Source organism: Spongiactinospora sp. 9N601 (genome assembly GCF_044326295.1).
GTDB classification, from domain to species: Bacteria; Actinomycetota; Actinomycetes; order Streptosporangiales; family Streptosporangiaceae; genus Spongiactinospora; species Spongiactinospora gelatinilytica.
In genome coordinates, this window is record NZ_JBIRBB010000010.1 from 226,645 (window position 1) to 281,510 (window position 54,866).

A 54,866-nucleotide genomic window follows, 5' to 3' on the forward strand; every position below is an offset into this window, starting at 1 on the left:
CAGCTCGGTCACCTGGGTGGACTGGGCGCTCGACGGCAGGTAGTCCACGACGCTGTCGCTCTTGACCCCGTCGAGCTGGGCCGCCAGCGGCAGGGCTCCAGCGATCAGGCCCACCCAGATGGCGATCACCACCCACGGTAACGCCTTGCTCATGCGGCTCATCAGGGTTCCGGCGCCGAGCCCCCGCCCCCAGGACGGGGACACCCCGCGCCACCCTCCCTTCCGTTGGTCGGTTCTCGATCGGTCGAAGACCGGGTGCTCACCCGGACTTGGTGCGGAAGCGCCGGATGGACAGCGGCGCGAAGACGAGGGTCAGACCGGCGATCCAGACGACCGACCACAGCAGCGGCCGGGCCACCTCGCCGCCGAGCAGCAGCCCGCGCAGCGTGTCGGCGATCGACGTCACCGGGTTGATGTTCACCCAGACCTGGAGCCAGTCCGGCATGGTGTCGGTCGGCACGAACAGGTTGCCGGTGAAGGCCAGCGGCAGAATGATCAGGAACGCGAACTCCGACGCGCTCTCCGCGGCGCGCATGGTCAGGCCGAGCAGCGCCGACCCCCACGACATGGCGAAGCCGAAGCCCAGCAGCAGCAGGACGGCGGCCAGGGTCGCGACGATGCCGGTCTGGATGCGGAAGCCGAGCAGCGCGCCGACGATCAGCAGTACCACGATGGACAGCAGGTAACGGACCATCTCGCCGAGGATGGCCCCGGTCAACGGGGCGAACCGGGCGATCGGCAGGCTGCGGAAGCGGTCGTAGACGCCCTTCTTGAAGTCGGTGCCGAGCGCGGTGCCAAGGCGCATGGTGGCGAACAGCGTGGCCTGCACGAGCATGCCCGGCAGGGCGAACTGGAGGTAGTCGCGCCAGTCACCCTTGATCGCGCCGCCGAACACGAACGTGAACATCAACACGATCACGATCGGCTGGACGACGAGTTCGATGATCTCTTCGGGATTGGTCTTCAGGTGCAGCAGGCTGCGCCTCGTCAGCGCCAGCGTCTCCCGGGTGCCGGCGAAGGGCCCGGTGACGGGCCCGGCGGCGGGCATGGTGGTCATGAACTCTCCTTCATCGGTTCGCGGGGGCGCTCACGCGCTCCTGCCGCCCACGGCCTCGCGGTGCCCGGTCAGGGTCAGGAACACCTCGTCCAGGCTGGGACTGCGCAGCGCCAGTTCGGCGACCGCGATGTCGGCGAGGTCCAGCCGCAGCACCGCGGCGCGCAGCCCGTCCCGGTCGGCCATCGGCACGGTCACCCGCCGGTCCTCGACCGTGGCCGGGGTCCGCGCGATCTCGCCGAGGATCGCGGAGACCTCCTCGCGGTCGCCCGGGTCCACCGGCCACACCTCCAGCACCTGGCCGCCCAGCTTGCTCTTCAGCTCGTGCGGGGAGCCCTCGGCGATGACGTGCCCGTGGTCGAAGACGACGATGTGGTCCGCGAGCTGGTCGGCCTCCTCCAGGTACTGGGTGGTCAGCAGCACGGTGGTGCCGTCGGCCACCAGGTCTCGGATGACGTCCCAGAGGTCGTCGCGGGCGGCCGGGTCCAGGCCCGTGGTCGGCTCGTCCAGGAACAGCACCCGGGGCCGGCCGAGCAGGCTGGCGGCCAGGTCGAGCCGCCGCCGCATGCCGCCGGAGTAGGTGCCCGCGGAGCGCTTGGCCGCGTCGGTCAGCCCGAACTGCTCCAGCAGCCGGGCCGCCCGGCTACGGGACTCCTCCCGGGACATGCCGAGCAGCCGGCCGATGAGGAACAGATTGTCGAAGCCGCTGATGATCTCGTCCACGGCCGCGTACTGGCCGGTCAGGCCGATGACCTTGCGCACCTCTTTGGCCTGCCGTACGACGTCGTGGCCGCCCACTTCGGCGACACCGCCGTCGGGCTGCGCCAGGGTGGCCAGGATGCGGACCGCCGTGGTCTTTCCGGCGCCGTTCGGCCCGAGCACGCCGAGGACCTGCCCTGATCGTGCGGCGAAGCTGACCCCGTCGAGCGCGCGCGTGGAACCGTAGGTCTTGCTGAGGTTCTCAGCTCTGATGGCGTAGGACATGGCCACCTCCCTCTCTTCGTGTGTCGATGGTGTTCCACGGCCCTGTTCCGGGCCGCACCACGCGCTGACGCGCCCCTGTCACGATCTGACGGAGCCGAGCCGGTGGAATGCGCGGTTGAAGTAGATGAGCGGGTCGCCGCTGTGGAAGTGCACCCAGTCGACCCGGCCGAGCAGCAGCATGTGATCACCGGCGTCGTAGCGGTCCTGGATCGAGCACTCGATCCCGCACAGCGCCGAGTCGACGACCGGCAGGCCGGCCGGGGTCTGCGTCGCGACGCCCGCGCCGAACTTGTCCGCCCGGGTGTCGGCGAAGCGCAGCGCGACCTCGTCCTGCCCGTCGCGGAGCATGCTGACCGCGAAACGGCCGCAGGAGGCGAAGACCGGGTAGCACTTGGCCGACTGGGCCAGGCAGACCAGCAGCAGCGGCGGGCTCAGCGAGACCGAGCAGAAGGACGTCGCGGTGAAGCCGTACGGCTTGCCGCCCTCGTCCATGGTGGTGACCACGGTGACGCCGCTGGCGAAGGCGGACATGGCGGTACGGAACGCGTCCGGCGAGGTCATGGCAGGAGCACGACCTGACCGGCGTAGTTGAGGCCCGCGCCGAAGCCCAGCAGCAGGGCCGCCCCGCCGGGCGGCGCGAGGCCGTCGCGGAGCAGCGCGTCCATGGCGAGCGGGATGGACGCGGCCGAGGTGTTGCCGCTGACCGCGACGTCACCGGCGACCGCGACGTGATCGGGCAGCTCCAGCTTGGCGGCCAGGATCTCGATCATGCGGATGTTGGCCTGGTGCGGGATGAACGCCGCCAGGTCGTGCCGGTCGATCCCGGCGCCGGCCAGCGCCCGCAGCCCGGCGGGCACCATGTGCTCCACGGCCCAGCGGAAGACCCTGCGGCCGTCCATCTTCATCATCGGCGGCGGAAGCGTCGGATCGGCGCGGAAGGCGTCCCATGTGGTGTTCATCCGCAGCGCCTCCCGGGAGGCGCCGTCGGCCCCGCGGACCGCGGGGCCGATGCCCGGCCGGTCGGACGGGCCCACCAGGACGGCGCCCGCGCCGTCGGCGAACAGGAAGGAGATCGTCCGGTCGTTGGGATCGACGATGTCGGTCATCCGCTCGGTACCGATGACCAGCACGTATGTGGACTGTCCCGTGGAGACCATGTCGGCGGCGACGGCCAGGGCGTGACAGAAGCCCGCGCAGGCCCCCGACACATCGAAGCCGCCTGCGTCGAGCGCCCCCAGGTCGTGCGCGACCCTGACGGCCAGCGGCGGTGTCTGCACCAGGTTGGACATGCTGGCCACCACGACGCAGCCGACCCGGTCGGCGGTGACGCCCGCGTGCCGGAGCGCCGCGCGGCCGGCGGACACGGCCATCGCCTCCAGGGTCTCGTCCTTGCCGGCGAACCGGCGCGAGCGGATTCCGGATCGGCTGACGATCCATTCCTCCGACGATTCGATCCACTCGCATATCTCGCTGTTGGCGACCGCGCGCGGCGGCCGGTGCACGCCCAATCCGAGAATGCGGCAGTGTGTTCGCGGGGCCGCCAGAAGCTGGCTGGTCATGGCAGTCTCGGACCTCCTTGCGTCGGCATTCGGGCCATGGTCGCGAGGCGCGTTTGAAGGCGCTTCAAAGACGGCTTGAGAACGCGGCCGTCTTGAGTCCTTCTCAAGGGTTCTTCCAATGCCGCGGGCGATCGTGGCGGACATGCAGAAGTTCACGCTCGATGACCTGAAGCGCGTTGTCGGTAAGTGCCTGGGCGCCTCGGAGGCGGCCGAGCTCACCGAGGAGTCCGCGGACACCCCCTTCGAGAAACTGGGCCTGGATTCACTGGCCAGATATGAGGTCGTCACGGTTATTCAGGAGGAACTACGGCTGCCGATCCCCGATGACGACGTGGACCAGATGGCCACGGCACGGATGGTGCTGGATTATGTGAACGGAAGGCTGGCCGGCGTAGCGCCGTGACCACCCCGGAAGTGCTTTAAAGTCGCCCTGTGGAGTTTCGGATCCTCGGTCCCCTCGACGTGTGGCGCGACGGCCGGTCGATCGAGGTCAGAGGCGCCCGGCTCCGGGCGCTACTGATCATCCTCGGCCTGAACACGGGCCAGGTCGTGCCGGCCGACCGGCTGATCGGTGACGTGTGGCCCGACGGCGCTCCGGCCGACGCCGTCAACGCGTTGCACTCTCTGGTGTCGCGGCTGCGGGCGGTGATCGGCCGGGACGTGATCGATTCCCGGCTCGGCGGCTATCTGCTGGCGGCCGAGCCGGACGACCTCGACGCCAACCGGTTCGAGCGGCTGGCCGCCGCGGGCCAGGCCGCCCTCGCCGCGCGCGACCACGCCCGCGCGGCCGAACTCCTCGGCGCGGCGCTGGAACTGTGGCGCGGCCCCGCGCTGCTCGACGTGGCCGAAGCCCTTTTCGCCCAAGGCCCCATCGCCCGGCTGGAAGAACTTCGGCTGTCGGCGACCAAGGACCGCATCGAGGCCGACCTCGCCCTCGGCAGGCACGCGGCGCTGCTGCCCGAACTGGAGACCCTGCTCGCCGCGCGCCCGCTGGACGAACGGCTGCGCGCCTTCCAGATGCGCGTGCTGTACGCGTCGGACCGGCAGGCGGCGGCCTTGGAGGTCTACCGGCAGACCAAGCAGGCCCTGGCCGACGAGCTGGGCGTGGACCCCTCGGCCGAGCTGGAGACGACCTACCTGGCCGTGCTGCGCCGCGATCCGCTGGTCCGCGACGGCGGGCACGGGGGCCGGCGTACCAACCTGCGGGCGTCGCTGACGTCGTTCGTGGGCCGCGACGCCGAGATGGAGATGGTCGAACGCCACCTGGCCGAACACCGCCTGGTCACCCTGGTGGGCCCCGGCGGGGCGGGCAAGACCCGGCTGGCCAGGGAGGTCGGCGCGCGGGCCATCGAGCACACGCGCGATGAGGTCTGGCTGGTGGAGCTGGCCGCGGTCACCGAACCGGCCGACGTGCTGGGGGCCATGGCCGCGGTACTGCACCCGCCGGAGGGCATCCTGCTGACCGGCGCGCGGGACGGCGCGCCGCCCGCCTTCGACCTGGACCGCCTGGTGACCATGCTGGCCACCCGCCGCTCACTGCTCATCCTCGACAACTGCGAGCACCTGATCGAGGAGGTCGCCCGGCTGGCCGAGGTGCTGCTCGGTTCGTGCGCGGGCCTGCGGGTGCTGGCCACCAGCAGGGAGTCACTGAACATCGCCGGGGAACGGCTCGCCTGGGTGCCGCCGCTCACGGTGCCCGCGGACGCGACCCGGCCCGCCGAGGCGCTGGAGGCCCCCGCCGTGCGGCTGTTCGCCGACCGGGCCGCGGCGATCGTTCCGGGTTTCACCGTCTCCGAACGCAACGTCGCGGGCGTGGCCCGGATCTGCCGCAGGCTGGACGGGATGCCGCTGGCCATCGAGCTGGCCGCGGCCCAGCTTCGGGTGTTGTCGGTCGAACAGCTCGCCGAACGGCTCGACGACAGGTTCCGGCTGCTGGTCGGCGGCAGCCGTACGGCCTTCGCCCGCCACCAGACGCTGCGCGCGGTCGTGGACTGGAGCTGGGAGCTGCTGGAGCCGGCCGAACAGGTGCTGCTGCGGCGTCTTTCGGTGTTCGCGGGCGGGGCCACGCTGGAGTCGGCCGAACAGGTGGCGGGCGCCGACGTGCTGCCGCTGCTCGGCGCGCTGGCCGACAAGTCGCTGTTACAGGTGTCCCGCGAGCCCGCCGGCATCCGCTACCGCATGCTGGAGACCGTGCGCCTGTACGCCCTGGAACGGCTCGCCGAGTCGGGGGAGCGGGAACGGCTGCGACGGGCGCACGCCGCCACGTTCCTGGCGCTGGCCGAGCGCGCCGAACCCTGCCTGCGCGGCCCGGACCAGGTCACCTGGCTGGACCGGCTCACCGCCGAACACGACAACCTGCGCGCCGCGCTGCGCCAGGCGATCGACGACCACGACGCCGGGAGCGCCGTCCGGCTGGTGGCCGCGCTCGGCTGGTACTGGCGGCTGACCGGGGCGCGCGGCGAGGGCGCGGAGTGGGCCAGGCAGGCGCTGGCCGTGGCGGACGGCGCGCCCCCGGACGCCACCGTGCTGGCCCTGCTGCTCGGCGGGCTCGACCTCGGCCGGGAACCGGCCGGCCGGGCGCGGGCGGCGGTGGCGGCGTGGCGGGCCGCCGGCGAGCCGGGCCGCCACCCCTACCTCACCCTGGCCGGCCCCGCGCTGGCCATCGCGCTCAAGGAGCCGCCCGGGCACATCGCCGAGCTGGCCTCCCGGCACGTCGCCGACCCCGACCCGTGGACCAGGGCGACCGCGCTGCTGTGGCGGGGCATGCGCCGACTGGACGACGCCGACCGGCAGGCCGCCGCCGACTTCGACGCCGCCCTCGCGGCGTTCCGCTCGGCGGGCGACCGGTGGGGCATGGCCTCGGCGCTGCGGGCGTCGGCCGAGATCGCCTTCGTCCGGCGCGAGTACGACCGCGCCCGCACCGCGTACGCCGAGGCGCTGCGGCTGTCCGACGAGCTGGGCGCCCGCCACGAGCGTCCCGGCCTGCTGTTCTACCTGGCCACGATCCAGATCGAGCACGGCGAGCGGGAGGCCGGGCTGGCCAACCTGCACGAGGCCAGGGCGCTCGCCGAGGACATGGGCCAGGCGTCCACGGTCGCCGGTGTGCACCTGCTGCTGGGCAACCTGGCCCGGCGCGAGGGCGACGCCGACCGGGCGCACGAGCACCTGACGGCCGCCGCCGCCATCGTCGAGGACGCCGACGCGGACCTCATGGAACTGCGTTCGATGGTGCTGACCTCGCTGGGCCTGCTGCACGCCGGGCAGGGCCGGCTGGAGCAGGCGGAGGAGTCGCACGGCCGTGCGCTCGGCGCGGCCGTGCGCAGCGCCGACGTGCCGGTGATCGGGGCCGTCCTGATCGGCCTCGCCGACCTCGCGGCCCGGCGCGGGGCCCACGAGCGCGCCGCGGTGCTGCTCGGCGGGGCGGCGGCCATGGCGCCGGGGCCGGGGCTGTCGCCGGAAGACCTGTCCGCCATCACGCGTGCCGCGGTCGACGGGCTGGGGCGGGCCGCCTTCGACCGGCTGTCCGCCCGCGGGCGCACCATGGGCCGCCAGGAGCTGATCGCGTACGGCGGGGCGGCGTCCTGACCTCAGGCGGCCACGATCTCGCACAGCACCGCGCCCCCCGCGACCGTCTGCCCCACCTCGGCCGCCAGCCCCCTGACCACGCCGGCCTTGTGCGCGGCGAGCGGTTGTTCCATCTTCATGGCCTCCAGGATCAGCAGGCTGTCCCCTTCCTGGACGGCGTCCCCGTCGGCGACGAACACCCGCACGATCGTGCCCTGCATGGGGCTCACCAGCGTGTCGCCCCCGGCCACCGGCTTGCGTCCGGCCTTGCGCCGCCGGGCCTCGGCCGGGCGGGCGGCGGTGGCGGCCGGCGCCGCGAATCCGGCGGGCAGTGAGACGGCGACCCGCCGCCCGCCCACCTCGACGGTGAGCAGTTCGCGCCCGGCCGGGGCCTCCTGCTCGGGCTCGGCGTCGTACGGGGGGATCAGGCCGGCGAATTCGGTCTCGATCCACCGGGTGTGGACGGTGAACGGCTCGGCCGGGCCGGCGGGCGCGAACGCCGGGTCGTTCACGACGGCCTGGTGGAAGGGCAGCACGGTGGGCATCCCGGCGAATTCGCAGTGGCCGAGCGCCCGCCGGGCGCGGGCCAGGGCCTCGGCCCGGTCCCGGCCGGTGACGATCACCTTGGCGATCAGCGAGTCGAACGTCTGGGGGACGGTCATCCCCTCGGCGTAGCCGAGATCGACGCGTACGCCGGGCCCGGTGGGCAGCCGCAGCCGGGTGAGGGTGCCCGGCGCGGGCAGGAAGCCGCGCCCCGGGTCCTCGGCGTTGATCCGGAACTCGATGGAGTGCCCGCGCACGGGCGGGTCGCCCTGGTCGAGCCGGTCGCCCGCGGCGATCCTGAGCTGTTCGCGCACCAGGTCGATGCCGGAGACCTCCTCGCTCACCGGGTGCTCGACCTGGAGGCGGGTGTTCACCTCCAGGAAGGTGATCGTCCCGTCGGCCCCCATCAGGAACTCGCAGGTGCCCGCGCCGACGTAGCCGCCCGCCCGCAGGATCGCCTTGGAGGCGTCGATGAGCCGCCGGGTCTCCCCGTCCGGCAGGAACGGCGCGGGGGCCTCCTCGACCAGCTTCTGGTGCCGCCGTTGCAGGGTGCAGTCGCGGGTGGAGACCACCACGACGTTGCCGTGCGCGTCGGCCAGGCACTGGGTCTCCAGGTGGCGGGGGCGGTCCAGGTACCGCTCGGCGAAGCACACGCCGGATCCGAAGGCCGCCTCGGCCTCGCGCACCGCGGACTCGTGCAACTTGGGGATCTCCTCGATGGTCCTGGCCACCTTCATGCCGCGACCGCCGCCGCCGTGCGCCGCCTTGATCGCCACCGGCAGGCCGTGCTCGCGGGCGAAGGCCACGACCTCCTCCGCGCCGGACACCGGGCCGGGCGTGCCGGGCGCGAGCGGCGCGCCGACGGACCGCGCGATCTCCCTGGCGCGCACCTTGTCGCCGAGCAGCCGGATGGCCCGCGGGGGCGGGCCGATCCAGGTCAGTCCGGCGTCGATGACGGCCTGCGCGAAGTCGGCGTTCTCGGCCAGGAAGCCGTAGCCGGGATGCACCGCGTCGGCCCCCGCGCGCAGGGCCACGTCGATCAGCCGCTCAACGTTGAGGTACGTCTCCGCCGCCGAACGCCCGCCCAGCGCGTACGCCTCGTCGGCCACCCGGACGTGCAGGGCGTCCAGATCCTGTTCCGCGTAGACGGCGACGCCGGCGATCCCGGCGTCGCGGCAGGCGTGAGCGACGCGTACGGCGATCTCACCACGATTGGCGATAAGCACCTTATGCACGTGTTCTCCATGATCGGGGGGAGTGGTAGCCCGGTACGGGGAGGCGTGGGGGCCGCCGGCGCAGCGGGACCCGGTGGGCCGCGGGCCGCGCCCGCGACCCCGCGAGCAGCGCGATGACCACGGCGGCGAGCTCTTCTTCGGTCAACTCGGCGCCGGAGAGGCGGATGTCCATCAGAACGGCGGGTTGCCGTGCTTGCGGGAGGGCAGCGGCTGGTGCTTGGCGGCCAGCATCTCCAGCGCGCGGATGAGCGTGCGCCGGGTGTCGGCCGGGTCCACCACGTCGTCCACGAGACCGCGTTCGGCGGCGTGGTACGGGTGCATCAGCTCCCTGCGGTACTCGGCGATCCGCTCGGCCCGTACCGCCTCCGGGTCGGCCGCCGCGGCGATCTCCCTGCGGAAGATCACGTTGGCCGCGCCCTCCGCGCCCATCACCGCGATCTCGTTGGTCGGCCAGGCGTACGACAGATCCGCGCCGATCGAGCGGGAGTCCATCACGATGTACGCCCCGCCGTACGCCTTGCGCAGGATCATCTGGATCCGCGGCACCGTGGCGTTGCAGTAGGCGTACAGCAGCTTGGCCCCGTGCCGGATGATCCCGCCGTGCTCCTGCTCGACCCCCGGCAGGAAGCCCGGCACATCGACCAGCGTGAGCAGCGGGATGTTGAAGGCGTCACAGGTCTGCACGAAGCGGGCCGCCTTGGTGGAGGCGTCGATGTCCAGCACGCCCGCGAGCGAGGCCGGCTGGCTGGCCACGATGCCCGCGACCCGCCCGCCGAGCCGGGCGAACGCGCAGATGACGTTCGTGGCCCAGGCGGCGTGGACCTCCATGAAGTCGCCGTGATCGACGATCTCCTCGATCACCTCGCGCATGTCGTAGGCCCGGCTCGGGTCGGCGGGCACCAGGTCCAGCAGCCTGTCGTTGCGCCGGCCGGCCGGGTCGCTCAGGAAGTCAGCGGGGGACTCGTCCGGCGGTAGTTCGCGGTTGTTGGCGGGCAGGTAGCCCAGCAGGTCGCGTACCGCGGCCAGGCACTCCTCCTCGTCGTCGTAGGCGAAGGCCGCCACCCCCGACACGCTCGCGTGGACGTCGGCCCCGCCCAGTTCGGCGTGCGTCACCTGGGCCCCGGTCACGGCCTGCACCACGTCGGGACCGGTGATGAACATCTGGGCCGTGCCGCGCACCATGAACACGAAGTCGGTCAGGGCGGGAGAGTAGGCCGCGCCGCCCGCGCACGGCCCCATGATCACATTGATCTGCGGGACCACGCCGGACATCCGGGCGTTGCGCTGGAAGATCCCGCCGTACCCGGCGAGGGCGGTGACGCCCTCCTGGATCCGCGCCCCGGCGCCGTCGCACAGGCCGACCACCGGCGCCCCGGTCGCCTCGGCCAGGTCCAGCAGCTTGTGGATCTTCTCGGCGTGCGCCTCGCCGAGCGCCCCGCCGAACATCCGGAAGTCGTGGGCGTAGACGAAGACCTTGCGCCGGTTCACCTCGCCCCAGCCGGTCACCACCCCGTCGGAGTAGGGCCGCTTGTCCTCCAGGCCGAAGCCGCGGGCCCGGTGCCGCCGGAACGGCTCGATCTCGGTGAAGGAGTCCTTGTCGAAGAGCAGATCGATGCGCTCGCGCGCGGTGAGCTTGCCCTTGGCGTGCTGCGCGGCCGTGCTCTTCGCGCCGGGGCCTTCCGCGACCCGCTCCTTGAGCCCGGCCAGCTCCTCCACCCGCCCGCGCATGTCGGGCTCGCCGAGCCGGGCGGGGGCGCGTTCGTCGAGTGCGGTCATCCCGTCCTTCCTTCCCCGAACCAGGCCGCCAGGGCACTGGTCAGCTCCTTCTCGCCGAACACGGCTCCCGCGGGCAGCACCCACGCCACACAGCCGTCGGGCCTGAGCAGAAGCGCGTCGACGCCGTCGATCCCGGCCTTCGCCGAGACGGTCCCGACCCGGGCCGACCAGCCCGCCGCCGCGGCATGGACCTCGGCCCGGCCGGCCAGGTCCAGCAGCAGCCCCCGGCCGCCCAGCCGTTCGCGGAGCCGGCCACCGGCGCCGCCCAGCGGCAGGTCCGGGCAGAGCGTGCCGACCAGCGGATGGGTCTCGCCCAGGTCGTACCGGACCGACTGGCCGGTCTTCATGTCCACGATGAGCCGGGTGACCGGCTCCAGGCCGACCAGCCCGGCGAACAACGCGCGCAGCGCCCGGCTCTGCGGGTCGGGCCGCATCAGCGCCGCCTGCGCGCGCGTGTTGTGCAACAGCACCGCGCCCACCGGGTGGCGCTCGGCGGTGTAGGTGTCCAGCAGACCCTCCGGAGCCCAGCCCTGGACCTGCGCGGCCAGCTTCCAGCCCAGGTTCGCCGCGTCCACCAGGCCGACGTTGAGGCCCTGGCCGCCGAAGGGGGCGTAGATGTGCGCCGCGTCCCCGGCGAGCAGCACCCGCCCGGCGCGGTACGACGTCACCTGCCGGGCCTCGTCGGTGTAGACGAAGCCGGAGACGAGTTCGTCGATGACCACGTCGGTGCCGCTGACCCGGCGGACGGCGGCCTGGAGATCCGGCAGGGTGAGCGGCGCGTACGGGTCGTCCGGCGGGCTGTCGAACTCCACGGCGGCCACCCGCTGCGCGCCGAACCCGGCGAACACGAAGACGCCGCGCTCGGTGTGGTGGAACCCGGGGGTCAGCTTGGCCCGCTCGGACTCGGCCAGCCGTACCACGCCGTCCCGGCCGGTGAGACCGGCCGGAGAGCCGACGAAGTCGAAACCGGCCAGCTCCCGCACGGTGCTGCGGTGGCCGTCGCAGCCGGCCAGGTAGGCGCAGCGGACTTCGAGCGGGCCGCCGGGCGTGGCGACCCGCACGCTCACCCCCTGCTCGTCCTGGCTCAGGCCGACCACCTCGTGCTCGCGCCGCACCTCCACGCCCAGCCGGTCGGCGTGCCTGGCCAGCAGTGCCTCCAGCTCCGGCTGGTCGATGCGGACGCGGCGGCGGTCCGGATCGGAGGCCAGCGACGGGTCCAGGAAGATCCCGCCGAAGTGCTCGCGCGGGCCGCCGGCCTTGCCGGTGAGGGCCAGGTCGCGGGCCGTCGCGGCCTCCTCGGCCGCGCCCAGCTCGGCGGCCAGGCCCAGGCCGTACACGGCCTCGGCGGCCAGCGGGCCCATCGAGCCCGCCTTGATCGCCTGGTCCGGCCGGGCCCGCCGTTCCAGGACCAGTACCGACACCCCGGCCGAACGCAGCTCGCAGGCGAGCATCAGCCCGACGGGCCCGCCGCCCGCCACGACGACCTCGAAGTAGTTGGTCACGGGGACACACTCCTTACAGCTCGGTGACGACGTCGCCGTAGGCCAGCCGCGGAAGCCGCGGCGGCACGGCGGTCGCGGCGGGCCTGCCGATGTTGAGCACGGTCAGCACGGTGTGCCCGCCGTCGCCGAAGAACTCCTTGTCGATGCCCTCCGCGTCGAAGCCGAGGGTGGGGGCGGCGGCCAGGCCGGCCGCGCGGATGCCGAGGATGAGGTACGCGATCTGGAGGGCCGCGTTGAACCGGGCGGACTCCTTGCGCACGAACGGGTCCTCGAACAGCCGCGCCGCGTCCGGCTTCGCCGGGAACAGCTCCGGCAGCCGCTCGTGGAAGTGCAGGTCGGCGGCGAGCAGCACGGTCAGCGGGGCCGCCGCGGTACGGGCCTTGTTGATGCCGAGCATCCACCGGACCACCGCGGCCCTGGCCTGCGCCGAACGCAGCACCACCATCCGCAGCGGCTGCTGGTTCATCGACGTGGGGCCGTACTTGACCAGGTCGTAGACGGCCTGCAGGTGCTCCTCGGTCACCGGCTCGCCGGTGAACGCCTCCACCGTGCGGGCCTCGCGGAACAGCAGGTCCTGCGCCGCGGCGTCGAGGAGCAGCCCATGGGCGCCCTCAGCCATCGCGCCCCGGCCCGAACCACCTGGACAGGGCCGCCGCCAGCGCCTGGTCACGGTGCTTCGCGCCCGCGGGCAGCGCCCACGCGACGCAGCCGTCCGGCCTGATCAGCAGCGCGTCCAGATCGTCCATGGCATCGGCCTTGACCTGGGCGGTGACGACCGTGACGCGCCCGGGCCAGCCCGCGGCGGCGGCCCGGACCTCCGCCCGGTCGGCCAGGTCGAGCAGGACTCCGCGGCCCCCGCCGAAGTGCTCGGCGAGATGCCCGCCGGTGGACAGCTCCGGATCGGCCGGCAGCGACCCGGCGGGCTCGGCCTCCTCGCCCACGTCATAGCGGGTGGACAGGCCCGTCACCATGTCGTACAGATGCCGGTTGACCGCGTCGAGGCCGAGCGTGCCGGCGAACAGGTCGCGCAGCGCGCGGCTTTGCGGGTCGGGCCGCATCAGCGCGGTCTGGGCGCGTGTGTTGTCCAGCAGCCGGGCCGCCTCGGGGTGGCGCTCGGCGGTGTAGGTGTCCAGCAGGCCCTCGGGGGCCCAGCCCTGGACCTGCGCGGCCAGCTTCCAGCCGAGGTTCGCGGCGTCCACCAGGCCGACGTTGAGGCCCTGGCCGCCGAACGGCGGGTGTACGTGGGCCGAGTCGCCGGCCAGCAGCACCCGGCCCAGCCGGTAGGTGGTGGCCTGGCGGGTGTGGTCGGTGAAGCGCACCCCGGACAGCAGCTCGTTGATGGTCGCCTCGGTACCGCTCACCCGGCGGACGCTCTCCTGCAGCTCCCCGGCCGTCAGCGGCACGTCCCGGTTCTCCGGCGGGCCCTCGAACTCGATGGTCGCCACCCGGTTCGCGCCGAACACGGCGAACAGGTAACCGCCGTTCGGCGTCAGGTTGAAGCCGGGCCGCAGGCCGTCCGGGTCGCCCATGCGCACCAGGCCCTGGCGGCCGGTGAGCGTCGGGCCGGTGCCCGTGAAGTCGAAGCCGGCCAGCTTGCGCACGGTACTCCGGCCGCCGTCGCAGCCGGCCAGGTAGGCGCAGCGGACCTCGATCGGCCCGTCGGCGGTGGAGACGTGGACGGTCACGCTGTCCTCGTCCTGGCTGAGGCCGACGACCTCGTGCCGATGGCGGACGTCCACGCCGAGGCGTTCGGCATGGCGGGCCAGGATGCCGTGCAGGGTGAGCTGGTCCACCCGGACCCGGCGGCGCGCGGGATCGGCGGACCGCGCCGCGTCCAGCGGCAACCCGGCGAAATGCTCCGGCGGCGTCATCCCACCCGGCCGCCCACCGGGCCCACCCGGCCCGCCGGGGCGACCGGATGCTCCGGGCCCACCGGGCCCACCGGGCCCACCAGGGCCTCCAGGGCCGCCCGGTCCATCCGGGCCTCCGGGGCGGCCGGATGCGCCAGGGCCGCCTCCGGGTCCTGGGGCCCCAGGACCGCCGGGGCCGCCCTTGGACATGAGTTCGGCGATGATCTCCTCGTCGCGGCGGGTGGCCGCAGCCTCGGCGGCCAGCAGTTCGTCGCGCAGGCCGAGCCTGGCGATCGCCTCGGCCGCCAGCGGGCCGATGATGCCCGCCTTGGGCATCGGGTCCGGGGCCGGCTGCCGTTCGAGGACCAGTACCGACACCCCCGCCGAGCGAAGCTCGCAGGCGAGCATCATCCCGACGGGGCCGCCGCCGGCCACCACGACGTCATGGCGGTCGTTCGTCATGGTCATCCCCTAACCGTCCGCGTCCGTGCGGGCGAGCGAGACGATGATCAGGTCCCGCTGGGCCCGGCCGCCCGCCTTGGGGGTGAACGGCGTGCAGTGGTGGGTGAGGGTCCGGTCGTCGAGCAGCAGCGTCTCGCCGACGCCGAGCCGGCGCTCGAACACCAGCGCCGACTCGTCCTCGGCCAGGGCCAGCATGTGCACGGCCCCGTTGACGTCCTCCTCCGCCACGACGGTGACCAGCACATGGTCGCCGCCGCCCTGGTGGAAGCCCTGCGACGGGCGGGCGATCTGCTTGTCGTCGGCGTAGTTGCGGACCTGGAACACCGTCAGGCGGAACTCCTCGCCCGGCACCTTCGCGCGTACCGTGTCGTCGGCGAGCTGCTCGGCCACGAAGTCGCGGACCGCGGGCCCGAGCCGGTCATAGGGCGAGTCGCCCTCGTCGTTCCAGGTGAGCGCGGTGCCCTTGGCGTGCCCGGTGCCCAGCCCGACGTACCGGACGATGTCGTCGTCCTTGAACCCGGTGTTCGGGGTCAGCTCGTCGAAGCTGCGCAGCAGGCCCTTGCCGATCTTGTCAACACTGCTGAACGTGTGGTGGTACATCAACGCTCCTCCACGGTGGCGACCACGCGGGTCCAGCCGGCCCCGGCGCCCGCGATGGACACCGGAAAGCACGACACCTCGAATCCGGTGGCCGCGGGCAGCGCCCCCAGATTCGCGAGCTTCTCCAACTGCAGGTACTCCTTGCGCCGCCCGTAGACGTGCGCGGGCCACAGGCAGGCCGGATCGCCCGTCCGCTTGTAGTCCTCGATCATCGAGCGCATCGGCTTGTCCAGGCCCCAGGCGTCGATGCCGATGACCCGCACACCGCTCTCCACCAGGAACTCGGTGCCCTCACCGGACAGCCCGGCGTAGTCCGTCAGGTACTCGGCGCCGCCCCACAGGGCGTCCGCGCCCGTCCACAGCAGCACGATGTCGCCGGGGACCAGTGCGTGCCCGGCCTCGGTGAGCGCCGCGCGGAGCTGGTCCACGGTGATGGCGGTGCCGGCCGCGACGTGCCGCAGGTCCAGCCGGACCCCCGGGCCGTGGCACCAGTCCAGCGGTACCTGGTCGATGCTCTTGGCCGGACGGCCGGCGGTCAGCGGGCCGTAGTGCAGCGGCGCGTCCATGTGCGTGCCGGTGTGCGTGGTCAGCGTGACGGTCTCGTTGGAGATCGCCATGCCGTCCGGGAAGTCGTCGGGGTTCAGCCCGAGGACGATCGCGCCGGTGCGGTGGTCGAGGAGTTCGACGGTCACCGGCGTAGCCTCACTCGGCGTGCTCTGCGTGGCCACGCTGAGGTCGTAGAACCTCTTCATGCGGGTTCCGCGACCAGTCGTTCCGCCTCGGACTTCACCGCGTTGAGGTCGGCCACGCTGTTGCGCTCGACGGCCGCGTGCAGCATCGCGTCGGCCTCCTCGGGGGAGAACCGGCCGGCGACCTTGCCGTCCACGGCCTCGCGGGTCTCGAAGTCGTGGGTCAGCACGAGCTGGGTGCGGTCCGTCCCGAACGGGAACGCCCGCCACTCGCCGCCCATCCGGCCCACGATCGGCGCGGTCTCAAGCTGGCGGTAGGCGATGACGTGCCGCCCGGCGTCGATGTCCCGCCTGGAGACCCAGGTGGCGGTCTCGCCGTTGACGTCCACCACGAACCGGGCGATCTGGTACGTCGAGTCGCCTTCGATGATCTTCACGTCCTGGGTGGGCGGGAAGATCCGTGCGTATCCCTCCACGTCCACCAGCAGGTCCCAGACCACACTGATCGACGCGTCCACGGTGACGGTGTGCTCCGCGTACGGCATGGCGCTTCTCCTTGGTCAGTCGGGGTCGGTCGGCCGGGGGTGTCAGACCGACATCTGCTCGTGGTTGGCGTACGCGGCCTCGAACCGCAGCTTGCCCTTCCACTGGGTGGTGAAGTCGTAGACCTCGGGCGTCTCGGAGAACCTCTTGAGGTCGTCCAGGGACTCCGTGCTGAACTGGGCGATGGCCGAGGCGGTGATGCCGCGGGAGCCCTTGTCGGCCGGCAGCCACAGGTGCGGCCGGTGGTCGAAGCCCTTGATGGTGTCGTGCCGGTCCAGCAGTTCCTTCATGGCGGCGAAGAACTCCTGCTGGTCCTGCTCGGTCACCGTGGCCGGGAAACGGTAGATCAGGGTGTGGACGATCATGGTCTGTTCCTTTCGGTGGTCAGAGGTCGTCAGGAGACGGTCGCGCGGGAAACGCAGTCCAGCAGCGCACGGGGGGTGGCCAGCTCGGGGACCTGCTCGTCGGGGATCTTCACCCCGAACTCGCCCTCGATCCTCGCCGCCGTCTCCATCACGGCCAGCGAGTCGTATCCCAGCTCGGCGAAGGTCCGGTCGATGATGTCCCCGGCGAGGTCGACGTGCTCGTCCTCGCCCGCGCAGGCCACCATGATTCTGCGGAGGTCGTCCAGGGTCATTGCGCTTCCTTCCGAAGTACGACGGCGGCGTTGAACCCGCCTTTCCCTCGTGCCAGCACCAGGGCGTTCCGGACCTTCGCGGGCCTCGGCGCGTCGCCTCGCACGAGGTCGATCCGGTAGTCGGCGGGCAGGTCGCCGATGTTGGGGACGGCCGGGATCAGGCCGTCCCTGATGCACAGCAGCGCGCAGGCCACGTCCAGCGGGCCACTGCCGGCGTAGAGCCGGCCGGTCAGCGCCTTGGGCGCGCTCACCGGCACGCCGCCGGGGCCGAAGACGGCGGTGATCGCCGCCGCCTCCTCCCGGTCCAGCCGCGGGACGCCGGCGGCGTCGGCGAAGACGACGTCGATCGTCTCCGGCCGCGCCCCCGCGTCGTCGAGGGCCTTGCGGATGGCGTACTCCAGGCCGGGCGGGCGGCCCGAGCCCGGCCGGGGGTCGAAGGTGGCGGCGTAGCCGGCGACCTCGCCGTAGACCTTGGCCGCGCCGCGCCGGGCGGCGGCCCCGGCGTCCTCCAGGATGAGGATGGCGCCGCCCTCGCCGGGGACGTATCCGTCGGCGGCCCCGTCGAAGGGCAGGTAGGCGCGCGCCGGATCGGTCCGGCCGCTGAGCCTGCCGCTGGCGATGTGGCTGACCCAGCCCCACGGGTCGAAGGAGGACTCGACGCCGCCGGTGACGATGTGCGGGGTGCCGCGTCGTACGGCCCGGCGGGCGTGGCCCACCGCGTCGAGGCCGCCCGCCTGCTCGGCGACCAGCACGCCGCTCGGGCCGCGCATGCCGTGGCGGATGGAGATCTGCCCGGTGTTGACCGCGTAGAACCAGGCGAAGGACTCGTACACGCTGACCGTCTGCGGTCCCTGCGTCCAGAGCTTCTGGATCTCCCGGTGCGTGAACTCGAAACCGCCCGAGGCGTTGGAGGTGACCACGCCCATGCTGTACTCGGGGAGTTCGGCGGGGCGCAGCCCGGCGTCGGCCAGGGCCCATTCGGCGGCGGCCAGCGCCAGCCTGGTCACCCGGTCGGTCTGTGGCATCAGCTTGGAGGGGATGTGCTCCTCGGCGACGAAGGAGGCGACCTGCCCGGCGAGCCGGGCCGGATACTTCGCCATCCGGTCGCCCAGCGGGGCGATGCCGCTCTCCCCGCGCAGGGTCGCCGCCCAGTACTCCTCAGCGCCCATCCCGTTGGGGGCCACCACACCGAGGCCGGTGATGACGGCGGTGGCGGGCCGCGTACGTGCCGCCCCGCCGGCGATCGTGGTCTGTGTCATGTCAGCCCCCGTTCCCGAGCCGGCTGAGCAGCATGGCGCTCTGGAAGCCGCCGAACCCGCTGCCCACCGAGAGGACCGTGTCCACCCGCTGGTCCCGCGCGTGGATCGGGACGTAGTCCAGATCGCACTCGGGGTCGCGTTCGCGCAGGTTGGCGGTGGGCGGGACGAGGCCGTTCTCGATGGCCAGGGCGCAGGCGACGATCTCGATCGAGCCGATCGCGCCGAGCGAGTGCCCGATCATCGACTTGATCGAGCTGACCGGGGTCTGGTAGGCGTGGTCGCCGAGCGCCCGCTTGAAGGCCGCCGTCTCGTGCCGGTCGTTCTGCTTGGTCCCCGAGCCGTGCGCGTTGACGTAGTCCACGGCGTCGCCGTCCATGCCCGCCTCGGCGAGCGCGGCCGTGATGGCCTCGGCCATCTCCCGGCCGTCGGGCTTGAGCCCGGTCATGTGGTAGGCGTTGCAGCGGGTGGCGTAGCCGTTGATCTCGGCGATGATGTGCGCGCCCCGGCGGCGGGCGTGCTCGTACTCCTCCAGCACCAGCATCGCCGCGCCCTCGCCCAGCACGAAGCCGTTCCTGGTCAGGTCGAAGGGGCGGGAGGCGTGCTCGGCGTCGTCGTTGCGCGGGGTGGTCGCCTTGATCGCGTCGAAGCAGGCGACGGCGATGGGCGAGATGGGCGCGTCGGTGGCGCCGGTCAGCACGACGTCGGCGGTGCCCTCCTTGATCAACTGGTGGGCGTACCCCACGGAGTCGAGGCCGGAGGTGCAGCCGGAGGAGACGATCGCCGCCGGCCCTTCGGCGTCGATGACCCAGGCGACCTCGGAGGCGATGGCACTCGGCACGAAGTAGTCGAACAGGTGCGGCGAGGCGTAGCCGGGATCGACCAGCCAGTCCCGGCCGGAGTCGGAAAGGACCAGGTACTCCCGCTCCAGGCTGGTCGTCGCGCCGACGGCGGTGCCGACGCTGACGGCGACCCGGTGCGGGTCCAGCTCATCCGGCTCGATGCCGGCCTCGGCGACCGCCTGGCGTGCCGCGACCACCGCGAGCTGGGTGGCACGGTCCATCCGGCGGGCCTCGCGGTGGGTCAGCCCGGCGATGGCCGGGTCGAAGTCGCACTCGGCGGCCACCTGGGACCGGAAGGGCGAAGGGTCGAAAAACGAGATCCTGCGGGTGGCCGTCCGCCCGGAGGCCAGCAGTTCCAGGAAATCCTTCGTCCCCGTTCCACCGGGCGCGAGCACCCCCATCCCGGTGATCACGGTTCGTCGATCCATGAGGCGCACACTCTCCCTCTGCGGCATCGGCTGTCACCAGGGAGAGTGTGCGACGACCCTCAAGATTCACTTGAGGACCGTTTGAGATGGGTCAGGCGTCCCGCCGCTTCAGCACGAAGGCGGCGGCGCCCAGCAGGACCACCAGATACCCGCAGAACACCAGGAAACCGGGCAGCGGCGCGAGCGTGCCGGCGGCCTGAGTCTCGCTCATGAACGCCTTGCCCGCGGTCGCCGGGAGGTAGGGGGTGATCACGTCGGCGATGGAGGCGGGCAGCAGCATCCCGGCCAGCGAGTCGAGCAGGAAGACGGTGAACGAGACGATCGAGACCGCCAGGGCGGTGCTGCGCAGCAGCGTGGCCACCGCGATCGCGCTCAGGCCGACGCCGGTCAGGTACGCCGGCGCGGCCAGTACGGCACGCAGCACGGAGGGATCGGCCAGGGACGGGGCGACGCCGTACGCGGCCAGGAACGGCGACCCGGCGAAGAACGCGATCAGGCTCGACGCCAGCATCAGTGTGAAGACGACACCGGCGAAGACCAGGCACTTGGCCCACAGCACCGGCAGCCGCCGCGGCACCGCGGAGAACGTCGCGCGGATCATCCCGGTGGAGTACTCCACCGAGACGTACAGCACGCCCAGCGCGGCGATGAGCAACTGAGCGAACGCGACGCCGCCCAGGATCGCGCCGACCGCCGTACTCGGCTGGAAGGGCGGTCCGTCGGTCTCCAGCTCGCCCGTCGCGAGCGGCTGCGCCATCGCGCTCGCCGCGATCAGGCCGATGCCCACGAGCACGGCGACCGACAGCAGCAGGGCGAGGGTGGTCGAGCGCACCGACCGCAGCTTGATCCACTCGCTGTTGATCACGCGGGACAGGCTGACGCCCGGCACCGAGACGGCCGGGGCGGTCATGAGGCCCGCTCCGTGGCGAGCGGCGTGCGGTACTCCACCGCGTTGCCGGTGAGCCGCATGAACGCCTCTTCCAGCGATGCCTCCACGGTGCGCAGTTCGTGCAGCGGGATCGCGGCGAGCGCGGCCTCGTCGCCGATCCGCCGGGCCGCCATGCCCTCGATCTCCAGCAGGTCGCCCTCGTGCCGCCGGGTGATCGTCACGCCCGCGCGCTGCACCAGGTTGCACAGCCGTACCGGGTCGGGGGTGCGCACCAGTACCCGCAGCCGGGTGTCGGACACCGACCTGAGGAGCCCGTCCACCGGCTCGTCGGCGATCAGCCGGCCCTTGCCGATCACGATGACGTGCTCGGCGGTCTCGGCCAGCTCGCTCATCAGGTGCGAGGACAGGAAGACGGTGCGGCCCTCGGCCGCCAGGCCCTTCAGCAGCTCGCGGATCCAGACGATGCCCTCGGGGTCCAGGCCGTTGACCGGCTCGTCGAGCACCACGGTGTCCGGGTCGCCGAGCAGCGCGGCGGCGATGCCCAGCCGCTGCGCCATGCCCAGCGAGAAGGCGCCCGCCCGGCGGTGCGCGACGTCCCGCAGGCCGACCAGCTCCAGGAGGTGGTGGACGCGGCGGCGGGGGATGCCGTTGGTGGCGGCCAGCGCGAGCAGGTGGTCGCGGGCGGACCTGCCCGGGTGGGCGGCCTTGGCCTCCAGCAGCGCGCCGATCTCGCGCAGCGGCGCGGGATGTTCGCGGACGCGGCGTCCGTTGACCAGGGCGACGCCCTCGGTGGGCTCGTCCAGGCCGAGGATGAGCCGCATGGTGGTGGATTTGCCCGAGCCGTTCGGGCCCAGGAACCCGGTGACCACTCCCGGCCTGACGGTGAACGTCAGGGAATCGACGGCCAGTGTGTCGCCGTACCGCTTCTTGAGGTTCGTGACTTCGATCACGGATTCACGATGCGGCAGCGGCGGCCTCATCCGCGTCGTCCGAGCGCAGTATCCGTGACGGCCTGCCGTCGCAGGAGACGGGGCCCCGGCGTGGTCCGCTCGCATGAGCCGTGGCCCGCGGCCCTACGCGCCGGGCAGCCGTACCAGCCCCGTCCGGTAGGCGGTGATCACGAGCTGCGCCCGGTCTCTCGCGCCCAGCTTGGTCATGGCCCGGTTGACGTGCGTCTTCACCGTGTACGGCGACACGCACAGCTCCTCGGCGATCTCCTCGTTGGACAGCCCGGTCGCCACGTGCGCGACCATCTCGCGCTCCCGGACGGTGAGCACTTCGAGCAGTTCCGACGGCGCGGTGTCGGCCTTGACCGGCCGGCTGAGGAAGCGCGTGATCAGCCCCTTGGTCGCCTTGGGCGAGAGCAGGGCCTCACCCGCGTGGACGACGCGGATCGCCTCCAGCAGGTCGCGCGGCTCCACGCCCTTGCCGAGGAACCCGCTGGCCCCCGCCCGCAGCGCCCGGAACACGTACTCGTCGATCTCGAACGTGGTCAGCACCAGGACGCGCGCCCCGGCGAGGGCGTCATCGGCGGTGATCTCCTGGGTCGCCGCCAAGCCGTCCATCTCCGGCATCCGGATGTCCATCAAGATGACATCGGCCCCGGTCTCGCGGGCCAGCTTCACGGCCTGCGCGCCGGTCTCGGCCTCGCCGACCACGCGCAGGTCGGGCGCCGACTCGATGAGCGAGCGGAAGCCCTTGCGGATCAGCGTCTGGTCGTCAGCGAGCAACACTCGGATCATCGCGGTTCCCGTCTGTCAGGTGGCTTCCGTCGAGCGGCAGGCGGGCCAGCACGGCGAACTCCCCGGCGGACGCCGGCCCGGCGACGAGCGTGCCGCCCACCGAGGCGATCCGCTCGCGCATGCCGACGAGCCCGTGTCCGGTGCCGGGGACGTCGCGCTCGCGGGCGTCGGCGCACTCGTTGCGGACGTTTATCGTGAGTTCTTGATCGGTGTAGGACATCGTCACCTTGGCCCGCCCTCGTCCATATTTACGGGCGTTGGTGAGCGACTCCTGGAGTATTCGGTAGGCGCAGAGGTCGACGGCGGGCGGGCACGACCGGGGCGCGCCGGACACCGTTCTGTCCACCCGCAGCCCGGCTCCGCCGAAGGAGTCGATGAGCCGGTCGAGGTCCGCCAGCCCGGGCAGCGGCTCCAGCGGGGCCCGCGGGTCGCCGGACCCGCGTAGTACGTCGAGGACCGCGCCGAGTTCGTCCAGCACGGTGCGGGCGGCGGTGCGGACGTGCCCCAGTGCCTCCCCGGCCGCCTCCGGTCGTTCGCGGAGCAGGTGGGCGGCGACCCCCGCCTGCACGTTGACCACGGAGATGTGGTGGGCGACCAGGTCGTGGACCTCCCGCGCGATGTGCATGCGCTCCTCGGCCACCCGCCGCCTGGCCTCCTCCTCCAGCGCCAGCTCGGCGCGCAGGGCCCGTTCCTTGAGCGCCACGAGCAACAGCCGCCGGGTCGTGGTCGCCTGGCCGACCGCGATGCCCGCGAGCACGCCGATGACGGACGGCACGGGCCCGCCCTGCGAATCCAGGGCCAAAAGCCGCTCGGCGACGGCGAATCCGGCGCAGAGCAGGACCGCGCAGCCGATCGCCACGGCGGCGGCGGTCGCCCGCTCCGACACCGTGCCGACGGTGTAGGCGGTGAGCAGGATCGCGGCCAGCGCCGGCTCCATGACGCCGAGCGGGTCGGCGCCCGCGGTGGCCAGGACGGCGAGGAGCAGGGCGGGGATCGGCGCGGGGCGGCGTACCGCGACGGCGAGGCCGAGCAGCGCGGCCAGGACGGGGAGCCAGGGGGTGTCGGGCCTGGAGGTCGCCAGGTGGGGCTGGAAGAGGGCCGTGCCGGTGAGGAGGGCCGCTGCGGCGATATCGATGGAGATCGGAGGCAAGCGAACGATATGTCGCCATAAGCCCGGCGGTCGCACGTCACCACACTAACCGCGGACCGGCAGGCCGGCCTACCGGATGTTTTCGGCCCGCCACCGGGAAGGCGGCGGGAGAGCAGATCCCGCGATGGGAGGCAACCTGCGGATACGCGGTCTTTACCCTTGTCAGGGATGCCGGACTGTCACGTATCGGACGCGGTGTGGCATGAGCGTGAAGGCCGCGGCGCGGATGTCGTGGATTTCTTCGCCGATTTCCAAGGGGTCCTTGCGGGGCGCCGGAGTTGGCTCTTCCCTGCGCCCCTTCGATCGCCGACGCGACGCCATTCATATGGAAGCGCGTTATGGTTTCGGACGCCCGCATCCCACGGGAGCCTCGGTGGTGTGCCCGCCTTGGGGCCGGATGCCGGCGCAGGCTCCACACCCTCCGGCGCTGCCCGCCTGCGATCCGTTCGCGGTCGCCGGACGGGGCCCCGTGCCATCGGCCGTCCCGGCGCCGGTCCGGCCGGCTCATGGCCGCCATGGCGGCGACCTGTGATGTGACAGAGGACACACCGGTTGCGCGCGGCACGGCTCCGGGGTGCGACGGCGTCGCCGGTGAGGCGGTGGAGGCGGGCCGTACGCGGGCCGCACCGCTGGTGCGGAGGGCCGGACATCCCGGCGCGCCCGGTCGTCCAGGGTCGTTGGTGGCCGCTTCCAACGGGTCGCCACGCCGATTTTCGGTCGGGCCGATATGCCGTCTGGCCGACACTGTGGTGGCGTGGACGGCCGTGGCATCGCCCGTCGTTTCCGCTGAGAGCGCCTCTCTTTCGCCTTTTTTCACGCTTGTTCGTCCTTTGTCAGGATCGGTGTGCGGGATTGATCACCACGTGGTTGGATCTTAAACTATTTACCTGCGTGTAATCCCGGGCCGCGGTGCCGGCATTCAGATTTCACCTGGGCCCACTCGTGATCTTGCCCGGGGGTGAACGCCTTTCTCGGCCACTACCTCTTTAGTGGCATCGCATTTCGGGCGGCTTATGTATAGCTATATTCTGCTGAGGAATTTCAGTACCCAGGCCGGTGGATGCAAGATTTCCGCCACTCACGGGAGGCACCATGGGGACGTCAAGATTCACTGTGCTCGGGCCGATGGAGGTGATGCACGATGGCAGAGCCTGTACACCAAGCGCGCCGAAGGTGCGTCAGGTCCTCGCCCTGCTGCTGGTTTCCGCCAATCGGCTGGTGCTCGTCGATTCCATCATCCAGGAGCTGTGGGGGAACAACCCGCCGAAAAGCGCGCTGACCACTACCCAGACCTACATCTACCACTTACGCAGCCTGATCGAACGGGAACGGCTCAGCGGGACGGGGCGCGAGCTGCTGGTGACCAAGCCCTTCGGCTACACCCTCCTCCTCGATCAGGACCAACTCGACCAGGGCCGGTTCGACCGCCTGGTGACGCAGGCCGCCGGCCTGCTGCGCCAGGGCCGGTACGAGGCCGCCTCGGCCGACCTGCGGGAGGCGCTGGCCCTTTGGCAGGGCCCGCCGCTCGCCAATGTCACACAAGGACCGCTCCTTCGCTCGCACGTCGTCCATCTGGCGGACCGCCGCACGCACGCCATGGAACTGCGTATCGAGGCCGACCTGCACCTGGGCCGGCATCGCGACCTGATCGGCGAACTGAGGAGCCTGATCGCGGAAAATCCGCTGCACGAGTGGCTGCACGCCCAGCTCGTCAACGTGCTGAGCCAGGCGGGTCGCCGCGCGGAGGCGCTTGCAGCGTTCCAAAACCTGCGCGAGATTCTGGCGCGCGAACTCGGGCTGGACCCCTCACCGGCGGTCCAGCGCCTGCACCGTGAGGTGCTGCTGGGGGATCGGACGCTGGCCATCTCGGCCTGATCCGGGGGCCGGCGCGTGCTGGGTGCCGGCGGCGTCGTGGGGGGAATTCCACGTCGGTGAGGCGTACGCCGCCTTGTTGATCGCGTCGATGCGCGACACGGCGCCGAGTTTGGCGTAGATGTTGCGCAGATGTCGTTTCACCGTTCCTTCCGTGATGGACAGCCGCGCGCCGATCTGCGCGTTGCTCAGGGCCTGTGAGACCAGATCGAGCACTTCCTGCTCGCGTGTGGACAGACAGGCCCGCCACCGTGGCCCGTCGCCGCCATCCGCCTGCCGCAAGGGGGGGAGATGCGAAGGTGACGGGCCTTCAGTATGCGCGGCGACGTCGCGCGCGGCGACGTTGCGCAGGGCGAGCACGAGATCGGCCCGCGTGCTCGTGCTCCGCAGGCACCAGTGCGTGCCCTGCTCCAGAGCCTCCTCCACGGGGGAGGCGTTCCGCAGTGACAGTACAACGATCTTGGTGCGCGGCAGCCGCCGCCGTACCTCCCGCAGCACCCGCAACTCCGCCGCCGGCCGGTCGCCGCCCGTGCTCAGCAGCACCACGTCCGGGCGCAGCCGGGCCGCCACGTGCGGCACCTCGGCGGACGAGCGGGCCTCGCCCACCACGGCGATGCCGTGCGCCCCGCCGATCCAGTCCCTGAGACATTCCCTGAAGATCACATGATCCACGCCGAGCAGGACTCCTATGCCCCCTGACGAGTCCGTGGCATCCATCCGATGGAGCTCCCTCCCTCGACCGCCTTCCTGTCCCACTCTGCCCGGTGGTTCTGTCATGGGTCGCATACGACTCTGGTACGGCCTGCGTGTCGAGGACTTCTCAAGTCTTGCTTGAGGACCGCCGCCCACGCTGGGCCCATGCGAGACATCAGGCAGCCGGTGGCGCTGCTCCTGCCCGGACAGGGCGCGCAGTTCCCGCGCATGGCCGCCGAACTGTACGGCGGGCAGCCGGCCTTCACCGCGGCGATGGACGAGTTCTTCGACGCATGCGGCGCGCAGGGCGCGAAGCTGCGGGAGGAGTGGCTGTCCGGCGACCCGGAGGTCCCGATCGACGATGTCACCCGCGCGCAGCCCCTGCTGTTCGCGGTCGATCACGCGATCGGCCGGGCGCTGATCGACGGTGGGACGCCGCCGCGCGCGCTGCTCGGGCACAGCGTGGGCGAACTGGCCGCGGCGGCGCTCGCGGGCGTGTTCAGCCTGGCCGAAGGCGCCGAACTGATGTGCCGGCGGGCGGAGGCGGCCCGGCTGATGCCGCCCGGCGGCATGCTCGCGGTCGCCGCCGCCCCCGATGACCTGACCCCCTACCTCGGCGGGGACGTCGTGATCGGCGCGTGGAACGCGCCACGGCAGTGCATCGTGTCCGGCCCGGAGCCGGGGCTGACCGCCGCCGAGCGGGCGATTCGCGACGGCGGCCTCATGTGCCGCCGGGTGCGGGCGCTCCAGCCGTTCCACAGCCCGGTACTTCGGCCCGCCGCCGAGGAGTTGCGGCGCTGCCTCGCCGGGATGACCCTGCGGCCCCCGGCCATCCCGGTCCGCTCGTGCCGGACCGGGCGGTGGGTCACCGCGGAAGAGGCCGTCACGCCCGAGTTCTGGGCGATGCAACTGGCCGATCCGGTGCTGTTCTGGCCCGCGCTCGACGGCCTGCTCGGCGACGGGCAGGGTTACACGCTCGTCGAAGCCTGCCTCAGCCAGCTCGCCCCGCTGGCCAGACGCCACCGCGCGGTACGCCCGGGCGGCAGCGCGGTCGTGACGCTCGGCCCCGACGCCTTCGCCGTGAAGGCCCCGATGTGAAGGAGACCACCATGACACTCAGCGAGACCGGGCTCATCGAGGCGGCCGATGCCGCCGCCAAACTGGCCGGCGAGCGGGCCGCCGAGGCGGAGGAGGAGCGGCGCCTGCCGGAGGACGTCATCGCCGCCCTCATCGACGCCGGCTTCGCCCGCCACTTCGTGCCCGCCGGGCACGGCGGGTACGAGGCGACGTTCACCGAACTTCGCCAGGCGCTGCTCAACCTGGGCGAGTCGTGCGCGTCGGCGTCCTGGTGCGCGCTGATCCTGGCGACCTCCGGCCGCATGGCGGCCTACCTCCCGCCCGAGGGGCAGGCGGAGGTGTGGCGGCGCGGGCCCGACGCGGCCATCGCAGCCGCCCTCGTGCCGTCCGGCACGGCGGAGGCGGCCCCCGGCGGGTGGCGTCTGTCGGGGGAGTGGAACTTCCTGAGCGCGGTGGACTTCTCCGACTGGGCCCTGCTCTGCGTCGGTGTACCGGGCGGGCCGAGCTTCTTCGCGGTGCCCCGCGACGCCTTCCGGGTCAAGAAGACGTGGTTCAACCTGGGCATGCGCGGTACGGGCAGCAACAGCGTGGTGGCCCAGGACGTCTTCGTGCCGCACCACCGGTCGGTGCCGTGGAGCACCCTTCTCCAGGGCGGCAGCGAGCACTCGGACGCGATCTGCCACCAGACACCGCTGGCCGCGGTGGCCGGGCCGCTGTTCGCCACCCCGGCGCTCGGCTCGGCCCGGGCGATGTTACGGGCCTGGACCGGCACGATGCTCGCCAAGGCCGAGGGCAGCCTGCCGCCGCCCGCCCAGCAGGCCCTGGCACGCGCGGGCGCGGAGCTGGACGCCGCCGACCTGGTCACCGAACGCGCCCTCGACCTGGCCGACCTGGGCGGCTGCACGCCGGAGACGGCCGCGCGCAACGCCCGTGACGCCTCCCTGGCGGCCGAACTGACCCGCGCCACGGCCAACCGGCTGTTCGAGTCGGGCGGCAGCCAGGCCCAGCGGGACACCAGCGTGTTGCAGCGCCAGTGGCGGGACATCCTGACCGCGACCTCCCACGCGGCCCTCCGCTTCGACCTGACCAGCGGCATGTACGCCAAGACCGTCGAGGCCGCCCCGCCGCCCGCCGGGTGACGACGCAGGCCAGGGGACGAGTTACTACATCCGTTGCGACTTACTACAGATGTAGCGGAGAGCTGCTAAAACTGGACGTATGACACAGGCCACCATCCGGCCCGGGTCGTGCACCTTATGCGAGGCGATGTGCGGTCTTCGCATCACCGTCTCCGGCGACCGGGTCATCGACATCCGGGGCGATGAGGACGACCGCCTGTCGGCGGGGCACATCTGCCCCAGGGCGCTCGCCCTCGCCGGCGTACGGAACGACCCCGACCGCCTGCGCCCGCCCGTGCGGCGCACCGCGGGCGGCCGGCCGGAGATCACCTGGGACGAGGCGTTCGGCCTGGTCAGCGGGGAACTGGCGCGGATCGGCCGGACGCACGGCGCGGGCGCCGTGGCCACCTGTCTCGGCAACCCGGTCACCCACGGCCTGGGTGCGATGACGCACGCGCCGCCGTTCGTCGCCCTGCCCGGCACCCGCAACAGATTCTCCGCCGGGCCGGTGGACCGGTCGCCGCCCCGGTTCGCGCCCCGGCCGCTGATGGGCCGCCGGAGGGTGCTGTTCGGCCCGCGCAGGACCGAGACCGCGCGGCTCGGGGCCGAGCACCACTCGATCCGGCCGGGCACCGCCGCCGCCCGCTACGGGCGGATGGGCGTGTCCACGCTGTGCCGGTGGGGTGTTCAACTGCTGAACATCCGCACAGGCGACCTCGACCGGCCCGGCGGCACGTTGTTCACCAGGCCCGCCGCGGACCCGATCAGGACCGGCGAGCGCGGCCCGCTCACCGTCGAGCCCGAGCGGTCGCCGGCGGAGGGGACGGGGCGATGAGCACACGCAGGGAGCGGGCGGCCGACGCCGCCATCGAGGTCATCGCCGAGGAGGGGATGCGCGGCCTGACCCACCGCGCGGTGGACGCTCGGGCCGGGCTGCCGCCCGGGAGCACCAGCAGTTGTTACCGCACCCGCCTGGCGCTGCTCGGCGGGGTGCTGGCGCGGATGCTGGAGCAGGACGAGGCGTCGCTCGAACGGCTGCCGCAGGGCGCGTGGCACAGCCCTGAGGAGGTGGCCGACGCCCTGGCCGGACTGCTGGGGTACTGGCTCGGACCGGCCAGGACACGGACCCAGGCGCGGATGGAGCTGTACCTGGACGCGGCCCGCCGGGCACTGCTCTGGGAAGAGCTGGACGTCGCCGGGGCGCGGTTCCTGCGCAAGGCCGAAGAGGGCCTGCGCGCGGCGGGAGTTCCGGACCCCGTTCCGGCGGCCCGGATGTTCGTGGCGCAGATCGACGGCGTGCTGTTCGACGCCCTGGCCCGCCCGGACGGCGTGGACGGGGCCTGGCTGCGCTACACCGCCGAGACGATCGTGCGCAGCCTGCCGCGGCCCTGACGCGCGGCTAGGCGGGCGGGTCGTCCAGGATGCCGTAGGCGTCGGCCCGGAACAGGAACGACGCCCACGAGCGGTAGGGCCGCCAGGCGTCGGCCACGTCGCGGTAGGCGGCGGGCGGTGCGTCCTCCGCCAGCCCGTACGCCTCGCGCAGCAGGGCGAACAGCCGCGGCTCATCGCCGGGGAACGCGTCGGGCGCGCCCGCGCCGCGGATCAGGATCAGCCCGGCCGAGAACGGCCCGACGCCGGGCAGCGAGCGCAGCTCGGCCAGGGCGTCCGGGGGGCTCAGCGAACGCAGGTACTCGGTGGTGAGCGGCCCGTCCAGCGCCGCGCGGGCCAGGCCGCGCAGCCACTCCTCCTTCTGGGCGGGCAGGCCGAAACCCCCGGCGTCCAGCAGGGTCATCGGCGGGGGGAAGGCCGCGTGGTCCTCGCCGTCGATGGTGACCCGCGCGCCGTACCGCTCGGCGATGCGCGCCTTGATCTTGGCGGCGATGTGCATGGAGGAACGTTGCACGATCACCGCCCAGCAGGCCGCCTCCCACGGGCTCCAAAAGCACACCGGCCGCAGGCCGGGCCCGCGTCGCTGGAGGTCACCGACCACCGGGTCGGCCTCGCCGACGGCGGCGAACCCGCTGCCGTCCACGTCGAGGGAGAAGATGCGGGCCACCTCCGCGCGGATCCGCGGCCCGGCGGCCCGCGTGGTGGCGACCGCGACCCCGCCGGGCGCGGCCGTCATCCGCACGCCGATGGGCAGCCAGTCGGATTCGGCGCAGTAGGCGAAGCGCAGCGCGCCGCCGTCGGTGGGCAGCGCGCCGGTGGCCGGCCAGTCCTCGACGAAGCGCAGCGAGGCCCCGAAGTCGAACGGGCCCTCGGCGGTCAGCGTGAATCCGTGGGAGGTCATGCGCGTATGGTAGGGGCCCAAATGATCGGGCAGGGTCACGCGGGTCGCGGCGCGGTGGTCTCCCTGGGGATGAGCCGGTGGCTCAGCACGGTCGTGGTGGTGTCGTCGCCGCCCGCGCACGCCGGGTTGTCGATGATGTGCCGGGCCGCCATCGCGCCCATCTCGTAAAGCGGCAGGCTCACCGTGGTGAGCCCGACGAACCGGGCCACCCGCAGGTCGTCGATGCCCGCCACGGACACCTCGCCCGGCACGTCGATGCCCGCCTGCCGCAGCGCGCTGAGCGCGCCGACCGCGGCCTCGTCGTTGGCGGCCAGGACGGCGTGCGGCAGCGGCGGGCGGGCGATCAGCCGCATGGCCGCCGCGTGCCCGGCCTCGTAGTCGAAGCCGCCGGGCAGGCACTGCGCCTCGGCGGTGAGGTCGGCGTCGCTCATGCAGGCCAGGAAGCCGTCCCTGCGCTCGCGGTTGGCGATCATGCCGGGCGGTCCCTCGACGAACGCGATCCTGCGGTGCCCGAGTGAGATCAGATACTCGGTGATCTCGTAGGCGGCGCCTTGGCTGTCGGCGGTGATGACGTGGCAGCCGAGGTCGCGGGCGGTCAGCGACACGCTGTGGATGCCCTGCTCGCGGGCCTCGCGCACGGCCTTGGTGAGATCGTCGGCCTGCGGGTCGTCGACGTGGCCGCTGCCCGCGAAGATCACTCCGGCGGCGCGGTAGTCGCGCATGGTCCGCAGCCGGTTGATCTCCGTGGTGGTGCGCCGGTCGACGTTGGAGAGCATGGTGACGTATCCGGCGCGGCTCGCCACGTCGTCGGCGCCGCGGGCGATGACCGAGAAGTAGGGGTTGACGATGTCGCTGACCAGGACGCCGACCAGGCGGCTGGTGCGGGAGACCAGCGCCCGGGCGAGCGCGCTCGGCGAGTAGCCGAGGCGGGTGGCGGCCTCGATGACCCGGGCGCGGGTGGCGGCCGAGATGGGGTGAGTGGAGCCGTTCAGCACCCGTGACGCGGTGGACACGGCCACGCCGGCCTCCCGGGCCACGTCGGCCAGAGACGTCATCGCCACCCTCCCTAGGACAACGTTTGCCTAATGATGGCAGGCCGTGGCTTGAGTTGGCAAACCGAGCGCCCGACCTATGTGCATACAACCTGCAGAATCCTCTTGACGTTTTTGTGGTACGGCTCACTACCATGTCCGCACGGCATACGTTTGCCTAGTCGATGACCTTGCTTCTCAAGGCTCGGGCCAGTGGCCCGGGCGACCAAGGAGGGCCATCGCGTTGCGGAAAGAGGGGACCATGCACGTCGGGACTCATCTGAAACGGCTCATCGCCGTCGCGGCCGTGACCGCCGTGACGGCCTGCGGCGGAGGCGTCGCCACCACCAACCCGGACGGCACGCGGTCGTTCACGGTGGCGGTCATCGAACCGGACATCACGACGGTGCCCATCCTGGCGGCGGTGGACGACCTCCGCCAGGCGGGCCACAAGGTCGAGATCGTGGAACTGGCCGAACCGGAGCTGGCCATGGAAGGGCTGGCCAGAGGTGACTATGCGATCTCGGCGGAGGCCACCAGCCCCGCCCTGATCGCCATCGAACAGAACGCCCCCATCAAGATCATCGCCGACGTCATCGGCAACCAGTGGGCCGTCTACGGCAAGCCCGGCATCTCCACCTGCGACGACCTGGACGGGCGGCCGTTCGGGATCTTCAGTGAGGGCGCCGTGGCGACCGCCATGGCCAAGGACTGGGTGCGCGCCCAGTGCAAGGGCGGCCGGCAGCCGGAGTACCTGACCATCGGCGGCTCGGACGTCCGCGCCCAGGCGCTGCTCGCGGGCGAGATCGACGCGACCCCGCTGGAGGTCTCCGACGTCGTCGCCCTGGAGTCGTCGGGCAAGTCGAAGTTCTCCCAGGTGGTCGACTTCGGCAAGAGCCTGCCCGATCTGCATCCGCAGACCGTGTACGCCAACACCGAGTTCCTGACCGAACACCGCGAAGTGGCCCAGGAGTTCATCACCGCGCTGGTACGCCGGCACGCCGCCATCAACGCCGACGCCAAGTACCTGGTGGACCTGGTGGCCAAGTACCTGCCGGAGGAGAAGCCCGCCGACATGGCGAAGATCGCCGAACGGTACGTCTCGTCCGGGCTCTTCAACGCCGGCGCGCTGACCGAGGCCAACGTCCAGGGCACCATCGACTTCTTCGCCAGGGCAGGCGTGATCAAGCCCGGCATGAAGGCCAAGGACGTGGCCGACCTCTCCTTCATCCAGGCGGCGAAATGACCACCGCCACCACGCACCGCCGCGCGCGCGGGGCCGCGACGACCAGGACCGGCCCCGTCGAGGCCCGCCGGCCCGGCCCGCTGCGCCGCCTGCTCGGCGCGAACCTGCCCTACCAACTGCTGACGTTCGCCGTGTTCGCCGTCGCCTGGGAGGTGTACGCCACCGCGTGGGGCGGGCTGTTGCTGCCCACCTTCACCGAGACCGTCGGCGCGACCTTCCAACTGCTCGGCACCGCCGAGCTGTGGCAGGCGATGTACGTCAGCAACCAGGCACTGGTGATCGGCTTCGCCATCGCGGTCGTCATCGGGGTGCCGCTCGGGATCGTGCTCGGCCGGTTCCGGGCGCTGGAGCGGTTCGCCGACGTCTACCTCAACATCCTGCTGGTCACCCCGATGGCGGCGATCATCCCGCTGCTGATGATGTCGGTCGGATTCGGGCTGGCCTCGCGGGTCATCCTGGTCGCGGTCTTCTCCATCGTGATGGTGGTGGTCAACAGCCGCACAGGGGTCCGTCAGGTGGACCCGTCGCTGATCGAGATGGCCCGCTCGTTCGGCGCCACCGAGCGGCAGATCTGGACGCGGGTCCTGCTCCCCGGCGCACTGCCGGCGATCATGACGGGCATCCGGCTGGGCGTCGGCCGCGCGGTCACCGGCATGGTCCTCGTCGAACTCCTGATGGTCTCCGCCGCGCTGGGCGGGCTGATCCTGGAGTACCGCGGCCTGTTCCGGGCGCCGCTGCTGTACGGGACCATCGTGATCATTCTGGCCGAGGCGCTGCTGCTCATCTCCCTCGCCCGGTGGGGAGAGCACCGGCTGACCCGCTGGTCCAAGGCCACTACCGCAAGGAGCACCCGGTGATCGAAGTTCGTGGATTGGGAAAGAGCTACATCGGCCAGGACGGCGGCGTGGTGCAGGCGCTCCAGGACGTGGACCTCACGGTCGCCGACAACGAGTTCCTGACCGTGCTCGGGCCGAGCGGCTGCGGCAAGACCACGCTGCTGAAGGCCATCGCCGGGCTGATCCCCTGGAACGAGGGCGACATCTTCATCGACGGCTCGCCGGTGCGCGGGCCGGGCCCCGAGCGCAGCATGGTCTTCCAGAACTTCGCGCTGCTGCCATGGGCCACCGTCCTGGAGAACGTCGCCTTCGGGCTCCAGGTGCGCGGGGTCGGCAAGGCCGAGCGGATCGAGCGCGCCCGCGCGCTGATCGAGACGGTGGGCCTGGGCGGATTCGAGACCAAGCGGCCGGGCGAACTGTCCGGCGGCATGCAGCAGCGGGTGGGCATCGCCCGCGCGCTGGCCGTGCAGCCGAGCGTGCTGCTGATGGACGAGCCGTTCGGGGCGGTGGACGAGCAGACCCGCCGCCTGCTCCAGGAGGAGCTGCTGTCGATCTGGGAGGAACACCGGCTGACCGTGGTGTTCATCACGCACAGCATGGAGGAGGCGGTGCTGCTCGGCGACCGCGTCGTGCTGATGAGCGCCCGTCCCGGGCGGATCTCCGAGATCGTCCCGGTGCCGCTGACCCGGCCGCGTTCCAGCGACGTCGGGGCGCTGGAGCGTTCCGGCAAGTACGTCGAGATCACCGCCTACCTGTGGGACCGGCTGCGCGACATGCACGAGGAACACCGCCCCGCCAAGGCGGGCCGATGAGCGCCCCGGCCGCGGCCCGCCGGCGGCCGTCGTGGCGGCGCGTCCCCGCGGGCCCGATCAGCCTGCTGGCCGGCGCCATCGTCTGGGAGCTGATCGGGCACCTGGCCGGCGCGTCGTACTTCCCGCCGCTGAGCACCGTCATCGGCCGCCTGGCCGACATGGTGACCAGCGGGGAGATCTTCGCCAGCCTCGCCGACAGCCTGCTCAACCTGGTGCTGGGCTTCGCCGTCTCACTGGCGGGCGGCCTGCTCGTGGGCGTGGCGATGGGCCGCTTCCGCAAGGTCGAGGCCGCCCTCGGCGTGTACGTCTACGCGCTGCTGACCGCCCCGTCGCTGGTCTTCGCCCCGATCTTCTTCTCCCTGCTGGGCGAGGGCCGCGGCTCGATCGTCGCCGTGGTCGTCATGTATGCGATGTTCGTCATGATCATCAACACGGCCTCGGCCATCCAGTCGGTCCCCGGGCACCTGGTCGAGATGGCCCGCTCCTACGGCGCGAGCGAGACGCAGATCCTGCTGCGCATCATGCTCCCGGCCGCGGCCCCCATGATCATGGCCGGTGTCCGGCTCGGCGTGGGCCGCGCGGTCACCGGCATGATCAACGGCGAGATGTTCATCGCGGTCGTCGGCCTCGGCCGCATCGTCACCCAGGCGGGCGGCCGGTTCGACGGCGCGGGAGTGCTGGCCATCCTGCTGGTCATCATCGCCGTCGCCCTCGGCGCCGTGGCCCTGGTCCAGGCCGTGGACCGCAAGATCACCGGCTGGGTTCCCCAGACTTCGAGAGGACACTGATGAAGGTCGATGCCTACAGCCACATCCTGCCCGCGCCCTACTTCGAGCGGATGCGTGAGCTGTCGGGCGGCCGGGCCGCGTTGCGGCGCTGGCTGGAGCTGCCGGCGCTGCACGATGTCGAGGTGCGGCTGCGCATGATGGAGGAGTTCGGCGATGACTACCAGCAGGTGCTCACGCTGTCCTCGCCGCCGATCGAGCTGCTGGCCGGTCCGGACGAGGCCGTGGCGCTGGCCCGCCTGGCCAACGAGTCGATGCTCGAACTCTGCGAGAAGTACCCCGACCGGTTCCCGGCGTTCGTCGCCGCGCTGCCGCTGAGCAACCCGGACGCCGCGATGGCCGAGCTGGCCTTCGCCATCGACGGGCTCGGCGCGCGGGGCGTGCAGGTGTTCACCAACGTGAACGGCAAGCCCCTGGACGACCCGGCGTTCCAGGCCGTCTTCGACGAGATGGCCAGGCGGGACCTGCCGATCTGGATGCACCCGGCGCGCGGCGCGGGCTTCGCCGACTACGCGACCGAGGACACCTCCAAGTACGAGATCTGGTGGGCGCTGGGCTGGCCGTACGAGACCAGCGTGGCCATGGCCCGGATGGTCTTCTCCGGCCTGTTCCAGCGGCACCCGGACATCAAGATCATCACGCACCACATGGGCGCGATGATCCCCTACCTGGAGGGCCGGATCGGGCTGGGCTGGAGCGACCAGCTCGGCAGCCGGACCGCGGGGGAGGAGTACGCGAACCTGCGGCGCGAGCTGCCCGAGCGCCCGCTGGAGTACTTCCGCCGCTTCTACGCCGACACCGCGCTGTCCGGTTCGGCCATCGGCACCCGCTGCGGCCTGGACTTCTTCGGCGCCGAACGCGTGCTGTTCGCCTCGGACTGCCCCTTCGACCCCGAGGGCGGCCCGATGTACATCCGCGAGACGATCCGCGTCCTGAACGAGCTGGACATCACCGACGCCGAGCGTGAGCAGATCTACCAGCACAACATCCTGCGCCTGATGCGCCTGCCCGCAGACGCCTGACGCGCACCCGAAAAGGAGGGGCGACCATCCGTCGCCCCTCCTTCGTCGTCTTCCGGGTGGTCAGGGAGCGAGGTCGTCGCGGGCGAGCAGCGGGGCGACGGCCGCGCTCATCACCTCCGTGGGGTCGGGCAGGCCGGTCCAGCGCGTCCAGGCCGTCGCCGCCTGGGCGACGAGCATCCGGTCGCCGTTGGCCGCGCGCATGCCGCGCGCCCTGGCCTGCCGCACCAGCTCGGTCTCGGCGGGGATGTAGACGACGTCGAACACCGTGGCCGCGGGGGCGAGCAGGGCGACGTCCACGACCGGGCCGGGCGTCAGCATGCCGACCGAGGTCGCGTTGACGAAGACGTCGGCCTCGGCCAGCCGCTCGGCGACCTGGGGGTCGGCGAGCGCCATCGGTTCGATCTCGGCGAATCCGGCGAACTCCTCGGCCAGCCCGCGCGGCATGGCGACGTCCAGGTCCGCGACCGTGAGCCGGCCGACGCCCGCGTCCGCCAGGCCGTACACCGCCGCGTGGCCGACGCCGCCGGAACCGGCCACCACGACCGAACGGCCGGCCAGGTCGCCGGGATGGCACGCGCGCAGGCCCGCCATGAACCCGAGGACATCGGTGTTGAAACCGACCAGATGCCCGTCCGGCCCGGCGGCGACGCTGTTGACCGCGCCGATCCGCCGGGCGTCCGGTTCGATCTCGTCCAGCAGGTCCATCACGAACCGTTTGTGCGGGGCGGTGATCTGAAAGCCCATCCACCCCTCCAGCCGGGCCTGCCCGACCTGCGCGGCGAGCCCGGCCTCATCGACCTCGCGCAGTTCGTAGCGGGCGTCGAGCCCGGCGGCGGCGAACGCCGCGTTGTGCATGACCACCGAGTGCTGCCGTCGCAAGGGGGTGCCGAAGAGGGCGACTGTCCGCATATGTCCACTCCTGGGGTGTCGTTCAGCGCCCGGTGAAGCGAGGGGCGCGCTTTTCGAGGAAGGCCCGTGCGCCTTCGAGTACGTCGTCGGTCGCGAACACGGCCTCCGAGCCGTCGGTCTCCAGGGCCAGCCCCTCGTCCAGCGGGGTCTCGGTGGCCGCGTCGATCAGCCGCTTGGCGATCCGCATGGCCACCGGACCGCGCTCGGCGAGCGTGGCGGCCAGGGCGCGGGCGGCGTTCAGCGCCTCACCCGGCTCCACGACCCGGGTGAGCAGGCCGGCCGACAGCGCGGTCTCGGCGTCCATCGGCTCGCCGAGCAGGATCATCTCCTTGGCGCGGGCCGGGCCGACGATGCGGGGCAGGCGCTGGGTGCCGCCGCTGCCCGGCGTCACGCCCAGCTTCAGCTCCGGCATGCCCAGCTTGGAACGGCGGGTGGCGACGCGGAAGTCGCAGCACAGCGCCAGCTCCAGGCCGCCGCCGAGCGCATGCCCCTCGATCGCCGCCACGGTGGGCACGGCCAGCCCGGCGAGCCTGCGGTAGACCAGCTTCTCCAGCAGCACCTTGCCCTCGGCGGCGCGGCCGTGCAGCGACTCGAACTCCGCGATGTCCGAACCGGCGCAGAACGCCCTGCCGCCCGCGCCATGGACGATCACCGCGCGGGTGTCGCCGTCGGCCGCCACGGTCTTCAGCACCTCGTGCAGCCGGGCGGTCAGTTCGGTGGTCACGACGTTCATCGGCGGGTTGTCGAGGATGATCTCGGCGCAGACGCCGGGGACCAGGCGTACGAGTTCGGTCATGCCGGCCTCCCCGCGGCGGTGAAGCCGGCGGCCAGCCCCATGGGCCCCGGCGCGAACAGCCGGAAGTCCATCATCGTGAGCGAGTCGCTGACCGTGGGCTTGATGCCCATGTGGGCGAGGACGTCCCGCTCGACGTCGATGCCGGGGGCCACCTCGATCAGCCGCAGGCCCTCGGGCGCCAGCTCGAACACGGCGCGCTCGGTGATGTACCGCACCGACTGCCCCTTGCCCGGGGCGAGTTCGCCGTTGAAGCTGATCTCGTTGACGGCGTCGACGAACTTCCGCTCGCGCCCCTCCTGAAGGATGCGCAGCGCGCCGTCCTCGAAGGACACCCGCAGCCCGCCCGCGGTGAACGCGCCCACGAAGCACAGCCGCCTGGTGCGGGTGCTGATGTTGATGAAGCCGCCGGGGCCGCGCGGTCGTTCGTCGAAGGCGTGCACGTTGACGTTGCCGAACCGGTCCACCTGGGCGAACGACAGGCTGGCGATGTCCAGCCCGCCGCCGTCGTAGAAGTCGAACATCGACGGCTGCTCCAGCCTGGCCTGGTAGTCCCGGCCCGCGCCGCCGTCCCCGCCGAACGCGGGCACGCCTCCGAAGATGCCCTGCTCGACGGTCAGCGTCAGCGCGTCGGCCACCCCTTCCTCGGCGGCGATCGACCCGATCTGCTGGGAGATGCCGAACCCGAGGTTGCAGATGTCGCCGGGCCGGAACTCCATGAAGGAGCGGCGGGCGATGACCTTGCGGATGTCGAGCGGGGTGGCGGCCGGGGCGGCGGCGGGCGCACGCAGTTCGCCCGCGTAGTAGGGCGAGTGGGCGGTGAGGTAGGTCTGGCGCTGCACGGGGTCGGCGTAGACGAGGTCGACCAGCGCGCCGGGGATGCGCACGTCGCGCGGGCGCAGCGTACGGCGCGCGGCCAGCCGCTCCACCTGGGCGATGACCGTGCCGCCCGCGTTGTGCGCCGCCATCGCCAGCGCGAGGGAGTCGCCCAGGATCGGCTCGTGCTCGAAGGTCAGGTTGCCGTCCTCGTCGGCGGTGGTGGCCCGGATGACGGCGACGTCGATCGGCAGCGCGTGGTAGAACAGCCACTCCCGGCCGCCCAGCTCGATCACCTCGACGATGTCCTCGGTGGTGCGCTCGTTCTGCCGCCCGCCGGTCTGCCGCGGATCGACGTAGGTGCCGAGCCCGACGTGCGTGATGTGCCCGGGGCGGCCGGCGGCCATGTCCCGGCACAGCGCGGAGAGCACGCCCTGCGGCAGCGAGTACGCCTCCAGCGCGCCCTGCCGGACCAGCGCGCCGAGCCGCGGCTCGTTGCCGATGTTGCTGCCGATCGTCCGCCGGGCCAGCCCGGGCAGCGCGAGCTGGGAGAACCCGGTGTCGGCGAAGTCGCCGATCCCGACGACGCGCACGGTCGTCAGGTCGCGGGGCCGCCCGGCCTGCTCGAACCGCGCCGCCAGCTCGTCGATGAACGCCTGCGGGACCCCGTGCCCCGCCCCGGACCCGCCCACCCACACGGCCGCGCCGTCCCGGACGAGCGCCACGGCCTCGCCCACGGTACCGATCACCGGACTCATGGCATCAGCCCTCCGCTGTTGGGGTTGAGCGTCTGGCCCAGGAGCAGTGAGGAGGCGTCGGAGAGCAGGAAGATGACGCAGGCCGCGACCTCGTCGGGCTCGCCGAAGCGGCCTAGGGGGAGTTCGGCCATCCGGCGGCGGCCGACCTCGCCGGACATCACCGTGCGGCCCATGTCGGTGTTGGTGACGCCCGGGGCAACGCAGTTGGCCCGGATGCCGCGCTGCCCGAACTCGCGGGAGATCGACTTGGCCAGGGCGATGACGCCCGCCTTGGCGCTGGCGTAGTGGGCGACGCCCGGCCAGCCGACGAGGCCGAGCCGGGAGGCGATGCTGACGATGGAGCCGCCGCCCCGGGCCAGCATTCCCGGCAGCACCGCCTGGCTGGTGTGGAAGGCGCTGGTCAGGTCGGTGGCGATGACCTGGTCCCACTCGGCGGCGGTCATCTCCAGCAGCGGCGTGGACGGCATGATGCCCGCGTTGTTGACCAGGCCGTCGATCCGGCCGAACCGCTCTTCGGCGGCCCGGACGAAGGCGAAGATCTGTTCCCGGTCGGTGACGTCGCAGCGGTAGGTCTCGGCCTGTGTTCCGGCGCGGCGTACCAGGTCGGCGACCTCTTTCGCGCCCGTCTCGCTGTCGTGGTAGGCCAGCGCGACGTGCGCGCCCTCCGCGGCGGCGGCGAGCGCGACGGCCCGGCCGATGCCCCGGCCGCCGCCGGTCACCGCGACGACGCGGCCGGCCAGCGAGCCCGCCCTGTCTTGGTCGGTCATGTCGCTCCTTTGAAAGCGCTTTCAGTAATCGGTATGCTCGCACAGCATGACGAACAGCTCAAGAGCCGGACCTGACCAGCCGTGCGGGCACGTCGTGGACGTCCACGCGCACGCCGTACCGGCCGGCCTGCTCGACGCCCTGCGGACGTGCCCGTCGCCCGAGGCGGGCCCCGGCCGCCGGCTCCGCTTCGGCCCGCGCTGGACCTCGCCGATGCCGCAAGCGCTCACCGACGTCGCGGCCCGGCTGGCCGAGATGGACCGCCGCGGCGTGGACGTCCAGGTGGTCTCGCCGTGGATCGAACTGAGCCCCGGCGAACTCGCCCCCGCGGCGGCGGCGGCGTTCCTGCGGCTGCTCAACGACGGCATGGCCGAGCTGGCGGCGGCCCACCCCGGGCGGCTGCGCGCCCTGGTGCTGCTGGACCGCGGCGACCCGGCCGCGGCGGCGGCCGAACTGCTGCGCACGGCGGGCCGCCCGGGTGTCGCCGGGGCCGAACTTCCCGCGGGCGGGCCCGGGGAGCCGCTGCACGACCCGGCCTGGGACCGCCTGTGGGCGGCGGCCTCGGAGTGCGGGTCGTTCGTCCTGCTGCACCCGTGGAAGGCCGCCTCGCCCGCCGGGCTCGCCGTGCCCGGCCTCGGCGACATCGTGGACAACCCCGCACAGACCACCGCGGTCGCCGGGGCGATGGCGCTCTCCGGCGTCTTCGACCGCTTCCCCGGCCTGCGGCTGTGCGTCGTACACGGCGGCGGATTCCTGCCCTACCAGGCAGGACGGTTCGACGCCATCGCGCGGGCGCGGCCCGGTGGGGAGCGGGGGCGTCCGCCGAGCGCCGCGTTGCGGCGGCTCTACTACGACTCGCTCACCCACTCGCCCGGCTCGCTGTCCTTCCTGGCCGGCTTCGCCGGGGCCGACCGGGTGCTGCTGGGCAGCGACTTCCCGTTCCCGACGGGCGATCCCGCCGCCGTGGAGGCCGTCTCCGCAGCCCCCGCGCTGACGCCCGCCGCCCGCGCGGCGATCCTCGGCGGCAACGCCTGCCGGCTGCTGGGCCAGTGCGCTTCTTGACAGACCCTTGGCCAAGCAATAGAAAGCGCTTACAGAATTAGGAGGACCGGACATGGACCAAGTTCGAGTCGGAATCATCATGAACGGCGTCACCGGACGCATGGGGACCCGCCAGCACCTGGAACGTTCGATCGTGGCGATCCGCGACCAGGGCGGCCTCGACCTCGCCGACGGCCGGCGTCTGGTCGTCGATCCGATCCTGGTCGGGCGCAACCCCGCCAAGCTGGAGAACCTCGCCAAGCGCTACCGGATCGACCGGTGGACCACCGACCTGGACCAGGCGCTGGACAACCCCGCCGACGAGATCTACTTCGACGCCCAGACCACCAAGGAACGGGCGGTCGCGGTCAGCAAGGCCATCGCCGCAGGCAAGCACATCTTCTGCGAGAAGCCGACCGCGACCTCGCTCGCGGACGCCCTGGAACTCGCCCACCTGGCCAGATCCGCGGGTGTCAAGAACGGCGTCGTGCAGGACAAGCTCTTCCTGCCGGGCATGATGAAGCTGAAGCGGCTCATCGACTCCGGCTTCTTCGGCACCCTGCTGAGCTTCCGGATGAACTTCGGCTACTGGGTCTTCGAGGGCGACTGGCAGACCCTCAACCGCCCGTCCTGGAACTACCGCAGCGAGGACGGCGGCGGCCTGGTCCTCGACATGTACCCGCACTGGCGCTACCTGGTCGACAACGTCGTCTCCCCGATCACGTCGGTGCTGTGCCACACCGAGATCCACATCCCGCGGCGGTGGGACGAGAGCGGCCAGGAGTACCGCTCGACCGCCGAGGACGCCGCCTACGGGATGTTCAAGCTGGCCAACGGGGTCATCGCGCAGTTCACCACCTCCTGGGTGACCCGGCCGTACCGCGACGAGATCGGCGAGTGGCAGCTCGACGGGACGCACGGCAGCGCCATCGCCGGGCTGCGCGACTGCAAGACCCAGGAGCGGGTCAACACCCCCATGCCGGTCTGGAACCCCGACATCCCCAACCCGCTCGACTTCCGCGCCGGCTGGAGCGAGGTGCCCGACAACCAGGAGTTCGCCAACGCCTTCCGCATCCAGTGGGAGATGTTCCTGCGGCACGTCGTGGAGGACGCCCCGTTCAGCTGGGACCTGTTCGAGGGCGCCAAGGGCGTCCAGCTCGCCGACCTGGCCCTGCTGTCGTCGCAGGAACGCCGCTGGATCGACGTCCCCGAGCTGACGCCGGATCCGGCATGACCTCGATCCTGCTGCCGGCCGGGCGCGCGCTTGCGGAGTACCGCCTGCGCGGCGCGCCCGGCCCGCTGCCGGCCCGGCGCGAGCCGGCCCGCACCCGGCGGGCGTACGCCGCCGCCCACGTGGTCGCCGACCCGCTGGCGACCGCCGACCCGGCGCTCGCACCCGCCGTGGACTGGGAGGCCACCCTGGCCTTCCGGCACCACCTGTGGGATCTCGGGCTCGGCGTCGCCGACGCCATGGACACAGCCCAGCGCGGTATGGGCCTGCCGCCCGCCCTGGTCAGGGAACTGATCACGCGGTCGTGCCGGGAGGCGGTCGCCCGGGGCGCGGCGATCGTGTGCGGGGCCGGCACCGACGACCTGCCCGCCGCCGAGTTCGTCACCATCGCCGCCATCAAGGAGTCCTACCTGCGGCAGTGCGAGTGGGTGGAGAACGCGGGCGGGCAGGTCGTGCTGATGGCCAGCCGGGCGCTGTGCCGGGCCGCCCGCTCGGCGGATGACTACCTGGAGGTCTACTCGGCGGTGATCGAGGCCGTCTCCGGCCCGGTGATCCTGCACTGGCTGGGCGACATGTTCGACCCGGCGCTCGCCGGTTACTGGGGCTCGGCCGACCTCGACGAGGCCACCGGCACGGTCATGGAGCTGGTGACCCGGTACCCCGCCAAGATCGACGGTGTCAAGCTGTCGCTGCTGGACGCCGGGCGCGAACGGGACCTGCGCCGCAGGTTCCCCACCGGGGTCCGGATGTTCACCGGCGACGACTTCAACTACCCGGAGCTGATCAAGGGCGACGGCCAGGCCACCAGCGACGCGCTGCTCGGCGTCTTCGCCGCCATCGCGCCGCTGGCCGCCGAGGGACTGCACCGCCTGGACGCGGGCGACACCGAGGGCTACGACGGCGTCATGGGGCCCACCGTCCCGCTGGCCCGCGCGATCTTCGAGGCGCCCACGTACCACTACAAGACCGGCATCGTGTTCCTGGCCTACCTACGCGGCCTGCAGGACCACTTCACGATGCTGGGCGGCCACCAGGGCGCCCGCTCGATCGGGCACCTGGCGCGGCTGTTCCGCCTCGCCGACGAGGCGGGGCTGATCGGGGACGCGGACCTCGCGGTCCGGCGCATGCTGCCCGTGCTGGCCGCCTCGGGCATCGACGGAAGGAGCGCTGGGTGAGCGTCGAACGGCTCAGCATCAACCAGATCACCGTGAAGAACTGGTCCTTCGAGGAGACCGTGAAGGGCCTGGCCGCGCATGGGATCGGCTGGATCGGGGCCTGGCTCGGGCCCGTGGCGGAGTACGGCGTCGAGCGCGCGGCCAAGCTGCTGCGCGAGCACGACGTCCGGGTCTCCAGCGTCTGCCGGGCGGGGTTCTTCACCGGGGCCAACCCCGACGGCGGCGGCCTGGACCGCGCCGCGAACGAGCGGGCGGTCGATGTCACCGCCGCGCTCGGCAGCGACGTGCTGTACCTGGTGTGCGGCGGGGTCAACGGCGACCTCGGCCTGCCGGCCTCCCGCGAGGCCGTCGCCGAGGGCATCGCCGAACTCGCCCCCTACGCCGCGGCGGCCGGGGTGCGCCTGGCCGTGGAGCCGCTGCACCCGATGATGTGCGCCGACCGGTCCGTCGTGGTGACGCTGGACCAGGCGCTGGACATCGCCGGGCGGTTCGACCCGGCGCACGTCGGTGTCGCGATCGACACCTTCAACGTGTGGTGGGACCCGAACCTGATGGCGGCGATCGAGCGGGCGGGGGAGCGGGTGATCGGCTACCAGGTCTGCGACTGGCTGGTGCCGCAGCCGCACCCGCTGTTCGGCCGCGGCCTGCCCGGCGAGGGCGCGATCGACCTTCCGGCGATCACCCGGGCGGTGGACGCCGCCGGCTTCACCGGCCCGATCGAGATCGAGATCTTCAACGAGGCGGTGTGGGCGGCCGACCCCGATGACGTGCTGGGCGCGATCGTCGGCGGATTCGCCCGGTCGGTCCTGGGCTGAGGACCGTTCTCCGGCCGGCTCAGTGCGGCGGGGCGACGCTGTCCCGCCGCACCAGGGTGCCCTCGACCTGCACGATGTGCCGCGGCGCGGCCGGCTTCAGGGCCAGCTCCATCGCGGTCTCGCCGACCTGCTCAAGGGGCAGCTCGACGGTGGTGATCGAGGGCACCGCGTCGCTCGCGGCGGGTATCCCGCCGAACCCGGTGACCGACACCTCGCCGGGCACCGCCACGCCGTTCGCCCGCAGCCAGGACAGCGCGCCGACCGCGACGACGTCGGCGATGGCCAGCAGGCAGCGCGGCGGCTCCGGCCGGTTCATCAGCATCTGCGCCCCGGCCTGGCCGCCCTCGCGCGAAAGGTCCACGTAGACGACGTCGTCGCGGCCCAGCGTGATCCCGTGGTCCTTCAACCCGCGCCTGATGCCCTGGAGCCGGTCGCGGACGGTGAGCAGCCGCAGCGGCCCGGCGATCACCCCGAACGACGTGTGCCCCAGCGCCACCATGTCGTGGACCAGCCGGCGCATGCCGCCCGCGTTGTCGATGTCGACCACGTGGCCGACCGTGTGCCCGCGCGTCACCGACACCACCGAACCGCCGGACCGATGGTAGGAGTCGAGCACGGTGTTCATCGCCGCGGTGTGGGCGCTGTCGCGCAGGGCGCTGCCGGCCAGGATGATCGCGCGCATCCGCTGGTCGGCCAGCCGCTTGACGTACTCCAGCTCGCGCGGCGCGTCGCGGTGCGTGCACACGATGCTGACCAGCAGGTCGTGCCGCTCGGCCACGGTGATGACGCCCCCGCTGAGCGTCGCGAAGTAGGGGTCGCGCACGTCGTGGATGACCAGGCCGACGTTGGTGGAGGTGGCGGTGGCCAGCGCGCGGGCGTGCGGGTTGGGCCGGTAGCCCAGCTCGGCGGCCGAGGCCAGCACGCGTTCGCGAAGGCCGGCGCGCCCGCCGTAGTCGGGGTCGCTGAGCATCCGCGAGGCGGTGGCGAGCGACACCCCGGCGTGCTCGGCGACGTCCTGCAGACGCACGAGGGGCTGTTCCGCCATGGCTGACTGACTCTCCGCTCTCCGGACGGCGTGGCCGTTTCGCCGGCACCTGATCGGGAAATTGTAACCGCTTTCGGGTTCGCAGTCCCTACCGACACAGGCTCCTGCGGGGCGACCGGCGCCGGCCGGCCGCCCCGGCGGCTCAGGGCAGTTTCAGCAGCTCCACCAGGGCGGCGCCACCGTGCTTGCCGTGGCCCTCCGCGACGGCGCGGCGGACCAGGTCGTGCATCGGGCGCAGCCACTCCGCGTCGACCTTCGCCTCCTCGGCCGCCTCCAGGTCGCCGGGCAGGATGTCCAGGAAGAGTTCCAGCGGCCCGGACTCCTGCCGGTAGTCGCCGGAATCGATCTGCCGGGCCATCAGCGGCAGAATCCGTTCGATCATCCGCAGCCACTTGACGGAGTAGCGCACCATCCCCGTCGCAGGCAGGCCGCGTGAGCCCACCATGCTCGCGCCGTAGGCGAAGCCGACCATGGTCGTGAGCAGGGTGACGCCCACGGCGCTCTCGTGCAGGGCGGCGAGGTCGGGCTCCGGGCCCAGGTACACGGTGTCACCGCCGAGGACCCGCAGCACCTGCTCGTACTCGTCGAAGACCGCCTTGTCACCCCCGTAGTAGAGCAGCGTGTCCGGCTTGCCCACGGCCATCGGCGTCTCCTTGATCGAACCGTCCAGGAAACGCGCCCCGTGCCCGGCCGCCCAGGCGGCCATCCGCCGGGCCCCGGCCGGGGAGCCGCTGTTCAGCGTGATCAACGTACGGCCGGCCACCTCGGCCGCCGCCGGTCCGAACGCCTCCAGCGTGGCGTCGTAGGTCGTCAGGCAGGCCACGGTGAGCGGGCTCGCGGCCACCGCCGCCGCGATCGACTCCGCCCGCGCCGCGCCGCGCGCCACGAGCGGATCGGCCCGCTCCGGAGTCCGGTTCCACCGGCGCCGGCCGCCGCGACGCCCCCGCCCGGCAGCGGACGCTGCGCGCCCTGATCGACTGGAGCTGGGAGCCGCTGACCGCCGCCGAACGCGCGGTGCTGCGCCGCCTGGCCGTCCACGCCGGTGGCTGCACCCTGCGGGCCGCCGAGGAGGTCTGCGCGGGCGGCGACGTACGGCCGGCGCAGGTCGCCGGTGTGCTCGCCCGCCTGGTGGACCGCTCGCTCGTGGTGGCCGCGCCCGCGGGCGGCCGGGTCCGCTACCGGATGCTGGAGTCGGTCGCCGCCTACGGCCTGGAACGCCTGCGCGAGGCAGGCGAGGAACCCGCCACCCGGCTGCGCCACGCCCGCCACCACGCCGCCCTCGCCGAGTCGGCCGCGCCCGGCCTGCGCGGCCCTGACCAGCGCGAGTGGCTGCGCCGCCTGGACGAGGAGGCCCCCAACCTGCGCGCGGCCCTTGACCACGCCGTCCGCCTCGGCGCGGGCGACCTCGCGATTGGCCTGGTCAACGGGCTGGCCTGGTACTGGTTCCTGCGCGGGCGGCCACGCGAGGCGCACCGCGGGCTGACCGCCGCGCTGGCCGTGCCGGGAGCCGATGCGGCCGGACGGCGGGCGGCCGAGGTCTGGCGGGCGGGGATGGCGATCCTGGCCGGCGACGCGGACCGCCCGCCGGGGGAGGACGAGGCCGCGCTGGCCCTCGCGGAGCGGGACGGCGACCCGGCGGGCCTGGCGCAGGCGCGCTGGTTCCTCGGGTTCGCCCGCTTCGGGTCGGGCGATCCGGCGGTGAGCGTGGCCAGGCTGACCGGCGCGCTGGCCGGATTCCGCGCGCTGGGCGACCGGTGGGGGACGGCGGCGGCGCTCGTCGTACGGGCCAGGCAGGTGATCGCCGGGGGCGACCTCGCCACGGGCCGCCGGCTCAGTGAGGAGAGCCGCGCCCTCTTCACCCGGCTGGGCGACGGCTGGGGACTGCTCCAGGCCAACCGCACGCTGGGGCTGCTCGCCGAGATCGAGGGCGGCTACGTTCGCGCGGAGGCCCTGCACCGGGACGGCCTGCGCGTCGCCGAAGAGCTGGGCCTGCCCGCCGACGCCGGTGAACTGCTCGCGCGGATCGGCCGGATCGCCATGCTGACCGGCGACCACGAACGGGCGCGCGACCTGCACGAACGGGCGCTGCGCCGGGCCGCGGAACAGTCCCACGAGCCGGGGCGGCAGTTCGCGGAGGTCGGGCTGGGCATGATCGCCCGCCGCGGCGGCGACCTGGACGAGGCCGAACGGCGGCTGCTCGCCTGGCTGGCCTGGTGCCGGGAGCTGGAAGGCGATCCGGGGGCCGCGCTGATCCTGGCCGAGCTGGGGTTCACCGCCGAACAGCGCGGCGACGCACGGCGCGCGCTGGCGCTGCACACCGAAGGACTCCACTCGGCGCGGGCCGCGGGCGACCCCCGGGCCGTCGCCCTCGCCCTGGAGGGCCTGGCGGGGGCGCACTCCCTGGCGGGGGCGCACCTGCGGGCCGCCCGCCTGCTCGGCACTGCGGCGGCGGCCCGCACGGCGGCCGGCGCCCCGCTGCCGCCCGGCGAGCGCGGCGACGTGGACCGCATCACCGCCCGGTCGCGCGCCGCGCTCGGCGACGCCCGGTTCGAGGCCGAGTACGCCGCCGGGCGCCCGGACGCTATGTCCTGGCGTGCGTAGACTGCCGGTGGAACAGGGGAAGGTGATCGTGGCGCGCAAAAGGAGCAACCCGCTGGCGCTGGCGGTGCTGGCGACCCTGCTCGAACGCCCGATGCATCCCTACGAGCTGGCCACCACGCTGCGCTCGCGGCGCAAGGAGGACAGCATCCGGCTCAACTACGGCTCGCTCTACTCCGTCGTGCAGAGCATGGAACGCGCCGGTCTGATCGAGGCCCAGGAGACCACCCGCGCTGGCAGACGCCCCGAGCGCACCGTCTACGCCATCACCGACGCGGGGCGGCTTGAGGTCGTCGACTGGCTGAGCATGCTGCTGTCCACGCCGATCAAGGAGTACACCAACTTCGAGGCGGGTTTGTCGCTGATGCCGGTGATGTCACCGGACGACGCCGCCGCGCTGCTCGAAGAACGCGTGGTCCGCCTGACCGAACTACTGCGCACCCTCGACACCTTCGAGGAGATGGCGGCCGGCCGGGTCGGCCGCGTTCACATGATCGAGGCGGAGTACAAGGCGGTCCTGTACCGGGCGGAACGAGACTGGCTCACCGCGCTCATCGCCGAGATCCGCAAGGGCACCCTCGACGGCCTCGCCGACTGGCACGGCTACCACGCCGCCTTCTCCGAGGCCCCCGACCGGCTGACACACAGGCCACCCCGCCGCCCCTGACCCGCCATTGGCGGAATGCCATGCCGGACTTTCGGCCGCGGGTCTGTCCCGGGCAGGGCATGAGCATTCTGGGCCCTGGCCGGATCGGGGCCGGTCCGCAAGTGGCTCGCGGGCTGGTAGGAGGGTGGTCGGTGGTAAACCCGTGTGCCGTGCATGAGGGGTGGATTAGGCTGCTTGCCATGCTTCCCCCGTTCCCCGCGCTCGCGCCGCCGGTGACCGCGGCGCGGGAGATCGCGCTGCGTGGCGGGGAGACCACCGAGGGGGTCGTGCGTGCCGGGGGCACCGTACGCAGGCCGGTTGGCCGGGCGACGCCGGCCGTCCACGCGTTGCTGCGCCACCTCGCGGCGGCCGGGTTCGAGGGTGCGCCCCGGGTCGTCGGCTTCGACGAGCGGGGCCGGGAGATCCTGACGTACATCGAGGGGGAGGCCCCCGCCAGGCCGCTGCCGCCGTACGCCGTGACCGCCGGCTCGCTCGCCGCGCTGGCCCGGCTGCTGCGCCGCTTCCATGACGCGTCGGAGGCGTTCCCGCTGACCCGGCATGCGGAGTGGGAGCCGGGCTCCAACGACGACCGCCCGCCCGAGGTGATCGGGCACTGCGACATCAGCCCGGGCAACGTGGTGTTCCGCGGCGGCCTGCCGTACGCGCTGATCGACTTCGACCTGGCCAGGCCCACCACGCGGCTGTTCGACGTGGTGACCACGCTGCGGCACTGGGCTCCGATCGCCGATCCGCTCGACCGCGACCCGTTGCAGCGCGAGCTGGACGGGGCCGAGGTGGGCGCGCGGCTGCGGCTGTTCTGCGACGAGTACGGCCTGCCGCCCCGCGACCGCCGCCGGTTGCTCGACCTGGCACGGCTCCGCTTCGGCCGCTCCTACACCGCGACCCGCCGGCGCGCCGAGACGGCGGGCGGCGGCTGGGCCCGCCGCTGGGCCTACGGCGCAGGCGAGCGCATCCGCCGAGCCCGAGCCTGGCTGGACACCCACGAAGACGAACTCCATGCCTCCCTCATGTGACCCCCTCCCCAGAGCCCGCCGTCCTCGGTGTGGTGGGCACGTTGCTTGTGCCCGGAGGGTTGGGCATGTTGTCCGGGTTCGGTGAGTGGGGTGCGCGGGTGTCCTTCGTCGGGCCCGTACGTGGCTGGGCGTTCACGAAGACGAGCTCCATGCCTCCCTCATGTGACCCCCTCCCCAGAGCCCGTCGTCCTCGGTGCGGGAGGGCACCTCACTTGTGCTCGGCGGCCTGCGTGCGTTGCCCGGGTTCGGTCAGTCAGGTACGCGGGTGTCCGCCGTCCGGTGTCGCTCTACGTGCCCGCCAGCCTCGGTGTGGTGGGGCACCTCACTTGTGCTCGGCGGGTTGGGCATGTTGTCCGGGTTCGGTGAGTGGGGTGCGCGGGTGTCCTTCGTCGGGCCCGTACGTGGTTGGACGTTCACGAAGACGAGCTCCATGCCTCCCTCGTGTGACCCCCTCTCCAGAGCCCGCCGTCCGGCCCCGCTCCACGTGCCCGCCAGCCTTGATGTGGTGGGTGACATGCTTGCGTTGGGTGGGGCCGATGAGGCCGTTTAGTTGATTGGGGCTTTGTGTCCGCTGGGATTAGAGCGTTGATGGGGCGGGGGACAGCCGTGGGGATGGCGCTTGGGGTGGTGTTGGACGCGGCGGTGGGTGATCCGCGGCGGGGGCATCCTGTGGCGCTGTTCGGGCGGGCGGCCGCTGCGTTGGAGCAGAAGCTGTACGGCGACGCCCGCGGCCGGGGTGTCGCGCATGTGGCGATCTGTGTTGGTTCGGCCGCCGCGCTCGGGGTGGCCGCCGAGTGGGCGACCAGGCGGCGGCCGGTGGCCAGGGCGATGGTGACGGCCGTGGCGACCTGGGCCGTGCTCGGCGGTACCACCCTGGGCAGGGAGGGCCGCACCCTGGCAGGCGCGCTGGAGAGCGGCGACCTGGCGGCGGCCAGGCGGCGGCTGCCGCACCTGGTCGGGCGCGACCCGAGCGGGCTTTCGGCCGCCGAGATCGCCAGGGCGGTCGTCGAGTCTGTCGCGGAGAACACCTCCGACGCCGCGGTGGCCCCGTTGCTGTGGGGCGCGGTGGCGGGCGTGCCCGGGCTGCTCGCCTACCGCGCGGTCAACACCCTCGATGCCATGATCGGGCACCGCTCGCCGCGCTACGCCCGGTTCGGCTGGGCCGCCGCCCGCCTGGACGACGCCGCGAACCTGGCCCCCGCCCGGCTCACCGGCCTGCTCGCCGCCGCCTGCGCGCCGGTGGCCGGCGGCTCGCCCGCCCGTGCGGCGGCGGTGCTGTGGCGCGACGGCCACCGTCATCCGAGCCCCAACGCCGGGCGCTGCGAGGCGTCCTTCGCGGGCGCGCTCGGCCTCACCCTCGGCGGGCGCAACGTCTACGCCGGGCGTGTCGAGCACCGCCCGGAGATGGGCGACGGACGCCAGCCGTCGCCGCCCGACATCCGCCGCGCCGTACGCCTGGCCCGCGCCGTCTCCCTGTTCGCCGCCGCCCTGACGATCGGCGCCCGTGCCCTCCTCGCAAGCCGGACCCTCAGAACGGCCCGAGCCCGCACGGCAGCCCAGGCCCTCGGTACGGGGCAAAGGCTTTCCGCCGGGTGGGGCCGCATAGCGGGGCGGGGCCTCGAAGCGGGCCAAGGGCTTACTGCCGGGCAGGCTCTCATGGCAGGGCGGGGGTTTGATGCTGGGGGGAGCCGCATGGCGGGACGGTGGCTTGAAGCGGGCGAGGGCCGCACGGCAGGCCGGGTCCTCGGCGCGGGGAAGGGTCTTACCGCCGGGTGGGGTCGCGTGGCGGGTCGGGCTCCCAGCGCAGGTCGGGGGCTTGCTGCTGCGTGGGTGCTCAGGGCGGGGTGGTGTCTTGGAGCGGGCCGGGTCCTCGGTACGGGCCGGGGGCTTACCGTCGGGTGGGGTCGCGTGGCGGGTCGGGCTCCCGGCGCAGGTCGGGGGCTTGATGTTGCGTGGGTGCTCAGGGCGGGGTGGTGTCTTGGAGCGGGCCGGGTCCCCGGTACGGGTCGGGGGCTTACTGCCGGGTGGGGTCGCGTGGCGGGTCGGGCTCCCGGCGCAGGTCGGGGGCTTGATGTTGCGTGGGTGCTCAGGGCGGGGTGGTGTCTTGGAGCGGGCCGGGCCCTCGGTACGGGTCGGGGGCTTACCGCCGGGCGGGTGCTCAGGGCAGGGCGGGATCTGGTGGCGGGGTGGGGTGGGTGAAGGGGGCGTTGCTGGTCGCGGGGACGACCTCGGATGCGGGTAAGAGCGTGGTCACCGCCGGCATCTGCCGGTGGCTGGCCAGGCAGGGCGTCGATGTGGCGCCCTTCAAGGCGCAGAACATGTCGCTCAACTCGTTCGTCACCCCGCAGGGCGCGGAGATCGGCCGTGCGCAGGCCGTGCAGGCGGCGGCCTGTGGCCTGGTCCCGCATGCCGACATGAACCCGATCCTCCTCAAACCGGGCAGTGACCGGCGCAGTCAGGTCGTCGTCCTGGGCAGCCCGCTCACCGACGTGGACGCGATGGAGTACGGCGGGCTCAAGGAAAAGCTGCGGCAGGTGGCGCTGGAATCGCTCGACCGGCTGCGGGCCGCACACGACGTGGTGATCTGTGAGGGCGCGGGCAGCCCCGCCGAGATCAACCTGCGCCGCGGCGACATCGCCAACATGGGCCTGGCCCGCGCCGCCGGGCTGCCCGTCGTCGTGGTCGGCGACATCGACAGGGGCGGGGTGTTCGCCGCGTTCTACGGTACGGTCGCGCTGCTCGAACCGGCCGACCAGGCACTGATCGCCGGGTTCGTGGTCAACAAGTTCCGGGGCGCCCCCGAACTCCTCGCGCCCGGACTCGACACGCTGCGCGAGCTGACCGGCCGGCCGGTCTACGGAGTGCTGCCCTGGCTGGACGGCCTGTGGCTGGACGTGGAGGACTCCCTGGCCCTCGAATCGCGCGACCGCGTCGCCGCCGGAGGCCCGCCGTACGGCAGGCAGTCGCTGCGCGTGGCCGTCGTCCGCCTGCCGCGCATCTCCAACTTCACCGACCTCGACGCGCTGACCTGCGAGCCCGGCGTGGTCGTGCGGTTCGTCACCGGCCCCGCCGAGATCGCCGACGCCGACCTCGTGGTCATCCCCGGCTCCCGCGCCACGGTGCCGGACCTGCGCTGGATGCGCGAGCGCGGCATCGACCGGGCCATCGCCGAGACGGCCGCCGCGGGCGGCCCGGTGCTGGGCATCTGCGGCGGCTACCAGATGCTCACCAGGACCATCACCGACCTGGTCGAGTCGGGCGAGGGCACGGTACCGGGGCTCGGACTGCTGCCCGCGACCGTGGAGTTCGCCGCGGCCAAGACCCTCGGCACCCCGGTCGGCGAGGCGTACGGCCACCGCGTGGCGGCCTACGAGATCCACCACGGCACGGTGACCCCCGACGACGGCGCGGAGCGGTTCCTGGACGGCTGCCGGGCGGGCGGCGTGTTCGGCACCACCTGGCACGGCGCGCTGGAGAACGACGACTTCCGCAGGGCGTTCCTCACCGAGGCGGCCTCGCTCGCCGGGCGCGACTTCACCCCGGCCCCTGGCGTGTCGTTCGCCGCGCTGCGCGAACGCCGCCTGGACGCGCTCGGCGACCTGGTCGAGCGGCACCTCGACACCGCCGCGCTGACCCGCCTGCTGGAAGGCGGCCCGCCGTCCGGCCTTCCCTCGCTGCCGCCCGGGGGGACAATGGGGGCATGAGGATCGTCCTGCTGCTGTTCATGATCGCCTTGGTGGTGGCGGTCGTCCTCGGCGTCATGCTCGTCGCACGGACCCGCTCCGCCACTCCGTTGTCCCCTCCCGCCGACGACCCCCGTGAGATCCTCAAGCGGCGCTACGCGGCCGGTGAGATCGACGAAGACGAATACCTGCGCCGAATGTCGGGTTTGTCGCAGGACTGGTGACCCCTGCCGCCGACCGCGCGCCACGAAAGGCGTCGTAACCGTGCGGGGAGTTCACCCGTCTTGCGCCGTCCCGGCATCAGTATCAGGGCGGGCCCGCAGGGCAGCAGGTCCGCCGGTCACGGCGGACGGGTGCTTCGCACCGGAGCCGGCCGGGAAGGTCAGCGGTCGGGGATGAGCAGCAGTTTGCCCGTCGTACGGCGGGCCTCCAGGGCCTCGTGTGCCTGGCGGGCCTCGCTCAGCGGGTAGCGCCGGGACACGTCGATCCGCAGGTCGCCGGAGGCGACCCAGTCGAACACGTCGCCCGCCCGCCACAGCAGTTCCTCGCGGGTGGCGATGTAGTGCTCCAGCAGCGGCCGGGTCAGGAACAGCGAGCCGCCGTGGTACAGGCGCATCGGATCGACCGGCGGCACCGCGCCGCTGGCCGCGCCGTACAAGGCCATCATGCCGCGCGGGCGCAGGCTGGTCAGGCTGCCGTCGAAGGTGGCCGCGCCGACGCCGTCGTAGACGACGTGGACCCCTGAGCCGGTCAGGTCGCGCACCGCGTCGGCGAACCCCTCGTACCGCAGCACGGTGTCCGCGCCCGCCTCGCGGGCCAGCCGGGCCTTCTCGTCGGTGGAGACCGTGCCGATCACCCGGGCCCCGCGCAGCTTGGCCATCTGGACCAGCAGCAGGCCCATCCCGCCCGCCGCGGCGTGGACCAGCACGTCATCGCCCGGCTTGACCGCATGGACCGAATGGGTGAGGTAGTGCGCGGTCATCCCCTGCAACGGGATGGCGGCGGCCAGGTCGAGGGCCATCCCGTCGGGGACCGGCAGCGCCCGCGTGGCGGGCAGCGCGACCAGTTCGGCGTAGCTGCCTGGCACGCCCGTCCAGGCCACCCGGTCGCCGGGGGCGAACTCCGCGACGTCCTCCCCGGCGGCCAGCACGATGCCGGCCCCTTCCCGGCCGAGGACCGTCGGCAGCGACAGCGGGTAGCGGCCCCTCCGGTGGTAGGTGTCGATGAAGTTGACACCGCAGGCGGCCACCTGGACCAGCAGCTCACCGGGGGCGGGCGCCGGGTCGGGGTGGTCGGTGTAGGTCAGCACCTCTGGTCCGCCGGTGGCGGAGATCACGATGGCTCGCATCATCCTGCTCCTTGATCTCCAATGAGGTGACAAGCGGGCCGGCGTCCGACTTGCGTTCGGCGGCTTGAGAACATATGTTCGAGATAGCACCCGCCTTCCCCCGGGTGGCTCGCGAGGAAACA

General features: G+C 72.7%; 53 protein-coding genes and 1 pseudogene (1 of these 54 running past the window's edge). 22 read left to right on the forward strand and 32 right to left on the reverse strand.

All coding sequences use genetic code 11. The features are described from left to right. The 5 genes from ACH34R_RS25005 to ACH34R_RS25025 form a co-directional block, all read right to left on the reverse strand. Positions 1-153 carry the start of an MMPL family transporter gene (locus tag ACH34R_RS25005; RefSeq protein ID WP_397563940.1) on the reverse strand. It extends 1,917 nt beyond the left edge of the window, so the window shows 153 of its 2,070 coding nt (coding positions 1-153); it begins with the start codon at positions 151-153; its stop codon lies beyond the left edge, outside the window. A gap of 106 nt (positions 154-259) precedes the next feature. Continuing rightward, a complete protein-coding gene (locus ACH34R_RS25010; protein WP_397563941.1) occupies positions 260-1,057 on the reverse strand; it encodes an ABC transporter permease in 798 nt (265 codons plus the stop codon). A 30-nt stretch (positions 1,058-1,087) separates the two neighbouring features. Continuing rightward, positions 1,088-2,038 carry an ATP-binding cassette domain-containing protein gene (locus ACH34R_RS25015; RefSeq protein ID WP_397563942.1) on the reverse strand — a complete coding sequence of 317 codons (951 nt, stop codon included), beginning with the start codon at positions 2,036-2,038 and terminating at the stop codon, positions 1,088-1,090. 78 nt (positions 2,039-2,116) lie between these two features. Then, positions 2,117-2,599, reverse strand: coding sequence for a flavin reductase family protein (locus ACH34R_RS25020; protein ID WP_397563943.1), 483 nt, complete (start codon positions 2,597-2,599; stop codon positions 2,117-2,119). Further along, positions 2,596-3,597 carry a beta-ketoacyl-ACP synthase 3 gene (locus tag ACH34R_RS25025; protein ID WP_397563944.1) on the reverse strand — a complete coding sequence of 334 codons (1,002 nt, stop codon included), beginning with the start codon at positions 3,595-3,597 and terminating at the stop codon, positions 2,596-2,598. Before ACH34R_RS25025 ends, ACH34R_RS25020 begins: the two co-directional genes overlap by 4 nt. 118 nt (positions 3,598-3,715) lie before the next feature. Between ACH34R_RS25025 and ACH34R_RS25030 the strand changes: the two genes are divergently transcribed. Next, the gene (locus tag ACH34R_RS25030) at positions 3,716-4,000 is read left to right on the forward strand and encodes a phosphopantetheine-binding protein (RefSeq protein ID WP_397563945.1); all 285 of its coding nucleotides are present in this window, start codon (positions 3,716-3,718) and stop codon (positions 3,998-4,000) included. A gap of 29 nt (positions 4,001-4,029) precedes the next feature. Next, positions 4,030-7,182 (forward strand): BTAD domain-containing putative transcriptional regulator, encoded by a 3,153-nt coding sequence (locus ACH34R_RS25035; protein ID WP_397563946.1) that lies wholly within the window; start codon positions 4,030-4,032, stop codon positions 7,180-7,182. A gap of 2 nt (positions 7,183-7,184) precedes the next feature. On the opposite strand, the gene ACH34R_RS25040 is transcribed toward ACH34R_RS25035, so the two are convergent. The 16 genes from ACH34R_RS25040 to ACH34R_RS25115 all read right to left on the reverse strand — a co-directional run bounded on the left by ACH34R_RS25040 (position 7,185) and on the right by ACH34R_RS25115 (position 23,305). Beyond that, positions 7,185-8,939, reverse strand: a complete 1,755-nt coding sequence (locus ACH34R_RS25040; protein WP_397563947.1) for an acetyl/propionyl/methylcrotonyl-CoA carboxylase subunit alpha — start codon at positions 8,937-8,939, stop codon at positions 7,185-7,187. Between the two features lie 171 nt (positions 8,940-9,110). Continuing rightward, entirely contained in the window at positions 9,111-10,715 is a 1,605-nt protein-coding gene (locus ACH34R_RS25045; protein ID WP_397563948.1) for an acyl-CoA carboxylase subunit beta, read from the reverse strand. Then, a complete protein-coding gene (locus ACH34R_RS25050) occupies positions 10,712-12,217 on the reverse strand; it encodes an FAD-dependent monooxygenase (RefSeq protein WP_397563949.1) in 1,506 nt (501 codons plus the stop codon). Before ACH34R_RS25050 ends, ACH34R_RS25045 begins: the two co-directional genes overlap by 4 nt. A gap of 13 nt (positions 12,218-12,230) precedes the next feature. Further along, positions 12,231-12,836, reverse strand: coding sequence for a malonic semialdehyde reductase (locus tag ACH34R_RS25055; RefSeq protein WP_397563950.1), 606 nt, complete (start codon positions 12,834-12,836; stop codon positions 12,231-12,233). Continuing rightward, positions 12,829-14,529: an FAD-dependent monooxygenase gene (locus ACH34R_RS25060; protein ID WP_397563951.1), complete on the reverse strand. Its 1,701-nt coding sequence runs from the start codon at positions 14,527-14,529 to the stop codon at positions 12,829-12,831. The genes ACH34R_RS25055 and ACH34R_RS25060 overlap by 8 nt, the downstream gene beginning before the upstream one ends. A 9-nt stretch (positions 14,530-14,538) precedes the next feature. After that, the gene (locus ACH34R_RS25065; RefSeq protein WP_397563952.1) at positions 14,539-15,129 is read right to left on the reverse strand and encodes a 2OG-Fe dioxygenase family protein; all 591 of its coding nucleotides are present in this window, start codon (positions 15,127-15,129) and stop codon (positions 14,539-14,541) included. Further along, positions 15,129-15,881 (reverse strand): cyclase family protein, encoded by a 753-nt coding sequence (locus ACH34R_RS25070; RefSeq protein ID WP_397563953.1) that lies wholly within the window; start codon positions 15,879-15,881, stop codon positions 15,129-15,131. The genes ACH34R_RS25065 and ACH34R_RS25070 overlap by 1 nt, the downstream gene beginning before the upstream one ends. Beyond that, positions 15,878-16,363 (reverse strand): aromatase/cyclase, encoded by a 486-nt coding sequence (locus ACH34R_RS25075; RefSeq protein WP_397563954.1) that lies wholly within the window; start codon positions 16,361-16,363, stop codon positions 15,878-15,880. The genes ACH34R_RS25070 and ACH34R_RS25075 overlap by 4 nt, the downstream gene beginning before the upstream one ends. Positions 16,364-16,405: 42 nt before the next feature. Beyond that, the gene (locus ACH34R_RS25080; RefSeq protein ID WP_397563955.1) at positions 16,406-16,726 is read right to left on the reverse strand and encodes a hypothetical protein; all 321 of its coding nucleotides are present in this window, start codon (positions 16,724-16,726) and stop codon (positions 16,406-16,408) included. 29 nt (positions 16,727-16,755) lie between these two features. Next, the gene (locus tag ACH34R_RS25085; RefSeq protein ID WP_111165985.1) at positions 16,756-16,998 is read right to left on the reverse strand and encodes an acyl carrier protein; all 243 of its coding nucleotides are present in this window, start codon (positions 16,996-16,998) and stop codon (positions 16,756-16,758) included. Then, the gene (locus tag ACH34R_RS25090) at positions 16,995-18,257 is read right to left on the reverse strand and encodes a ketosynthase chain-length factor (RefSeq protein WP_397563956.1); all 1,263 of its coding nucleotides are present in this window, start codon (positions 18,255-18,257) and stop codon (positions 16,995-16,997) included. Before ACH34R_RS25090 ends, ACH34R_RS25085 begins: the two co-directional genes overlap by 4 nt. 1 nt (position 18,258) lies before the next feature. Further along, positions 18,259-19,524, reverse strand: coding sequence for a beta-ketoacyl-[acyl-carrier-protein] synthase family protein (locus ACH34R_RS25095; RefSeq protein WP_397563957.1), 1,266 nt, complete (start codon positions 19,522-19,524; stop codon positions 18,259-18,261). 91 nt (positions 19,525-19,615) lie between these two features. Then, entirely contained in the window at positions 19,616-20,434 is an 819-nt protein-coding gene (locus tag ACH34R_RS25100) for a hypothetical protein (RefSeq protein ID WP_397563958.1), read from the reverse strand. Next, positions 20,431-21,363: an ABC transporter ATP-binding protein gene (locus ACH34R_RS25105; protein WP_397563959.1), complete on the reverse strand. Its 933-nt coding sequence runs from the start codon at positions 21,361-21,363 to the stop codon at positions 20,431-20,433. Before ACH34R_RS25105 ends, ACH34R_RS25100 begins: the two co-directional genes overlap by 4 nt. A gap of 123 nt (positions 21,364-21,486) precedes the next feature. Next, on the reverse strand, positions 21,487-22,155 hold the full coding sequence (locus ACH34R_RS25110) for a response regulator (RefSeq protein WP_397563960.1): 669 nt from the start codon (positions 22,153-22,155) through the stop codon (positions 21,487-21,489). Further along, positions 22,133-23,305: a sensor histidine kinase gene (locus tag ACH34R_RS25115; RefSeq protein WP_397563961.1), complete on the reverse strand. Its 1,173-nt coding sequence runs from the start codon at positions 23,303-23,305 to the stop codon at positions 22,133-22,135. Before ACH34R_RS25115 ends, ACH34R_RS25110 begins: the two co-directional genes overlap by 23 nt. Positions 23,306-24,430: 1,125 nt before the next feature. On the opposite strand from ACH34R_RS25115, the gene ACH34R_RS25120 reads away from it, so the two are divergent. Next, positions 24,431-25,180: a BTAD domain-containing putative transcriptional regulator gene (locus tag ACH34R_RS25120; RefSeq protein WP_397563962.1), complete on the forward strand. Its 750-nt coding sequence runs from the start codon at positions 24,431-24,433 to the stop codon at positions 25,178-25,180. On the opposite strand, the gene ACH34R_RS25125 is transcribed toward ACH34R_RS25120, so the two are convergent. Then, positions 25,112-25,894 carry a response regulator transcription factor gene (locus ACH34R_RS25125; RefSeq protein ID WP_397563963.1) on the reverse strand — a complete coding sequence of 261 codons (783 nt, stop codon included), beginning with the start codon at positions 25,892-25,894 and terminating at the stop codon, positions 25,112-25,114. The genes ACH34R_RS25120 and ACH34R_RS25125 overlap by 69 nt on opposite strands. A 141-nt stretch (positions 25,895-26,035) precedes the next feature. Between ACH34R_RS25125 and ACH34R_RS25130 the strand changes: the two genes are divergently transcribed. The 4 genes from ACH34R_RS25130 (at position 26,036) to ACH34R_RS25145 (ending at position 29,457) form a co-directional block, all read left to right on the forward strand. Beyond that, complete coding sequence (locus ACH34R_RS25130) at positions 26,036-26,968, forward strand: acyltransferase domain-containing protein (protein WP_397563964.1); 933 nt, start codon at positions 26,036-26,038, stop codon at positions 26,966-26,968. A gap of 11 nt (positions 26,969-26,979) precedes the next feature. Next, on the forward strand, positions 26,980-28,086 hold the full coding sequence (locus ACH34R_RS25135; protein ID WP_397563965.1) for an acyl-CoA dehydrogenase family protein: 1,107 nt from the start codon (positions 26,980-26,982) through the stop codon (positions 28,084-28,086). A 79-nt stretch (positions 28,087-28,165) separates the two neighbouring features. After that, positions 28,166-28,900, forward strand: a complete 735-nt coding sequence (locus ACH34R_RS25140) for a hypothetical protein (protein WP_397563966.1) — start codon at positions 28,166-28,168, stop codon at positions 28,898-28,900. Continuing rightward, positions 28,897-29,457, forward strand: a complete 561-nt coding sequence (locus ACH34R_RS25145; protein WP_397563967.1) for a TetR/AcrR family transcriptional regulator — start codon at positions 28,897-28,899, stop codon at positions 29,455-29,457. Before ACH34R_RS25140 ends, ACH34R_RS25145 begins: the two co-directional genes overlap by 4 nt. 7 nt (positions 29,458-29,464) lie before the next feature. Here the strand turns inward: ACH34R_RS25145 and ACH34R_RS25150 are convergent, their stop codons facing one another. Both ACH34R_RS25150 and ACH34R_RS25155 read right to left on the reverse strand, forming a co-directional pair. After that, positions 29,465-30,355 carry a DNA-3-methyladenine glycosylase family protein gene (locus tag ACH34R_RS25150; RefSeq protein ID WP_397563968.1) on the reverse strand — a complete coding sequence of 297 codons (891 nt, stop codon included), beginning with the start codon at positions 30,353-30,355 and terminating at the stop codon, positions 29,465-29,467. Positions 30,356-30,390: 35 nt separating this feature from the next. Next, the gene (locus tag ACH34R_RS25155; protein ID WP_397563969.1) at positions 30,391-31,410 is read right to left on the reverse strand and encodes a LacI family DNA-binding transcriptional regulator; all 1,020 of its coding nucleotides are present in this window, start codon (positions 31,408-31,410) and stop codon (positions 30,391-30,393) included. A gap of 238 nt (positions 31,411-31,648) precedes the next feature. Between ACH34R_RS25155 and ACH34R_RS25160 the strand changes: the two genes are divergently transcribed. Genes ACH34R_RS25160 through ACH34R_RS25180 form a run of 5 tightly spaced genes read left to right on the forward strand, consistent with a single transcriptional unit; the run spans position 31,649 to position 36,087 of the window. Further along, positions 31,649-32,632 carry an ABC transporter substrate-binding protein gene (locus tag ACH34R_RS25160; RefSeq protein ID WP_397563970.1) on the forward strand — a complete coding sequence of 328 codons (984 nt, stop codon included), beginning with the start codon at positions 31,649-31,651 and terminating at the stop codon, positions 32,630-32,632. Beyond that, complete coding sequence (locus tag ACH34R_RS25165; RefSeq protein WP_397563971.1) at positions 32,629-33,489, forward strand: ABC transporter permease; 861 nt, start codon at positions 32,629-32,631, stop codon at positions 33,487-33,489. Before ACH34R_RS25160 ends, ACH34R_RS25165 begins: the two co-directional genes overlap by 4 nt. Then, a complete protein-coding gene (locus ACH34R_RS25170) occupies positions 33,486-34,280 on the forward strand; it encodes an ABC transporter ATP-binding protein (RefSeq protein WP_397563972.1) in 795 nt (264 codons plus the stop codon). The genes ACH34R_RS25165 and ACH34R_RS25170 overlap by 4 nt, the downstream gene beginning before the upstream one ends. Beyond that, the gene (locus ACH34R_RS25175; RefSeq protein ID WP_397563973.1) at positions 34,277-35,068 is read left to right on the forward strand and encodes an ABC transporter permease; all 792 of its coding nucleotides are present in this window, start codon (positions 34,277-34,279) and stop codon (positions 35,066-35,068) included. Before ACH34R_RS25170 ends, ACH34R_RS25175 begins: the two co-directional genes overlap by 4 nt. Then, positions 35,068-36,087 (forward strand): amidohydrolase family protein, encoded by a 1,020-nt coding sequence (locus tag ACH34R_RS25180; protein ID WP_397563974.1) that lies wholly within the window; start codon positions 35,068-35,070, stop codon positions 36,085-36,087. Before ACH34R_RS25175 ends, ACH34R_RS25180 begins: the two co-directional genes overlap by 1 nt. 60 nt (positions 36,088-36,147) lie before the next feature. Here ACH34R_RS25180 and ACH34R_RS25185 read toward each other — a convergent pair whose 3' ends face one another. The 4 genes from ACH34R_RS25185 to ACH34R_RS25200 are packed head-to-tail and all read right to left on the reverse strand — an operon-like array spanning position 36,148 to position 40,130. Then, complete coding sequence (locus ACH34R_RS25185; protein ID WP_397563975.1) at positions 36,148-36,996, reverse strand: shikimate dehydrogenase family protein; 849 nt, start codon at positions 36,994-36,996, stop codon at positions 36,148-36,150. A 22-nt stretch (positions 36,997-37,018) separates the two neighbouring features. Continuing rightward, the gene (locus tag ACH34R_RS25190; protein WP_397563976.1) at positions 37,019-37,792 is read right to left on the reverse strand and encodes an enoyl-CoA hydratase/isomerase family protein; all 774 of its coding nucleotides are present in this window, start codon (positions 37,790-37,792) and stop codon (positions 37,019-37,021) included. Continuing rightward, the gene (locus ACH34R_RS25195; protein WP_397563977.1) at positions 37,789-39,354 is read right to left on the reverse strand and encodes an acyl CoA:acetate/3-ketoacid CoA transferase; all 1,566 of its coding nucleotides are present in this window, start codon (positions 39,352-39,354) and stop codon (positions 37,789-37,791) included. Before ACH34R_RS25195 ends, ACH34R_RS25190 begins: the two co-directional genes overlap by 4 nt. 5 nt (positions 39,355-39,359) lie before the next feature. After that, positions 39,360-40,130 carry an SDR family NAD(P)-dependent oxidoreductase gene (locus ACH34R_RS25200; RefSeq protein WP_397563978.1) on the reverse strand — a complete coding sequence of 257 codons (771 nt, stop codon included), beginning with the start codon at positions 40,128-40,130 and terminating at the stop codon, positions 39,360-39,362. A 46-nt stretch (positions 40,131-40,176) separates the two neighbouring features. Between ACH34R_RS25200 and ACH34R_RS25205 the strand changes: the two genes are divergently transcribed. From ACH34R_RS25205 to ACH34R_RS25220, 4 genes are read left to right on the forward strand one after another with little or no spacing between them, the layout of a single operon-like run. Further along, positions 40,177-41,190 (forward strand): amidohydrolase family protein, encoded by a 1,014-nt coding sequence (locus tag ACH34R_RS25205; RefSeq protein WP_397563979.1) that lies wholly within the window; start codon positions 40,177-40,179, stop codon positions 41,188-41,190. A 52-nt stretch (positions 41,191-41,242) separates the two neighbouring features. Continuing rightward, positions 41,243-42,403: a Gfo/Idh/MocA family protein gene (locus ACH34R_RS25210; RefSeq protein WP_397563980.1), complete on the forward strand. Its 1,161-nt coding sequence runs from the start codon at positions 41,243-41,245 to the stop codon at positions 42,401-42,403. Continuing rightward, positions 42,400-43,575, forward strand: a complete 1,176-nt coding sequence (locus ACH34R_RS25215) for a dihydrodipicolinate synthase family protein (RefSeq protein WP_397563981.1) — start codon at positions 42,400-42,402, stop codon at positions 43,573-43,575. Before ACH34R_RS25210 ends, ACH34R_RS25215 begins: the two co-directional genes overlap by 4 nt. Beyond that, positions 43,572-44,390, forward strand: a complete 819-nt coding sequence (locus ACH34R_RS25220) for a sugar phosphate isomerase/epimerase family protein (protein ID WP_397563982.1) — start codon at positions 43,572-43,574, stop codon at positions 44,388-44,390. The genes ACH34R_RS25215 and ACH34R_RS25220 overlap by 4 nt, the downstream gene beginning before the upstream one ends. A gap of 19 nt (positions 44,391-44,409) precedes the next feature. On the opposite strand, the gene ACH34R_RS25225 is transcribed toward ACH34R_RS25220, so the two are convergent. The 3 genes and pseudogenes from ACH34R_RS25225 to ACH34R_RS25235 form a co-directional block, all read right to left on the reverse strand. Next, entirely contained in the window at positions 44,410-45,435 is a 1,026-nt protein-coding gene (locus tag ACH34R_RS25225) for a LacI family DNA-binding transcriptional regulator (protein ID WP_397563983.1), read from the reverse strand. Between the two features lie 142 nt (positions 45,436-45,577). Next, the gene (locus tag ACH34R_RS25230) at positions 45,578-46,006 is read right to left on the reverse strand and encodes a hypothetical protein (RefSeq protein WP_397564075.1); all 429 of its coding nucleotides are present in this window, start codon (positions 46,004-46,006) and stop codon (positions 45,578-45,580) included. Continuing rightward, positions 45,980-46,342, reverse strand: a pseudogene (locus ACH34R_RS25235) (NAD(P)-binding domain-containing protein); the annotation flags it as partial. The pseudogene ACH34R_RS25235 and the gene ACH34R_RS25230, both read right to left, overlap by 27 nt. A 107-nt stretch (positions 46,343-46,449) precedes the next feature. Here ACH34R_RS25235 and ACH34R_RS25240 point away from each other — a divergent pair. From ACH34R_RS25240 to ACH34R_RS25265, 6 genes are all read left to right on the forward strand, one after another. Then, positions 46,450-48,036, forward strand: coding sequence for an ATP-binding protein (locus ACH34R_RS25240; protein WP_397563984.1), 1,587 nt, complete (start codon positions 46,450-46,452; stop codon positions 48,034-48,036). Beyond that, on the forward strand, positions 48,029-48,700 hold the full coding sequence (locus ACH34R_RS25245; protein WP_397563985.1) for a PadR family transcriptional regulator: 672 nt from the start codon (positions 48,029-48,031) through the stop codon (positions 48,698-48,700). Before ACH34R_RS25240 ends, ACH34R_RS25245 begins: the two co-directional genes overlap by 8 nt. Before the next feature lie 179 nt (positions 48,701-48,879). Then, positions 48,880-49,713, forward strand: coding sequence for a phosphotransferase (locus tag ACH34R_RS25250; RefSeq protein ID WP_397563986.1), 834 nt, complete (start codon positions 48,880-48,882; stop codon positions 49,711-49,713). 588 nt (positions 49,714-50,301) lie between these two features. Further along, positions 50,302-51,912 carry a cobalamin biosynthesis protein gene (locus ACH34R_RS25255; RefSeq protein ID WP_397563987.1) on the forward strand — a complete coding sequence of 537 codons (1,611 nt, stop codon included), beginning with the start codon at positions 50,302-50,304 and terminating at the stop codon, positions 51,910-51,912. Then, entirely contained in the window at positions 51,909-53,417 is a 1,509-nt protein-coding gene (locus ACH34R_RS25260; protein WP_397563988.1) for a cobyric acid synthase, read from the forward strand. Before ACH34R_RS25255 ends, ACH34R_RS25260 begins: the two co-directional genes overlap by 4 nt. After that, the gene (locus ACH34R_RS25265; RefSeq protein WP_397563989.1) at positions 53,414-53,620 is read left to right on the forward strand and encodes an SHOCT domain-containing protein; all 207 of its coding nucleotides are present in this window, start codon (positions 53,414-53,416) and stop codon (positions 53,618-53,620) included. Before ACH34R_RS25260 ends, ACH34R_RS25265 begins: the two co-directional genes overlap by 4 nt. Before the next feature lie 158 nt (positions 53,621-53,778). Here ACH34R_RS25265 and ACH34R_RS25270 read toward each other — a convergent pair whose 3' ends face one another. Beyond that, entirely contained in the window at positions 53,779-54,744 is a 966-nt protein-coding gene (locus ACH34R_RS25270; protein WP_397563990.1) for a quinone oxidoreductase family protein, read from the reverse strand. Between the last annotated feature and the right edge of the window lie 122 nt (positions 54,745-54,866).

Excerpts from the sequence above, each read along its gene's own strand:
- ACH34R_RS25045 (WP_397563948.1), bottom strand. The coding sequence starts at position 10,715 with ATGACCGCACTCGACGAACGCGCCCCCGCCCGGCTCGGCGAGCCCGAC.
- ACH34R_RS25190 (WP_397563976.1), bottom strand. The coding sequence starts at position 37,792 with ATGACCGAACTCGTACGCCTGGTCCCCGGCGTCTGCGCCGAGATCATC.
- ACH34R_RS25135 (WP_397563965.1), top strand. The coding sequence starts at position 26,980 with ATGACACTCAGCGAGACCGGGCTCATCGAGGCGGCCGATGCCGCCGCC.
- ACH34R_RS25090 (WP_397563956.1), bottom strand. The coding sequence starts at position 18,257 with ATGACACAGACCACGATCGCCGGCGGGGCGGCACGTACGCGGCCCGCC.
- ACH34R_RS25155 (WP_397563969.1), bottom strand. The coding sequence starts at position 31,410 with ATGACGTCTCTGGCCGACGTGGCCCGGGAGGCCGGCGTGGCCGTGTCC.
- ACH34R_RS25060 (WP_397563951.1), bottom strand. The coding sequence starts at position 14,529 with ATGACGAACGACCGCCATGACGTCGTGGTGGCCGGCGGCGGCCCCGTC.
- ACH34R_RS25145 (WP_397563967.1), top strand. The coding sequence starts at position 28,897 with ATGAGCACACGCAGGGAGCGGGCGGCCGACGCCGCCATCGAGGTCATC.
- ACH34R_RS25085 (WP_111165985.1), bottom strand. The coding sequence starts at position 16,998 with ATGACCCTGGACGACCTCCGCAGAATCATGGTGGCCTGCGCGGGCGAG.
- ACH34R_RS25010 (WP_397563941.1), bottom strand. The coding sequence starts at position 1,057 with ATGACCACCATGCCCGCCGCCGGGCCCGTCACCGGGCCCTTCGCCGGC.
- ACH34R_RS25215 (WP_397563981.1), top strand. The coding sequence starts at position 42,400 with ATGACCTCGATCCTGCTGCCGGCCGGGCGCGCGCTTGCGGAGTACCGC.
- ACH34R_RS25270 (WP_397563990.1), bottom strand. The coding sequence starts at position 54,744 with ATGCGAGCCATCGTGATCTCCGCCACCGGCGGACCAGAGGTGCTGACC.
- ACH34R_RS25095 (WP_397563957.1), bottom strand. The coding sequence starts at position 19,524 with ATGGATCGACGAACCGTGATCACCGGGATGGGGGTGCTCGCGCCCGGT.
- ACH34R_RS25205 (WP_397563979.1), top strand. The coding sequence starts at position 40,177 with ATGACGAACAGCTCAAGAGCCGGACCTGACCAGCCGTGCGGGCACGTC.
- ACH34R_RS25255 (WP_397563987.1), top strand. The coding sequence starts at position 50,302 with ATGGGGCGGGGGACAGCCGTGGGGATGGCGCTTGGGGTGGTGTTGGAC.
- ACH34R_RS25025 (WP_397563944.1), bottom strand. The coding sequence starts at position 3,597 with ATGACCAGCCAGCTTCTGGCGGCCCCGCGAACACACTGCCGCATTCTC.
- ACH34R_RS25200 (WP_397563978.1), bottom strand. The coding sequence starts at position 40,130 with ATGACCGACCAAGACAGGGCGGGCTCGCTGGCCGGCCGCGTCGTCGCG.
- ACH34R_RS25185 (WP_397563975.1), bottom strand. The coding sequence starts at position 36,996 with ATGCGGACAGTCGCCCTCTTCGGCACCCCCTTGCGACGGCAGCACTCG.
- ACH34R_RS25100 (WP_397563958.1), bottom strand. The coding sequence starts at position 20,434 with ATGACCGCCCCGGCCGTCTCGGTGCCGGGCGTCAGCCTGTCCCGCGTG.
- ACH34R_RS25225 (WP_397563983.1), bottom strand. The coding sequence starts at position 45,435 with ATGGCGGAACAGCCCCTCGTGCGTCTGCAGGACGTCGCCGAGCACGCC.
- ACH34R_RS25120 (WP_397563962.1), top strand. The coding sequence starts at position 24,431 with ATGGAGGTGATGCACGATGGCAGAGCCTGTACACCAAGCGCGCCGAAG.
- ACH34R_RS25110 (WP_397563960.1), bottom strand. The coding sequence starts at position 22,155 with ATGATCCGAGTGTTGCTCGCTGACGACCAGACGCTGATCCGCAAGGGC.
- ACH34R_RS25165 (WP_397563971.1), top strand. The coding sequence starts at position 32,629 with ATGACCACCGCCACCACGCACCGCCGCGCGCGCGGGGCCGCGACGACC.
- ACH34R_RS25125 (WP_397563963.1), bottom strand. The coding sequence starts at position 25,894 with ATGGATGCCACGGACTCGTCAGGGGGCATAGGAGTCCTGCTCGGCGTG.
- ACH34R_RS25175 (WP_397563973.1), top strand. The coding sequence starts at position 34,277 with ATGAGCGCCCCGGCCGCGGCCCGCCGGCGGCCGTCGTGGCGGCGCGTC.
- ACH34R_RS25065 (WP_397563952.1), bottom strand. The coding sequence starts at position 15,129 with ATGTACCACCACACGTTCAGCAGTGTTGACAAGATCGGCAAGGGCCTG.
- ACH34R_RS25030 (WP_397563945.1), top strand. The coding sequence starts at position 3,716 with ATGCCGCGGGCGATCGTGGCGGACATGCAGAAGTTCACGCTCGATGAC.
- ACH34R_RS25055 (WP_397563950.1), bottom strand. The coding sequence starts at position 12,836 with ATGGCTGAGGGCGCCCATGGGCTGCTCCTCGACGCCGCGGCGCAGGAC.
- ACH34R_RS25150 (WP_397563968.1), bottom strand. The coding sequence starts at position 30,355 with ATGACCTCCCACGGATTCACGCTGACCGCCGAGGGCCCGTTCGACTTC.
- ACH34R_RS25015 (WP_397563942.1), bottom strand. The coding sequence starts at position 2,038 with ATGTCCTACGCCATCAGAGCTGAGAACCTCAGCAAGACCTACGGTTCC.
- ACH34R_RS25140 (WP_397563966.1), top strand. The coding sequence starts at position 28,166 with ATGACACAGGCCACCATCCGGCCCGGGTCGTGCACCTTATGCGAGGCG.
- ACH34R_RS25080 (WP_397563955.1), bottom strand. The coding sequence starts at position 16,726 with ATGATCGTCCACACCCTGATCTACCGTTTCCCGGCCACGGTGACCGAG.
- ACH34R_RS25250 (WP_397563986.1), top strand. The coding sequence starts at position 48,880 with ATGCTTCCCCCGTTCCCCGCGCTCGCGCCGCCGGTGACCGCGGCGCGG.
- ACH34R_RS25180 (WP_397563974.1), top strand. The coding sequence starts at position 35,068 with ATGAAGGTCGATGCCTACAGCCACATCCTGCCCGCGCCCTACTTCGAG.
- ACH34R_RS25070 (WP_397563953.1), bottom strand. The coding sequence starts at position 15,881 with ATGAAGAGGTTCTACGACCTCAGCGTGGCCACGCAGAGCACGCCGAGT.
- ACH34R_RS25020 (WP_397563943.1), bottom strand. The coding sequence starts at position 2,599 with ATGACCTCGCCGGACGCGTTCCGTACCGCCATGTCCGCCTTCGCCAGC.
- ACH34R_RS25210 (WP_397563980.1), top strand. The coding sequence starts at position 41,243 with ATGGACCAAGTTCGAGTCGGAATCATCATGAACGGCGTCACCGGACGC.
- ACH34R_RS25075 (WP_397563954.1), bottom strand. The coding sequence starts at position 16,363 with ATGCCGTACGCGGAGCACACCGTCACCGTGGACGCGTCGATCAGTGTG.
- ACH34R_RS25130 (WP_397563964.1), top strand. The coding sequence starts at position 26,036 with ATGCGAGACATCAGGCAGCCGGTGGCGCTGCTCCTGCCCGGACAGGGC.
- ACH34R_RS25160 (WP_397563970.1), top strand. The coding sequence starts at position 31,649 with ATGCACGTCGGGACTCATCTGAAACGGCTCATCGCCGTCGCGGCCGTG.
- ACH34R_RS25265 (WP_397563989.1), top strand. The coding sequence starts at position 53,414 with ATGAGGATCGTCCTGCTGCTGTTCATGATCGCCTTGGTGGTGGCGGTC.